At 49.2% G+C, this 57,671-nt stretch carries 41 protein-coding genes (2 of these 41 cut by a window edge); 38 read left to right on the forward strand and 3 right to left on the reverse strand.

The genetic code is table 11. The annotated features are described in order from the left end of the window. Nucleotides 1-1,250: the 5' portion of a diguanylate cyclase gene (locus IPL17_RS05705; RefSeq protein WP_345306111.1), read on the reverse strand. 451 nt of this gene lie to the left of the window's left edge; the window shows 1,250 of its 1,701 coding nt (coding positions 1-1,250); its start codon is at nucleotides 1,248-1,250; the stop codon falls past the left edge of the window. Between the two features lie 75 nt (nucleotides 1,251-1,325). After that, nucleotides 1,326-1,976 (reverse strand): MOSC domain-containing protein, encoded by a 651-nt coding sequence (locus IPL17_RS05710; protein WP_345306112.1) that lies wholly within the window; start codon nucleotides 1,974-1,976, stop codon nucleotides 1,326-1,328. Nucleotides 1,977-2,096: 120 nt separating this feature from the next. Between IPL17_RS05710 and IPL17_RS05715 the strand changes: the two genes are divergently transcribed. The 12 genes from IPL17_RS05715 to IPL17_RS05770 all read left to right on the forward strand — a co-directional run bounded on the left by IPL17_RS05715 (nucleotide 2,097) and on the right by IPL17_RS05770 (nucleotide 20,798). Beyond that, a complete protein-coding gene (locus IPL17_RS05715) occupies nucleotides 2,097-4,661 on the forward strand; it encodes a hypothetical protein (protein ID WP_345306113.1) in 2,565 nt (854 codons plus the stop codon). A gap of 100 nt (nucleotides 4,662-4,761) precedes the next feature. Further along, a complete protein-coding gene (gene rfbC, locus IPL17_RS05720) occupies nucleotides 4,762-5,310 on the forward strand; it encodes a dTDP-4-dehydrorhamnose 3,5-epimerase (protein WP_345306114.1) in 549 nt (182 codons plus the stop codon). A 10-nt stretch (nucleotides 5,311-5,320) separates the two neighbouring features. Further along, complete coding sequence (gene rfbB / locus IPL17_RS05725) at nucleotides 5,321-6,406, forward strand: dTDP-glucose 4,6-dehydratase (RefSeq protein ID WP_345306115.1); 1,086 nt, start codon at nucleotides 5,321-5,323, stop codon at nucleotides 6,404-6,406. Next, entirely contained in the window at nucleotides 6,403-7,275 is an 873-nt protein-coding gene (gene rfbA / locus IPL17_RS05730; RefSeq protein ID WP_345306116.1) for a glucose-1-phosphate thymidylyltransferase RfbA, read from the forward strand. The genes rfbB and rfbA overlap by 4 nt, the downstream gene beginning before the upstream one ends. Then, a complete protein-coding gene (rfbD, locus tag IPL17_RS05735) occupies nucleotides 7,272-8,141 on the forward strand; it encodes a dTDP-4-dehydrorhamnose reductase (protein WP_345306117.1) in 870 nt (289 codons plus the stop codon). Before rfbA ends, rfbD begins: the two co-directional genes overlap by 4 nt. A 614-nt stretch (nucleotides 8,142-8,755) precedes the next feature. Beyond that, nucleotides 8,756-9,925, forward strand: a complete 1,170-nt coding sequence (locus tag IPL17_RS05740) for a proprotein convertase P-domain-containing protein (protein WP_345306118.1) — start codon at nucleotides 8,756-8,758, stop codon at nucleotides 9,923-9,925. A gap of 271 nt (nucleotides 9,926-10,196) precedes the next feature. Continuing rightward, on the forward strand, nucleotides 10,197-12,320 hold the full coding sequence (locus IPL17_RS05745) for a M23 family metallopeptidase (RefSeq protein ID WP_345306119.1): 2,124 nt from the start codon (nucleotides 10,197-10,199) through the stop codon (nucleotides 12,318-12,320). 205 nt (nucleotides 12,321-12,525) lie between these two features. After that, the gene (locus IPL17_RS05750; protein ID WP_345306120.1) at nucleotides 12,526-13,359 is read left to right on the forward strand and encodes an ABC transporter permease; all 834 of its coding nucleotides are present in this window, start codon (nucleotides 12,526-12,528) and stop codon (nucleotides 13,357-13,359) included. After that, the gene (locus IPL17_RS05755; RefSeq protein ID WP_345306121.1) at nucleotides 13,349-14,707 is read left to right on the forward strand and encodes an ABC transporter ATP-binding protein; all 1,359 of its coding nucleotides are present in this window, start codon (nucleotides 13,349-13,351) and stop codon (nucleotides 14,705-14,707) included. Before IPL17_RS05750 ends, IPL17_RS05755 begins: the two co-directional genes overlap by 11 nt. Nucleotides 14,708-14,709: 2 nt before the next feature. Further along, nucleotides 14,710-17,991: a glycosyltransferase gene (locus IPL17_RS05760; protein WP_345306122.1), complete on the forward strand. Its 3,282-nt coding sequence runs from the start codon at nucleotides 14,710-14,712 to the stop codon at nucleotides 17,989-17,991. A gap of 87 nt (nucleotides 17,992-18,078) precedes the next feature. Beyond that, the gene (locus IPL17_RS05765; RefSeq protein WP_345306123.1) at nucleotides 18,079-19,347 is read left to right on the forward strand and encodes a glycosyltransferase family 39 protein; all 1,269 of its coding nucleotides are present in this window, start codon (nucleotides 18,079-18,081) and stop codon (nucleotides 19,345-19,347) included. Between the two features lie 62 nt (nucleotides 19,348-19,409). After that, entirely contained in the window at nucleotides 19,410-20,798 is a 1,389-nt protein-coding gene (locus IPL17_RS05770) for a hypothetical protein (protein WP_345306124.1), read from the forward strand. A gap of 32 nt (nucleotides 20,799-20,830) precedes the next feature. On the opposite strand, the gene IPL17_RS05775 is transcribed toward IPL17_RS05770, so the two are convergent. Beyond that, nucleotides 20,831-23,596, reverse strand: a complete 2,766-nt coding sequence (locus IPL17_RS05775) for a lamin tail domain-containing protein (RefSeq protein ID WP_345306171.1) — start codon at nucleotides 23,594-23,596, stop codon at nucleotides 20,831-20,833. Here IPL17_RS05775 and IPL17_RS05780 point away from each other — a divergent pair. The 26 genes from IPL17_RS05780 to IPL17_RS05905 all read left to right on the forward strand — a co-directional run. Next, a complete protein-coding gene (locus tag IPL17_RS05780) occupies nucleotides 23,529-23,729 on the forward strand; it encodes a hypothetical protein (RefSeq protein WP_345306172.1) in 201 nt (66 codons plus the stop codon). The two genes, IPL17_RS05775 and IPL17_RS05780, sit on opposite strands and share 68 nt — an antisense overlap. After that, nucleotides 23,730-24,476 (forward strand): hypothetical protein, encoded by a 747-nt coding sequence (locus tag IPL17_RS05785; RefSeq protein ID WP_345306125.1) that lies wholly within the window; start codon nucleotides 23,730-23,732, stop codon nucleotides 24,474-24,476. A gap of 206 nt (nucleotides 24,477-24,682) precedes the next feature. Further along, nucleotides 24,683-26,179: a Wzz/FepE/Etk N-terminal domain-containing protein gene (locus IPL17_RS05790; protein ID WP_345306126.1), complete on the forward strand. Its 1,497-nt coding sequence runs from the start codon at nucleotides 24,683-24,685 to the stop codon at nucleotides 26,177-26,179. 421 nt (nucleotides 26,180-26,600) lie between these two features. Then, nucleotides 26,601-27,893 (forward strand): nucleotide sugar dehydrogenase, encoded by a 1,293-nt coding sequence (locus tag IPL17_RS05795; protein ID WP_345306127.1) that lies wholly within the window; start codon nucleotides 26,601-26,603, stop codon nucleotides 27,891-27,893. Next, nucleotides 27,890-29,809 carry a bi-domain-containing oxidoreductase gene (locus IPL17_RS05800; protein WP_345306128.1) on the forward strand — a complete coding sequence of 640 codons (1,920 nt, stop codon included), beginning with the start codon at nucleotides 27,890-27,892 and terminating at the stop codon, nucleotides 29,807-29,809. The genes IPL17_RS05795 and IPL17_RS05800 overlap by 4 nt, the downstream gene beginning before the upstream one ends. Nucleotides 29,810-30,024: 215 nt before the next feature. Then, nucleotides 30,025-31,428, forward strand: coding sequence for a hypothetical protein (locus tag IPL17_RS05805; protein ID WP_345306129.1), 1,404 nt, complete (start codon nucleotides 30,025-30,027; stop codon nucleotides 31,426-31,428). Then, nucleotides 31,429-32,454 (forward strand): glycosyltransferase family 4 protein, encoded by a 1,026-nt coding sequence (locus tag IPL17_RS05810; RefSeq protein ID WP_345306130.1) that lies wholly within the window; start codon nucleotides 31,429-31,431, stop codon nucleotides 32,452-32,454. Nucleotides 32,455-32,740: 286 nt separating this feature from the next. Then, nucleotides 32,741-33,442 (forward strand): class I SAM-dependent methyltransferase, encoded by a 702-nt coding sequence (locus IPL17_RS05815; RefSeq protein WP_345306131.1) that lies wholly within the window; start codon nucleotides 32,741-32,743, stop codon nucleotides 33,440-33,442. 8 nt (nucleotides 33,443-33,450) lie between these two features. Continuing rightward, nucleotides 33,451-34,707, forward strand: coding sequence for an oligosaccharide flippase family protein (locus IPL17_RS05820; RefSeq protein WP_345306132.1), 1,257 nt, complete (start codon nucleotides 33,451-33,453; stop codon nucleotides 34,705-34,707). A 27-nt stretch (nucleotides 34,708-34,734) separates the two neighbouring features. Further along, a complete protein-coding gene (locus IPL17_RS05825) occupies nucleotides 34,735-35,400 on the forward strand; it encodes an acyltransferase (protein ID WP_345306133.1) in 666 nt (221 codons plus the stop codon). A gap of 270 nt (nucleotides 35,401-35,670) precedes the next feature. Beyond that, nucleotides 35,671-37,812: an alginate lyase family protein gene (locus tag IPL17_RS05830; protein ID WP_345306134.1), complete on the forward strand. Its 2,142-nt coding sequence runs from the start codon at nucleotides 35,671-35,673 to the stop codon at nucleotides 37,810-37,812. After that, nucleotides 37,793-38,686: a class I SAM-dependent methyltransferase gene (locus IPL17_RS05835; protein WP_345306135.1), complete on the forward strand. Its 894-nt coding sequence runs from the start codon at nucleotides 37,793-37,795 to the stop codon at nucleotides 38,684-38,686. Before IPL17_RS05830 ends, IPL17_RS05835 begins: the two co-directional genes overlap by 20 nt. Nucleotide 38,687: 1 nt before the next feature. After that, on the forward strand, nucleotides 38,688-40,067 hold the full coding sequence (locus tag IPL17_RS05840; RefSeq protein WP_345306136.1) for an O-antigen ligase family protein: 1,380 nt from the start codon (nucleotides 38,688-38,690) through the stop codon (nucleotides 40,065-40,067). Nucleotides 40,068-40,157: 90 nt separating this feature from the next. Then, a complete protein-coding gene (locus IPL17_RS05845; protein ID WP_345306137.1) occupies nucleotides 40,158-41,495 on the forward strand; it encodes a glycosyltransferase in 1,338 nt (445 codons plus the stop codon). Further along, complete coding sequence (locus tag IPL17_RS05850) at nucleotides 41,488-42,642, forward strand: glycosyltransferase family 4 protein (RefSeq protein ID WP_345306138.1); 1,155 nt, start codon at nucleotides 41,488-41,490, stop codon at nucleotides 42,640-42,642. The genes IPL17_RS05845 and IPL17_RS05850 overlap by 8 nt, the downstream gene beginning before the upstream one ends. Nucleotides 42,643-42,704: 62 nt before the next feature. Continuing rightward, nucleotides 42,705-43,433, forward strand: coding sequence for an acyltransferase (locus IPL17_RS05855; protein WP_345306139.1), 729 nt, complete (start codon nucleotides 42,705-42,707; stop codon nucleotides 43,431-43,433). After that, complete coding sequence (locus tag IPL17_RS05860; protein ID WP_345306140.1) at nucleotides 43,430-44,074, forward strand: DUF1972 domain-containing protein; 645 nt, start codon at nucleotides 43,430-43,432, stop codon at nucleotides 44,072-44,074. The genes IPL17_RS05855 and IPL17_RS05860 overlap by 4 nt, the downstream gene beginning before the upstream one ends. 13 nt (nucleotides 44,075-44,087) lie before the next feature. Next, nucleotides 44,088-44,624: a glycosyltransferase gene (locus IPL17_RS05865; protein WP_345306141.1), complete on the forward strand. Its 537-nt coding sequence runs from the start codon at nucleotides 44,088-44,090 to the stop codon at nucleotides 44,622-44,624. Between the two features lie 300 nt (nucleotides 44,625-44,924). Beyond that, nucleotides 44,925-46,334 carry a sugar transferase gene (locus IPL17_RS05870; protein ID WP_345306142.1) on the forward strand — a complete coding sequence of 470 codons (1,410 nt, stop codon included), beginning with the start codon at nucleotides 44,925-44,927 and terminating at the stop codon, nucleotides 46,332-46,334. A gap of 36 nt (nucleotides 46,335-46,370) precedes the next feature. Next, nucleotides 46,371-47,927, forward strand: a complete 1,557-nt coding sequence (locus IPL17_RS05875; RefSeq protein WP_345306143.1) for a DUF2142 domain-containing protein — start codon at nucleotides 46,371-46,373, stop codon at nucleotides 47,925-47,927. A gap of 74 nt (nucleotides 47,928-48,001) precedes the next feature. Then, nucleotides 48,002-48,253 (forward strand): hypothetical protein, encoded by a 252-nt coding sequence (locus IPL17_RS05880; protein WP_345306144.1) that lies wholly within the window; start codon nucleotides 48,002-48,004, stop codon nucleotides 48,251-48,253. A gap of 410 nt (nucleotides 48,254-48,663) precedes the next feature. Beyond that, nucleotides 48,664-50,850, forward strand: coding sequence for a hypothetical protein (locus IPL17_RS05885; protein WP_345306145.1), 2,187 nt, complete (start codon nucleotides 48,664-48,666; stop codon nucleotides 50,848-50,850). Nucleotides 50,851-51,191: 341 nt separating this feature from the next. Continuing rightward, nucleotides 51,192-51,338 (forward strand): hypothetical protein, encoded by a 147-nt coding sequence (locus IPL17_RS05890; RefSeq protein WP_345306146.1) that lies wholly within the window; start codon nucleotides 51,192-51,194, stop codon nucleotides 51,336-51,338. A 23-nt stretch (nucleotides 51,339-51,361) separates the two neighbouring features. Next, a complete protein-coding gene (locus tag IPL17_RS05895) occupies nucleotides 51,362-52,297 on the forward strand; it encodes an NAD-dependent epimerase/dehydratase family protein (protein WP_345306147.1) in 936 nt (311 codons plus the stop codon). Nucleotides 52,298-52,429: 132 nt separating this feature from the next. Then, on the forward strand, nucleotides 52,430-56,251 hold the full coding sequence (locus IPL17_RS05900; protein ID WP_345306148.1) for a glycosyltransferase: 3,822 nt from the start codon (nucleotides 52,430-52,432) through the stop codon (nucleotides 56,249-56,251). A gap of 575 nt (nucleotides 56,252-56,826) precedes the next feature. Continuing rightward, nucleotides 56,827-57,671, forward strand: partial view of a hypothetical protein gene (locus IPL17_RS05905; protein ID WP_345306149.1) — the 5' portion only. 1,987 nt of this gene lie beyond the right edge of the window; 845 of the gene's 2,832 nt are visible here — the first part of the coding sequence; it begins with the start codon at nucleotides 56,827-56,829; the stop codon falls past the right edge of the window.

Consider the following 57,671-nt stretch of genomic DNA (forward strand, 5'->3'; position numbering starts at 1 on the left):
GTTTCATTAAGATAACGGCGATTAAATAAACCGGTCAATGGATCACGGATGGCTTGTTCACGCAGTTCGACCTGCAGCGCCTGCAGTTCGGCCTCAGCGCGTTTCCGTTCGGTAATATCCTCTTTCACCGCCAGATAATGGGTGGTTACTCCGTTGGCATCAATGATCGGTGAGATGATGGCGGACTCGTAGTACAGTTCCCCGTTCTTTTTTCGGTTCACAAATTCGCCCTGCCATTCCCGGCCTGTTGATATCTTTTCCCATAGGTCGCGATGCGTACCCGTCTGAGTCTGATCGGTGCTTAGGATGCGCGGGTTTTTCCCAAGCACCTCCTCCGCAGTATAGCCAGTGACCAATGTGAAGCGCGGATTTACATATTCAATGATGCCTTCAATATTTGTGATCAAGATGGAGGCCGGACTTTGTTCAACAGCCCGCGATAGCTGCTGGAGTTTCTCGTCCGCAAGTTTTTTTTCACTGATGTCGCGGAAGACAACCATGAAAGTGGGTGACCCGTCAATATCAATGGGTCGAGAAGTAACTTCAACATCGATCGTTCTGCCGTCGAGGCGTACGAATTTTTCATTTACCAGCGGATTGGCGCTTTTGTCTATCAGGCTTCTTTGAATACGCCGAATGACGAGCTCCTGCGAGTCCGAGTGGACAATATCAAGAAATTTTTTTCCGATCAATTCGCTTGCCGAGGATGCACCGATCATCTCAACAGACGCGCTGTTAACGAATTGGATCTTTCCATCCCGGTGCGTGATCACGCCATCCGGCAGCAATTTGACAAGCTGCTGGTAGCGCGATTCACTCTCTGCCATGGCCTGTTCAGCGAGTTTGCTATCGGTAATGTCGTGAAGCATGAACAATCGCCCAAGGGTTCGGTTTCGATTGTCTTTAATGGGGGAAATTGTTAGCTGATAGTAATGCAGCTCTACCCTAATTTCATCTTTGAATATATCTTGAGCATAGCGTTTAAAAAGGTCCGACCATGGTCTGGACAGATTGTCTGCGGGATTGCCAATTGAGGCAGTGGAAATGCCGCAGGCTTGTTGAGCAGCCTGGTTGAATGTGACGATGTTTCCGTGCTGATCAAGGACGATAGCCAGATCCTTAATATGATCCATGACCTTGCTGCTGGTCAATGCTGCGATTTCGAATCGGCGATGGCGGCGCATGAAAAAGAAAACGCCAAGGATGGCGGCTATGATAACGCTGGGCCAAAGGAGGAAAGTGTAGTTCATGGAAGGGCTGGATAATTAATAAGTTTGGATTATAGCATTCGCATGTGAAGGATACCCTTCAAACCAATTACAGTTTTATTGCTGCTTATTATTTATTTTTTGCAGTTCTTCCTCCAGCGCGGTCCGTACCCGAATCGCGATCGGCGCGTTGAGATGGTTGCGGATCGTCTCTGCGCTTTTCTTTTTATCATAGTAGTCACGAAATACCTGAATAACGGAGATCGTATCTTTTTCATACCGCTCAATCTTCACATCATCGCCCTTTGTGATCAGCCCTGCCTGCATGACGCGGCAGTACAAACCCGGTCTTTCTGCCTGACGATAACGTTTCACAAATTCAGGATCTCCCATACGGGCGGCTAATGTGCTGCAAGGGATACGCGGCGCGGTGATCTCGAGGATCACATTGCCGATCACCAATCGGTCGCCGATATTGAATTGCGCACTTTCCAATTCGCTGATGGTCAGGTTTTCGCCAAATGTTCCGCCAGTCAGCTCGCGTCTCAATTCAATTGACCACCAGTCGTAGTCCGCTTTGCCGTAAACATATATGGCCTGATCGGGGCCGCCGTGATGTTTTTTGCTGGCGATGAAATCCTCCTTGATCCCCAGGGAAGTGATCTGCACAGATTCGTCTGTCGGGATTTTATAGATCCCGGTTGTTTCCGTTTTATGCCCATTTTTCTGTGTGTGGGCCTGTCCGATATTCACGCTGACTACTTTCATTGATTGATCTCCTTGAAGTTGAATAGTACGAATAAATAAAGGTGACCAGCCTATTTTACAGCAAGCTAAATCGGCTGGCAGGTCTTTAAGCGGAGAAAAAATGGTAAACTAAAATTCATCATGTATAGATGGCCGCGTTCCAATCGCGTTTTGGCTGTTTACGGTTCTTTGATCTCGATCAGCGCCTTTATCGCCGCGCTGGTCATGTTTCAGATTCCTTCCGACCCTGAGAACAGGGCGTTTTTGGGTCTTTCCCTTCAAAGGCTGACTTTGATCGGCTGTGTCGCGCTTATTGGACTATTGGCAGCCGGGTTTTCTTTCCGGACTTATGGGGATAAAGAATGGCCGAAACGCATATGGGAATTGATTGTCGGTGAGGAATTATTCTCGAAGGCCATACTCTGGGGCGCGCTGGCAGGCCTGGTTTTAGGCTGGATCGCAGCTTGTATCCCTTTCTATCGTTATGGAAATTTCCAGGATTATTTTGTTCGGCTGCATCCACTGCTCATCTGGTTTACATTCTTCAGCGGAGTGACCTTTTTGCTGGCGTGGGGCGCAAGATATGGATTTTACCGGCCAGATATTCAAACCTACAAAAGCGTATTGAATATCGCATTCATATTAATGACGGTCTTTATTCTTATCTGGATATTGATCTCATCCACCGGGCTTGGGCTGCGTATCAGCGAGGATTACTGGTATGCAACTGGTGTGCCGATACTGCCTCTTCAAATCTTTTATGCGCTCGCGATAGGTGGGTTGTTTTTTCTTTTTGAGAAATCCTATTTTCATGTACATGTGCCGAAGGCTGCGGAGATCTTGATTTTTGCGGTCATTTGGGGGGCTGCGGCTTTTCTTTGGGCGCGCGAGCCTATGCTTTCAAGTTATTTTGCACCAGGACCTTATTTACCTGATTTTCAATATCATCCGTATTCGGATGCCGCCACTTTTGATCTTGCAAGTCAATTTGCCTTGATCGGTCAGGGCATCAACAATGGATTGTTCTTTGACCGCGCTTTATATATGGGGTTTTTGGTGTTTTTGCACGCGCTGGCCGGTCAGGACTATTCCCAGGTGGTTGCACTGCAAGCCGCGATCTATGCTGTATTCCCCGCTATCTTATATCAATTGGGAAAAGAGATGCACAGCCGTACCCTTGGAGTCATTCTTGCTGTTCTCGCAACCCTGCGCGGGCTCAATGGGATTGCCGCCAGCAGTATGATCGATCTTGCCAACCAGAAACAAATGTTGACGGATTTTCCTCTGGCCATCCTGATGGTATGGCTGGCGTTGATGTTGGTCAAGTGGTTGAAATCTCCGAATGAAAATTATCACTATGCTCTTTGGGTTGGTGGGATCGCCGGCTTGGGCATCATGATCCGCACCCACGCGTTGTTTTCCATCGTGTTCGCTGTTTTATTATCTGTCATTGTGTATTGGCGTCAAAAGTCACGTGCGCTGCTCGTCTCATTGTTCTTGGTTACAGCCATGTTCGTGAGTGTTCTTCCCTGGGGGGTAGTCAGTGGCGGATCTGTTTTTGATGTTTTTATATCCCGCATACGCACCGTGCTCGCAGAGCGATATTCCAGGATCCCATCACAGTCCGCTCCAGAGCCAACCCCACAAGTACAAGTAGAAGAAGCTGATATTATTTCAGCACAACCTGTGCTGACTGAAGTTCAATTGTTACCCATTCCTGTTTCCATCGCCACGAATTTTTTTCATAACCTGGTGACATCAGTTTTTACTCTGCCTGTTTCGCCCGTTTTTCACGACCTGCGTTACATATTAAAGGAAGCCACGCCATTTTGGGAACAATATTGGGATGGAAGTATGGCGACCGGAGCTGTCTTTATTTTTATCCTTAACCTAATGCTGGTCGCGTTGGGGGTCAGTCTGGCCTGGCGTTCAGTAAAACTTCCGGGTTTGGTGCCGCTGGGTATTTTCTTTTTTTATCAACTAGCGAATGCCATGGCGCGCACATCAGGCGGTCGCTATATTGTTCCTGTAGATTGGGTGGTATTCCTTTATTTCGCACTTGGCCTGCTCCAGGTCTTGGTTTGGGCGGCAGGCTCTTTCGGTTTTTTGGTTGATATTGAAATTAATACACCCGAAAGTCAAACACCCTGGTTGTGGACATCTATGAAAAAAGCGCCTGCCGTGCTGTTCTTATTTTTATTCATTGGCGCGACACTGCCGGTCTCTGAGATGATCTTTCCGCTGCGCTATCCGCCCCGTTCCCAGGCGGAGTTGTTGACTGGTCTTGAAAACGACGGTTATCTTAATGAAATGGGATTGACTCAGGTAATGCTGAAGGAATTTTCTCGGCAATCGCCTGCGTTCAGGGTTGTGGACGGGCGCGCGTTATATCCGCGTTTTTACTTGGAAAATAAAGGTGAGAATAAACGACGCTACCCCTATCAGATTTTGGCATACCCCAGAATAGGTTTTGTCGTGATCGGTTCAAATGGAATAAATAACGTGATCCTGCCGCAGGATGAAGTGCCGTACTTCCCAAATGCTTCTGATGTGATCGTGCTTGGCTGCCAGAATGGCGAAAATATGGATGCGCTGGCTGTGGTGGTGATCGCAGCGCAAACCAAAGTCTATGTTCGCGAGCCTGTCTCGCCGCTGCAATGTCCCTTGCAAGCACCTGTATGTGATGGAAATGGGGTTTGCCGATAGGAGCAGTGTCTCCGCGGGATGTTTGCTTTATTTTTTGGAATCCGTTAACATGTGTTCAGCCACATGACATTCTAAAATATCAAGGTATCAAAATTAAACTATGGAATTTTTGCCAACTCAAATACCGGATGTGCTCGTTGTACGCCCCAGGATATTTTCAGACCCTCGCGGCTTTTTTCTTGAAACCTATCGCGAAGATAAATTTACCTTATCCGGGATTGACAAAAAATTTGTGCAGGATAATCATTCCGGTTCCGTCAGGGGAGTCCTGCGAGGTTTACATTATCAGATCCGTCAGCCCCAGGGAAAACTTATCCGCGCACTGGCTGGAGAAATATTTGATGTCGCGGTGGATCTTCGCCGCAGTTCCCCGACATTTGGAAAATGGTGCGGCGTGCATTTAAGCGCTGAAAACAAACATCAACTTTGGGTTCCCAGCGGATTCGCCCATGGCTTTCTGGCGCTTAGCGAATGGGTTGAAGTGGCTTATAAGGCAACGGATTATTATGCGCCCGAATGGGAGCGCTGCATCGTATGGAACGACCCAACGATAGGGATCGAGTGGCCTGTCTTGGAAGGCGCAGATATTGCCGTATCCGCCAAGGATGCACTTGGAAAAATATTCGAAGAAGCGGAAATATTTGAATAAAAGGAGTTCTATGAAAAACGTACTTGTGACCGGCGGTGCCGGTTTTATTGGCTCGAATTTTATACGGTACCTGCTTGATGTCGAAAAGAATGTTCAGGTGTTCAACCTGGACGCGTTGACCTATGCCGGGTCATTGGAAAATCTGAAAGACCTTCCTGATCCGCTGCGTTATACCTTCATTAAGGGCGATATCACCGATCAAAGTTTTCTGGATGCCGTGTTGCGGGAACGACAGGTGGATACGATCGTGCATTTTGCCGCCGAGTCGCATGTGGATCGGTCCATTCTGGGTCCGGCCCAATTCATGCACACCAATATCATTGGCACATTTACGCTGCTCGAAGCTGCCCGCAAGTATTGGCTTCAGGAAAATGATTTCCCCAGGGATCAGATCCGCTTCCACCACATTTCAACCGACGAGGTCTTTGGCTCTCTGGCTCCCGGCGAACCCGCATGGACCGAGGAAACTCCATATGCTCCCAATTCACCCTATGCCGCATCCAAGGCATCCAGTGATCACCTTGTACGTTCGTATGGTCATACCTATGGCCTGCCATACAGCCTGACAAATTGTTCCAATAATTATGGTCCTTATCACTTCCCGGAGAAACTGATCCCGCTGATCATTTTAAGCGCTTTGGATGAAAAGGCATTACCTGTTTATGGGGATGGCCAGCAGATCAGGGATTGGCTGCATGTGGAAGATCACTGCCGCGCCATCCACCTGGTGGTGACCAAAGGGGCAAATGGCTCCAGCTACAATATCGGCGGCGAAAACCAGCCTGCCAACCTGACCATTGTCGAAACCATTTGCGATATTCTTGATGAATTAAAGCCCCGCACAAATGGAAATCCATATCGTGAATTGATCCAGTTCGTAAAAGACCGCCCTGGGCATGACCGTCGCTATGCCATGGATTCAAGCAGAATACAGCGTGAATTGGGCTGGAGTCCGCGTCATACTTTGAAGGATGGCCTGTGTGACACGGTCAACTGGTATCTCTCCCATCCGGAGTGGGTACTCGCCATCCGAAAACAGCAGGACTATCAGGCCTGGCTGACAAAAAACTATGATACGAGGGAGAAGACATCATGAAAGGAATTATTCTGGCGGGCGGGAGGGGAACCCGGCTTCATCCGCTTACACTTGCAATAAGCAAGCAGCTTTTGCCTGTGTTCGATAAGCCCATGATCTATTACCCCCTTTCTGTGCTTATGCTGGCGGGGATACAGGAAATACTTGTGATCAGCACGCCGGAAGACCTGCCGCTCTACCGCCGTTTGCTGGGGGATGGGGATGCCTGGGGGCTTTCATTTTCCTATGCCGAACAGGATCAACCGCGCGGATTGGCTGAAGCCTTTATCATTGGCAGGGATTTCATCAATAATCAACCCGCCTGTTTGATCCTGGGCGATAATATTTTTTATGGACATGGTTTGCCCGAAAAGTTAAAAATTTGCTCCCAGCTCAGGGAGGGGGCGCGTATCTTTGCGTATCCGGTACATGACCCGGAACGTTATGGCGTTGCCGAATTTGATAAAAATGGCATAGTATTGAGCCTGGAAGAAAAACCACAAAAGCCTCGTTCCAATTACGCTGTGCCCGGTATATATTTTTACGATCAGCATGTGTCGGACCTGGCTGCAAACTTGAAGCCGTCTCCGCGCGGCGAGTTGGAGATCACAGATCTTAACCGCATCTATTTGGAGCAGGGTAATTTAAAAACAGAAGTCCTTGGCCGCGGCTTTGCCTGGCTGGATGCCGGGACGCACGAATCCCTTCTTCAGGCGGCTACTTTCATACAAACAGTTCAGGAACGGCAGGGGATGATGATTTCCTGTCCGGAGGAGATCGCGTATCGAATGGGGTATATCAATACTTCGCAACTGCAAGCTTTGGCCGCCAGAATGGGAAGTACCCATTACGGCCGATACCTGCTGCGTCTTTCGGCTGAGGGACTATGATGCGTATCTTTATCCTCGCTGAAAACGGTCAACTGGGCTGGGAACTGTGCCGAACCCTCGCGCCTTTGGGGGAGATCATTGCAGTTGATTATCCGAAGATAGATTTGGAGCGCCCCGAGACTGTTTGCGAATTGATCAGAGAGATAAAACCCGCGCTGGTTGTGAATGCCGCCGCCTACACAGCCGTTGATCTGGCTGAAACGGAGCGCGAGCGCGCCGCAAAGATCAATGCCATTGCGCCCGGACTTCTTGCGGAAGAGTGTAATCGTTTGGGTGCGATGTTCTTTCATTACTCAACCGATTATGTTTTTGATGGGACAAAAGGCAGTCCCTACATCGAGAGCGATACCCCCAATCCTTTAAGTGTTTATGGAAGGAGCAAGCTTGAAGGCGAGCAGTTGGTCCGGAAAGCCGGCGGCGCGCATTTGATCTTTCGCACCAGCTGGGTTTACAGCATGAGAGGCCAGGGCGGGTTTATCAGCAAGGTCATGCAGTGGTCGCGCCGTCAGGAAACCTTACGGATGGTCACAGATCAGATCGGCAACCCGACCTGGGCAAGGATGCTGGCTGAGGTTGCCGCGCAGATCGCCGTGCGCGGACAAAAGTATGTGGCAGAACGCAGCGGCTTATATCATCTTGCCGGCAGCGGCTTTGCCAGCCGTCTTGAGTGGGCCAAAATGATCCTTGAGCTTGATCCGAACAAACAGGAACAGATCACAAAAGAGATATTGCCGGCGCTCACAGCGGATTTCCCCACCCCGGCCGAACGGCCGCTTTTTTCGGCGCTGGATTGCTCCAAGTTCGAATCTACATTTGATCTGAAACTTCCAGGATGGCAGTCTGCCTTGAAGCTGGCCATGCAGTAGATTACTGTTTTGAAATGAAAGAAAGAGCGCGGCTTCAATATTCAAATAAACCTAGACGCCAGCATGCCTTTTTTATTAACAGGCATACTGGCATTATTTTTTGGCGGGCTGGCTTTATGGCAGTTCGCGCGCCGTGCAAAAAAATAACAGCCTGACAATTTTGTACACAGGCCAGCCCGTTTCTGATTGTATAATTTAACTGCAGGCAGTATCATTCGCTAGTAGCATTGTGAATGCCTGCAATTAAAGGAAGATGATCAAAGACGGTTTTGGCAGGATGAAATTTCAATGTGGTTTTCTTTTTATCCGGTTGTGTCAGGCCCCCAACAAAACCAGTTCGACAAGACGCATCACCCTCATAAAATCCCGCCATCATTTAATCTAACTGAAATCTCTAATTTATGAACGTGCGTACGATCTTCTACAATTCAACCATCAAATCCTCAGAACGAGCAAAAAGCAATAAGAGCGTGATCACTTGTTTATAGTAATGGATAGTCCAGCTACAAGGAGATAAAATGAACAGATCTTTCGTGCAAAATTTTATATCAAAAAAAATAATATATATTCTTCGCGTTTCATTGACGCTGATCTCTTTGCTGGGGATTGGTGTAATGCCAACTTCTTTAGCGAAAGCGAATAATTCCGGTATCACCGATGCTCAGGTTAATGCGGCTGGTGTTTTGTTGGCGCCTGCTCCAGTCTTTTCATCAGGAACCATTCCTGTTAACCTTCCCATTCCTGACCGTAATGAGGATCCAACCGGGGTTGGCGTTACCAGTACTTTTGTTGTCAATCAAAATATTACACTGGATTTTGTTGAGGTTGTCTTCAATGCCACACACGATTTTCGGGGTGATCTGAAAGTAGTGCTTACCTCGCCTTCAGGTACGCCAAGTATCCTGGTTGATAAACAGGATGATCCAACTTACGACTATATCGCGTGGAAGTTCTTGACTGTTCAGCCTCGGGGCGAATCATCTCTTGGAACATGGGCTTTGAAAGTTACCGACGAATCTGGCGGAACTGGTATCGGCACTTTTGATTGGTGGGAGTTAAATCTTTATGTTGGTAGTTATGTGGGCGGCGGAGATACGACCGGCGTCTTCCGCCCGAGTAACGGGCTTTTGTACTTGAAGAATGCCAACACAACCGGCTTCGCTGATGTCGCGATCAACTATGGGCTGGGCGGAGATTATCCTGTCACAGGCGATTGGGATGGCAACGGCACGGCCACGATCGGCATCTATCGCAACGGCTCATTTTACCTGCGTAACTCCAATACTCTCGGTTTCGCCGACCTAACCTTTGCTTTCGGCGCTCCCGGCGACCAACCGATCGCGGGTGACTGGAATGGGGATGGAGTAGACACCATTGGGGTATTTCGTACTTCGACCGGGCAATTCTTATTACGGAATACTAACAGCCCCGGCACGCCGGATATGAGTTTTTATCTGGGAAATGTGGGCGATGTCGGTATCGCGGGAGATTGGAACGGAGATGGCTCTGATACCACGGGTGTTTTCCGCCCCAGCAACGGCATCATCTTCCTCAAGAATACCAATACCACCGGCTTTGCAGAAATTGCTCTTAATTATGGTCTGGCGGGTGATATGCCCGTTACCGGAGATTGGAATGATGACGGGATCGACACGATCGGTGTCTATCGCAATGCGCAATTCTATCTGCGCAACAGCAACACCATTGGCTTTGCAGATATCGTCTTCGCCCTTGGAAATCCCGGTGACATGCCGATCGCGGGCAATTGGGACGGAATACCGTAAGCAGGTGTATTTGGTTGCAGATTAAACTTACTTTGACCGCTCGAGGTGATGCGTAATATCAGTTGTTTCGTGGTGAATTACAATCTTGTTAGGATGAAAAACAAGTGGCTTATGCCACTTGTTTTTCATTGGTTTTATTCTACACTGAACATACACACTGGGCCTTGGTCATCTGTCTGGTATGAGCAGCGCAGTAAGTGCCTTGATAGAAAAGGATTTTTTACTTTTCATGGCGATTCTTTTTTGGGTTTGGTCGAGCTAGGAGAACAAAATGTTCATCAAAAATAAAATCTTGCGGGCGCGTAAAATTATTTCCGGGCTCATGCTGTTGGCTGTGTTTCTTTCCACTTTAGGTGTGGGCGATTTACCCTTTGTGGATGCTCAAGGCGCGGTCTCGCCGGAGCCGGTTTATGCAGGGATACCCTATGTTTTGTCGGATGGCCAGTTTGTTTACGGTCCAAATATAGGGAATTTTAAAGTGAAGACTTTTCTCGAGTCCAGTGCACCTCATTTATTAAGATATGCGGACGACCTGTATGGCCGCTCGGAATATTTCAGCATCAATCCCAAAATTTATTTGACCCTGTTGGAAATTCAATCCCGATTAATTTCCGATCCTCAGCCTGAACGGATCGAAAACCCATATGGCATGCTGGAACATGGCGGTTTTATCCCGCAGGTTGAAATCCTTTCCACAAAAATGATGGAAGCTTATTATTTACATCTTTATTCGTATTCTGCGCTGAGCGTTTCACAACGCGAGTTAAAACCTTTTGTCACGCCGGGCGGCACCGTCGTCAATGTTGCGCCGGGGACGAACGCGGGCACATATGCTGTCATCGCCGGGCTTGCCGCAATGGATCATCAAAATATATCTTTAATGTTGGATAACAGCCAGGCAAATGGGTTTTATCAAACGTACGTCAGGCTCTTCGGAAGTGATGATCCGCTTGACGAAAAAAATCAGATAACGATCCCCACAGAAACCAGCGCGCTGGCCGCGCCGTCTAATTTATTGCAGCTCCCCTATTTACAGGGATTATCCTGGAGGTTTGGCGGAGTGCATAACAATTCCGGCACAACCACTTTCACGGATGCTTCCTCCCTGGATTTCTATCCCTGGCCGGTTTCCTGGGGAGCGGATACCAGTGCCATGTGGGTGGTGGCTGCCGCTCCAGGAATCCCCACAAGATATTCTGACTGCGGCTTTAAGATTTCTCATAGCGGCGCGCTTAATGTCGGTTGGGAAACGACCTATTATCACCTTGAAGGCGCGAAGTTCTTAACAGGTTCCATAAAACAAAATGACAAGATCGGCGTGATCGCAAATACGCTTGCGGAAGCCACTTGTACAGGCGGCTCCGCGTCCGGCCCGCACGTGCATTTCTCGCTAAAGTATAACGGTGCCTATGTCGCGATCAACGGTACGCCTCTCTCGGGCTGGTTTGTACACAGCGGCCGTTATAGCTATGATGTGGACCCCAATTATATGTGGCTTGAAAAAGCGGGACAAAAAAAATACGCGTATAGTGATGTGCTCCTTAGCGAAGGTACTTCATTGCCGCCAGCTTTCCCGTGTACGGCTCCTCCCTCGGGCGGAATGGCCGCTTTGAATTTCCGGTCCGATGCTGTCAATGAACAAACGGTTCCCGGTCTCTCTGCGCAAAACATGCCTGTTCTTTTTAACCCGGCGCTTGGCGGTGATACAACCGGAGTCTTCCGTCCGGGCAACGGGCTTTTATATCTGAAGAATTCCAATACGACCGGTTTTGCAGACGTGGCGATCAATTACGGGCTTGGCGGCGATTACCCTGTCACAGGCGACTGGGATGGAAATGGAACCGCCACGATCGGCATCTACCGCAATGGTGTCTTCTATCTGCGGAACTCCAACACGCTTGGTTTTGCCGATCTGGTATTCGCTTTTGGTTCGCCCGGCGATCAGCCGCTGGCGGGAGATTGGAACGGAGATGGTGTCGACACGGTCGGTGTCTATAACAGTACCGCCATTACTTTTTGTTTGCGCAATAGCAATACTTCCGGCCTGTCCGATATTAGCTTTTTACTGGGGCTTCCCGGAGATGTCGGAATTGCCGGCGATTGGAACGGGGACGGGGTGGATACCACAGGCGTATTCCGCCCCGGCAATGGCGTCATATTCCTTAAGAACACCAATACGAGCGGGTTTGCGGATGTGGCACTTAATTATGGATTATCGGGCGACCAGCCGGTAACCGGCGATTGGAACAATGACGGGCTGGACACGATCGGAGTGTATCGCAACGGCTCCTTCTATCTCCGTAACTCCAACACACTTGGCTTTGCAGATTTGGTGTTCGCCTTGGGGAATCCCGGTGACATGCCGATCGCAGGCAATTGGGACGGCGTACCGTAGCCGCTGACCATATTTTAAAAAGTTTTGTCGCATGGCTATTCCGCCAAACGGGGTGGCCATGTTTTATTTCGGTTTGGTTCAGCGAGTCTTTGACCAGACGGAAGATCTGGCAGGGCAGCTCTCTAAAATAAATGGTTCGCTGTGTGGAGTATAATTTTATTTCAATGGAATTCCTGCTTTCGAAAAAAACGTAATTAAGGATCTCATGAATAATCCCCATCAATCGCATCCCGCCACGCCTGCAGCCATGTTCAAGAGTTTGTGGGGGAACCGCCAGCTTATTTGGCAGATGACCCGCCGCGAAATTGACGGCAGATATCGCGGTTCCATGATCGGGCTGGCGTGGTCTTTTATTACCCCGATCTTGCTGCTGCTGGTGTACACGTTTGTATTTTCTGTTGTTTTCAAGGCGCGCTGGAACGTGGGCGGAGATGAAAGCAAGACGGACTTTGCCATTATCCTGTTCGCCGGCATGATCGTGTTTAATCTTTTTGCCGAAATTGTTAATCGCGCCCCGGGGCTCGTCACTTCAAATGTTAATTATGTTAAAAAAGTGGTATTTCCTTTGGAGATACTGCCAGGGATCGCCCTTGGTTCGGCATTGTTTCACAGCCTGATAAGTTTATTTGTTTTATTGCTGGCGCAATTCATCCTTAATCGTTCCCTTCCCTGGACGATCATCTTTTTGCCGCTGGTATTTTTGCCTCTTATTTTTTTTTGTATGGGGATCGCGTGGCTCCTGTCGGCAATTGGGGTCTTTATACGTGATGTCGGTCAAATTACCGGCCTGCTAACTACGATACTCATGTTTATGTCCGCTGTATTTTATCCACTCTCCGCATTGCCTGAGGAATATCAATTTTGGCTGGGACTCAACCCGCTGGTGTTAATTATCACGGAAAGCCGCAAGGTCCTGATACTTGGCGAATCGCCGAATTGGGCTACCCTGGTCTCTGCCTTGTGTGTAAGTCTTGCGATTGCCTTCGCAGGCTTCTGGTGGTTCCAAAAAGTGCGCAAAGGATTTGCAGATGTCATCTGAAGAAATTGCCATTAAAGTGGAACATTTGAGCAAAATGTTCCAGATGTACAGCCATCCCCAAGACCGCCTGAAACAGTTTGTTGTCCCCAGATTTCAAAGATTGATCGGCAAATCGCCCAAAACATATTTTCGCGAGTTTTGGGCCATGCACGATGTTTCATTTGACGTGAAAAAAGGTGAAACGGTTGGAATTATCGGCAGGAATGGGTCGGGGAAATCCACTCTTTTGCAGCTTATCTGTGGCACGCTTACACCTACGGGCGGATCTGTACAAACCCATGGGCGTGTTGCTGCGCTGCTGGAACTTGGCTCGGGTTTCAATCCGGAATTTACCGGGCGTGAAAATGTATATCTTAATGGTTCGGTTCTGGGTCTTTCCACTGGGGAAATAGAAGCGCGCTTCGATGATATTGCCGCATTTGCTGATATCGGCGAGTTTATTGAACAACCTGTAAAAACGTATTCGAGCGGCATGATGGTGCGCCTGGCGTTTGCTGTGATCGCCCACGTGGATGCGGATATCCTGGTGGTTGATGAAGCCCTTTCCGTGGGAGATGCGGTGTTTGTTCAACGCTGTATGCGCTTCATTCGGCGCTTCCAGGAGAATGGAACTTTATTGTTCGTGAGTCATGATGTCAGTACGGTTGTCAATCTGTGCCGTTCGGCGATCTGGCTGCATAAGGGACAGGTCAGGGAGGCTGGCCAAACCAAGGCAGTCGCTCAAGCCTATCTTCAATATACTCAACAGGAAATATATGGGGAAAAGGTGCAGTTATCGACCATAAAAAAACAGGCGCTGCCTCCCGTGGAGAAACAAACGCTTCAAACTGTGGGCAGGGAATCGTTGATCGATTATTCGGTCAAGGCGGAAGTGGTTAATAATCTCGAAGAAGCCAGCGGATGGAAGACAGATGGCGCTGAAATAATTGACGTGCGTCTTGAGCATGTTGGGGAAGGGATCCCCGCTGTATTTCAGGGAGGCGAGTCTGTGCGGATGATCATTCGCGCCCGCGCCCACCAGGAACTTGACCAGCCGATTATCGGGTTTTTGGTGCGTGACCGCCTCGGACAGGATTTGTTCGGTGAGAATACCCTGCAATATACCGATCTGAGTCCGGTCCGGGTCGGGGCCGGAGCGGAATTTTCGGCCGAATTTGTTTTCTTTCTGCCGATGCTGCCAAACGGTAACTATGCGGTCATGGCGTCCGTCGCGAATGGATCTCTTAATGCCCATATTCAGCACCATTGGCTGCATGATGCGCTTATCATCAATGTCGTTTCCAGCAAGGTCCGCTGGGGGTTGGTCGGCATACCTTTTGACGAAGTGATCCTGAGACTGGATGGGTAGAAATGAATAAAACTCTTGATCAATTATATAGGGAGCATAAAGGGAAACTATCCGATAAATGGTCGCTGTATTTAACCGAATATGACCGGTTGTTTACAGTGTACCGAAACCAGCCGGTCCAGCTTTTGGAAATTGGCGTTCAAAACGGCGGCTCGCTCGAAATATGGGATCAATACTTCCCCAATGCCGGAAAAATAATTGGCTGCGATATCAACCCCTCGTGTGCCGCGTTGCAATATCGCAGTTCCCGAATTGCGGTTGTGACAGGCGACGCCAATTCAGACGAATATCAAAATGAGATCCTGCAATATGCCCCGACATTTGACATTATCATTGACGATGGTTCGCATGACTCCAGCGATATTGTGCGTTCGTTCGCGCGATATTTTCCCTGCTTAAATGAGACTGGGATGTATGTCGCAGAGGACCTGCATTGCAGTTATTGGGACAATTTTGAAGGCGGGCTGCATCAACCTCTTTCAGCAATGTCGTTTTTTAAACGGTTGGCGGATATCCTAAATCATGAACATTGGAGGAACGGCCGGTCAGGCAGGGAATTGCTCGCCGCCTTTTGCGACGAATTTGGCGTTGACTTTGATGATCTTGAACTGGCCAGGATCCACTCGATCGAATTTTTGAATTCATTGTGTGTGATCAAAAAAAGCCCCCCTGAAAACAACACGCTGGGCAAACGGTTTATCGTCGGAAACGAAGAACTGGTAACCAGCGGGGTTAAAAAATACGACGGGTCCAGCATTCATGATTTTGAAGCGCAAATAAAAGACGACAAAGATCTGGATGTGTTTGCGTTGATCAGGCGCAGCAGGGAATTGGCGCAGGAAAAGGAACAGGTCGTGCAGGCGCTGAAATTTGAACTGTCACAGATCTATGCGAGCCGCGCCTGGCGGGTTGTTCAGTGGCTGCGGCGGATCTGGTTGATGGTTAGCCGTATGGAGCGCCTTGCGCTGACTCTAAAAAAAAAAATAAGCCGCCTGCTGCGAACGCTGATCAATCATGATCGACCAATTCAATTGGATCATTATCGAAGGATCAAACAAAAGCTCGATCTCAAAAAAAATATTTTATTGATCAACTCTTCAGGCCTGTTTGATAAAGAGTGGTATCTGGCCAATAATCCGGATGTCGCGTTATCCAAAAAGGATGCGGCCGGTCATTATCTGCTGCACGGTGGCTTTGAGGGGCGCGACCCGGGCCCGGAGTTCAGCAGCCGCCAGTATCTGGATAACAACAAGGATGTTAAAGAGGCTCGCGTTAACCCGCTGGTGCATTATCTTGCCAGTGGAATATCGGAAGGAAGGCCAAAGTTTTCGTCGCAAAAGTCAAGCAAGGTCATGAATGTGATCTTTGTGTCAGGCGAGCCGCATACGCCCGGACATATTTACCGGGTCGAGAGATATGTGGAAACATATAGGTCATTGGGGATCCATGCCGTCTGGCGCAGGCCGGACGAACTGGCTGGCGATCTGTCGCCTCTGGGGGAGATCCAATTGTTAATATTGTGGAGGACTATTTATGACCCCAATATTGAATTGATTGTTAATTATGCTAAACAAAAACAGGTCAAGATCGTGTTTGATGTGGATGATCTTATGTTTGATGTGAATGTTGTTGATGCTCAGATCATTGATGCCATCCGGTTTCATAATTTGGATGTCGAAATAGTAAAAGACTATTATTTGAAAATACAAAAAACAATGCTGCAGGCGGATATCTGTACCTGCCCGACCCAGACATTGTCAAACGCGATGGGGGATTTAAATAAAGAATCCTTTGTTTTGCCTAACGGCTATGATTATGATCAACTGTATAGATCAACGGCTCTTGTAAGGGGAAGACCAGAGATGGGCGGTCAAGTGATCAGGATCGGTTATGCCGGCGGTACGCAAACGCATCAAAGGGATTTTAGCCTGGCACTGCCCTCGCTTTTGAGGCTGCTGGATGAGTACCCGGATATTATTATCACGGTGTTTGGAAAAGCGCTTCATCTTGGCGAATTTCCGGAAGTTCAAGGGTACCAAGATCGCTTTGAAATAAGGGAAATGGTGCCATTGGAAGGTCTGATCGATGAGATCGCGCGCTTTGATATTAATATAGCTCCGCTTGAGATCAATCGATTTTGCGAGGCCAAAAGCGAATTGAAATATTTTGAGGCCGCCCTTGTAAGGGTTCCAACCGTGGCTTCCCCCACCCAGCCTTTTAAAAATGCCATTCAACACGGGGTCAATGGTTTTCTTGCCGGCGATAGCGCCGACTGGTACAAGTATTTAAAAATGTTAATTGATGATGCATCCTTGAGGGAGAGGATATCGAACAGCGCGTTCCAGCAGGTCCTTTGGCGCTTTAGCCCGGCCCAAAGAGCCTGTCTGGTTTATTCTTTTTTGGATCAGATCGGTCTTTCATATCGTACGAATTTTTCCGAGATCAGGCGCAAAGCCTGCTCATTTCAAAAGAAACTGCCGCCGTTTATCCCCGCTAACCAAAATGCGCTGCCCGCTTACGCCAAACCTGAAAAACATTTCGAGCATCGAACGGAAAAAATATCGAAAGCCGGCCTGGTGATTCCATTGTTTAATGGTCAGGATCTGATTGTTGAAACGCTGGACTCCATGGCGGGTCAAACACTGAACGACCTGGACCTGGTCATTGTGGACGATCGTTCCACGGACGGTTCTTTGGGCGCGGCAATGGATTGGCTGTCTGAACATAAGGGGAGATTCGCAAATTGCGCCATCCTTGGTAACGCCGAGCATCAGGGGCCGGGCGCGAGCCGGAATATTGGTTTTGATTATTTGCAAACTCCCTGGGTGATGCCCGTGGATGCGGGCAATATCCTGCTGCCGGAATGTCTGGCGCAGTGTTTGAAATTAGGTATCGAAAATAATTTCTCAGGGGTTTACTCAAAATTACTTATTTTTGGGGAGGCGCCTGGTTATATTCAAGAAGCCTATGGCGGCGCGGAACTTAATCTCGCGGAGTGGGATCCGGCCAGGCTGGTTTTGGATCATTATATCGATGGCATGGCTTTGATCAGCAAGGCTGCCTGGGCAAGAGTTGGCGGATATGACGGATCATTGCAGCGCGGATTGGAAGATTACGACCTGTGGTTGAAATTCGCGGAGAACGGTCTCTTTGCAAAATATGTTCCTGATATACTGGCCAAATATCGTGTCAATCGAAAAAAAATGCGCAGCGCGGGTGGAAAGATCGGCCTGATCGAGGGCAGGAAAGCGATCATGGAAAGGCATCCCTGGATGCGGCGCTAATGAATACGTTCTTCCATTAAAAAGAACAGATCTTCATCCAGGCACTTTAAATTACCGTGTTCCAGCTTCCCTGTACAAGAGGTCTAAATGATTGATAAAAAAATAAGCGGGTTTGGGACTCTCTTTATATTGCTTGTGGTTTCAACCATTTTGCTTTTGTTATGGTCTTTTATCGTACCGATCTACGAATCCCCGGATGAGGATCATCATTGGGCTTATGCCAACTATCTGCATAAGAACTGGCGGCTGCCGATCTATGACAAGCAGCTTTTTGAAGCAAATTCGCCCCCGCTTTATTATCTGCTGGTTGCGCCGTTTGCGGCGGACTCCGTGCAGCCCCAATCGATTCGCAATAGCGCGAACGAATCCCCCCTCCCGCCCCGCTGGTTTAATGACTCGATCTATGATTCTGAATACTATTGGCCGATTCGATTGGGACGGTTCGTGTCAATTATTATATCGGTCCTGACCGTCTTATTCTGCTATTTGGCGGGTGTCGAGGCGGCGGGGCAGGAATCGACAGGCTTGCTGGCGGGCGGGCTCGCAATTCTTTTACCTCAATTCACATTTCGCGGGATGAACGTCAGCAACGACGCCCTGGTCACCATGACCTGCGCCGCGGTCACCTATTTGATCGTTCGGCTGATCAAGCGCGGTTTTACCTGGAAGCTGGCAGTCGCGGCCTCGATTCTGTCCGCGCTCGCATTCCTCTCCAAAACCAACGCCATTTTCCTGCCTGTTCCATTCGGGCTGGCCATTCTGGGTGCGCCGGGACCATGGAAGCTGCGTTTGGGACGCTTGTCTGTGATGGGAATAGCCTTGTTGATGGTTGCGCCATGGCTGGTGAGGAATCAGATATTGTATGGCGACCCATTGGCAAGCCGCATCATGTTTACAGTGGTGGACTTCCTCGTCGATCCCAAGCCCATTACTTCACCCTATTTCCTGACAATGTTCCCTCGCTACCTGGCCATGTCATTCATTGGCATGTTCGGTTGGTTGAATTTGCGTCTGCCCAATTGGATCTATCTGCTTTTCGGTTCACTGGGAGTTGCGGCGCTGCTGGGATGTATCTGGCGTGGATTTCAACGCAAGATACAGTGGTTCCTGACTTTTATTCTTTTAACTTTTCCGATTCTCAGCTTGGTAGTGACAATTTACATAAACCTGCGATTCTCACAGCCGCAGGGACGTTACCTGTTTACCGCGCTTGGCGCGATAACCCTCCTGGCAGCCATGGGTCTTGAAGGACTCCCCTTTTGGAATAAAAAGCTAACCTTCCTTTTACTTGGGATCCTTTTGTTGGTGAATCTGTATATCGTCGGGGCGGTCATCATTCCTGCCTATTCGTTGTAAACGCGGTCGAACCCGTTAAATAAAACCAATTGCTAAAGCGTTCACGATACTTGAGGGAAGGAATGGTTAAGGCGGTCTGTGCGGCGATCTATTTGATTGGAACTTCGCTCCTTATAAATTATTTCTTTTCCAACTGGATCTACGATGACCCTTTTATTACCTATCGTTATGCGGCCAACCTGCGGCACGGCTTGGGGTTTGTGTACAACTCCGGCGAACGCGTATTAAGTACAACCACCCCTTTATTTACCTTTTTACTGGCGTTGTTTGGAAATCTGTGGTCCGACCTGCCCCAATTGGCTAAAGTGATCGGTGCGTTCAGCCTGGCCTGGGGCGGGGTTTGCCTGTGGGATCTGGCGAATACATGGAAATCTCCCATGGCGGGCTGGGCCGGATTACTGCTTTATCCTGCGTTTCCGCTGCTTCATCGCACGCTTGGTTCAGAGACTCCGCTCTATCTTGCTTTCTGTTTGAGTTCCTTTGCGTTCTACTCCCGCCGGCTTTATTGGCCGGCCGCTGTTTGCCTCGCGCTGGCCGTCCTGACCCGCCCTGACGGCATCCTGTTGGTTTTCATTCTGGCGCTCCATTTCCTTGTGCAGATACGCCGTCCCATCCCGTGGATGGCTTTGGCGTTATTTCTTGGCCTGACCATTCCCTGGTTCGTATTTGCCTGGGCCTACTTTGGTTCGCCGTTGCCGGCCACGCTGGCGGTCAAGCAGCAGGGGATTATGGCGATCAGCCAGCTGTTTTCACCGGGGCTGTTGAGTCTCCTGGGAGGGTATTCCGTGTGGCCGTATCTATTGGAGGCGGGTCTGGCTGCGGCCGGATTGATCTTTATGTTCCTGCGCGCGCGTCAGTGGGGATTGCTGACCGCCTGGATCATGCTTTATTTTTTGATGTATTCAATGTTGGGCGTGACCGCTTATTTTTGGTATTACGCCCCCCTGGTGCCCGGCTTGATTGTGCTCATCGGTTTGGGAATAACGGGCATTCGCGGGTTTTTTATTTCAAGCCGAACCCCGTTTTATTATTTTGCCGCGATAAGTTTGTTGCTAGCGCTGTCTGCGTCGCAGGTGGCTCCTGTTCCTTTAAATAACCGTTCGATTATTTATGGCCTTGTCGGCGAATGGCTGCGCGGGCACACGCCGCCGAACGCCAGCGTGGGAACGCTTGAAGTGGGCATTATTGGGTTCCACTCGCAGCGGAGAATGATCGATTTTGCGGGTCTGATCCAGCCGGAGGTTGGCGGCCAGTTCACCCAATACGCAACTTATGAAGATTCGGCCTTATGGGCGGCTGAGCGTTATCGTCCCGATTATCTGGCGCTGTTTGAGGGGGATCTTCCGCGCTTTGAACATGGATATATCGCTCAACACTGCGCGGTGATAAAACGCTTTCCGCAGCACGCTTACTTATATTCCAGCCGTATGACTGTGTATGTTTGCAGGTGATGTCGGTGCCGCGTAATGTCAACGGGTTTGAGTTATTCCATCTGTATCCGGGTAATCCCTCCTCTGATGAAAGGTTCAATTGTTCCGCTTGCGCAGGCCGTCAGCGGACTCGACAGGTTCTGCGGGCTGCTGGGAGCGATCAGGCTGAAATCAATCAGGTTGTTGTCAGTATCTAGGCAGCCGCTGGAATTGCGTTCGTAGCTGCGGTCGAGGCTGCTCGCCGTTAGCCCGGGCAGCGGATCGCCTTCCAGATAGGCGCTGCTGGCGCACATGCCGGCCTGATCCATGATCATCCCCAGCCCGTCCACCAGCGCGATGCCGCCCGTGTCCGCGATCCCTGCCGAAAAGTTTTGATCTGCATTCGCGGCGCTCGCGCCGGATGGCGCGGCCAGAAAATGCTGGCCTGGGGAAAGTTGGACCCCGCTTGCCACGGTCAGTAATGTTGATGTGGCTGCCCCGCACAGGCTGGATTTCCGGATCAGCCACCCGCTGATGTCGATCGTGTTCCCGGTCGGGTTGAATATCTCAATCAACTCATCGCTGGCGCCGCTCGGTCCGCGCGTGCGGAATTCGCTGATGAGGATGTGATTGGGCGGGATTGGAGTGGAGGGCAAAGTTGCCGTGGGTGACGGAGTGTGAAGCGCTGTGGCGGTTGGTGTCTCTGTCGCCGTGGCGGTTGGCGTATCTGTTGCGCTGGGTATCGGCGTGGCGGTGGATATATCGCCGCAAGCCGTCATCGCGCTGGACAGGTTCTGGGGATTGCTGGGAACGATCAGGCTGAAGTCAGCCAGGTTGTTATTTGTGTCGTCACAGCCGCCCGAATTGCGCTCATAACTTCGGTCAAGAACGCTCGAGCTGAGCGGCGGGAGCGGGATACTTTCGAAGTAGGCTGTGTCTGCGCACATCCCCGCCCTGTCAATGACGTTTGCTTGACTGTCGAGTAGCGCAATGCCGCCGTTATCCGCGATGCCTGCCGTGAAGTTTTGGTCCGGGCTGCTAACGCTGGCCGCGGATGGCGCGGCCAGAAAGTGTTGACCGGGTGAAAGGTGAATGCCATTCGTCACGGTCAGCAGGGTTGCCGTGGATATTCCGCAGCCGCTCGACCGCTTGATCGACCATCCACTGATATCGACTGTCTCGTTTGTGGGGTTGAATACTTCGATGAATTCATCGCCGGCTCCATTCTGTCCGCGGGTGCGGAATTCGCTGATAAGAATGTGGTCAATAAAAACTGTGCCCGTTGCCGTCGTTGTCGTTGTCGCGGATGGAGTAGATGTTGGGGTCGCCGTAACGGTTGGTGTATCTGTTGCCGTAGTTGTCGCCGTAGCGCTTGGCGTGTCTATGGCTGTGATTGTCGCTGTAGCGGACGGGGTGAATGTCGGTGTTGCCGTAGCGCTTGGCGTGGCTGTCGCTGTGGCGGATGGAGTGAATGTCGGTGTTGCCGTAGCGCTTGGCGTGGCTGTGGCTGTCGCTGTGGCGGATGGGGTAAATGTCGGTGTTGCCGTAGCGCTTGGCGTGGCTGTCGCTGTGATTGTAGGTGTGGGAGTAAATGTTGTTGTCCCCGCAGCGGTTGGTGTATCTGTCGCTGTCGCTGCTGCGGACGGAGTGAAAGTCGGTGTTGTCGAGGGTACATCCGCGCAGACATTTAACGGGCTCGATAAATTTTGAGGAGCGCCGGGACCGATCAGGGTGAAATCGGCAATATTATTATCTGTGTCAGTACATCCGCCGGAAGCACGCTCATAACTGCGGTCAAGGCTGCTGGAGGTCAGCGCGGCGAGCGGCGTACCTTCGAGGTAGGTTGTGGCCGCGCACATGCCGGCCTGGTCGATGATGATTCCAGAATTATTCAAGAGGGCGATCCCGCCGCTATCCGCGATCCCAGCCGTAAAGTTTTGGTCTGGGGTGTTAATGCTGGCGCCGGATGGCGCGGCCAGAAAATGTTGTCCGGGCAAAAGTTGAATGCCGGCAGAAATAGTCAGCAGCGTTGAAACGCTTGTTCCGCATCCGCTCGACCTCTTCAGCAGCCATCCGCCGATCTCAACGGTCTCGCCGGTCGGATTGAATATCTCGATGAATTCATCGCCGGCCCCGTTCTGCCCGCGTGTGCGGAACTCGCTGATCAGGATCTGGCTGGTTGGTGCCGCTGTTGGCGGGCGTGTCAATGTTGCGCTCGGGGTAAATCCAGGTGCACGAGTTGGTGTGTCGGTAAAGCTGGGCGTGACGGTTGGGGTTTCTGTCGCGCTGGCGGTGGGTGTCGCGCTCGTGGTGGCTGTGGCGGTTGAAGTGTCTGTGCAGATGGTGAACGGACTGGACAGATTCTGGGGATCGCTGGGAACGGTCAATGTGAAATCAGCCAGGTTGTTGTTGGAGTCGGTACAGCCGCCCGGCCTGCGCTCGTAACTCTGGTCGAGACTGCCGGATGCCAACGGGAGCAGGGGATCCTCTTCGAGGTAGGCGGTGTCTGCGCACATTCCTGCGCTGTCGATCACGCTTCCCTGGCTGTCGAGCAGGGCAATGCCGCCGCTATCCGCGATGCCGGCTGTGAAATTTTGGTCGGGCGGACCGGCGCTGGCGCCGGATGGGGCGGCTAGAAAATGCTGGCCCGCGGCCAGTTGAACGCCGCTCGATACGGTCAATAAAATGGTCGTGCTGATCCCGCAGCCGCTCGATTTCTTGATCTGCCATCCCCCAATATCCACGGCTTGACCGCTTGGGTTGAATATCTCGATGAACTCATCCCCGGCGCCGTTCTGTCCGCGTGTGCGGAACTCGCTGATGACGATGTGGTCAGGGATCGGCGGCGTGGATACCGGCCTGAAGGTTGCTGTGACCGTGAAGGTGGTGGTGCGCGTCACGCTGGGAGTCGAAGTTGTTGTGGCGCTGGGCGTGTCCGTCCCTGTAGCTGTAGCGGTTCCTGTGGATGTGTGAGTGGGAGTCGCACTTGCTGTGGATGCGCCCGTGGATGTATGCGTGGGTGTTGCGCTTGCCGTGCTGGTGAATGTGGCGCTTGGAGTTGGCGTGCCGCTCGGGGTGAATATAGCCGTCGCGGATGGCGTGAATGGTTGTGTGTTTTTCGGGGCGCGTGTGGGTTTTGGAATGGCGGGTATGATCGCGGAAAGTATGGGGGTTCTGGTGGATGTCGCTGTAGTTGTGGGTGTGTTGGTCGGGGTGGTCGTATCGGTCGTGGTGGCGCTGGAGGTCGCTGTATATGTCGGCCTTGCGGTTGGTGTCTTTTTGCGGGTCGCGCTCAGCGCTGCTGCGGATTCTCGCGGCGTCACCTCCGCATGTGAAAATGATTTTGCCGCAGACATGCTGGCAACCCCAAGAAAAAGTATCGATACCGCCCAACGCAGAAAATACCGTACTGCCCCGCGCAACCAAGGCTCCTTCTTGTTTGTATTCTCCATCCTGCACGGTTCGCATTGGCGCGAAAATACCCTCCGCCTTTGCGGTGTCAATCCGAGTCCAAACTTTGAAATGTGCAGTGTGGAAAATTGTTTTTGGGGAATATTCCCCAAACCTGTCTTTAAAATTCCCGGCCGGTTGTTTGTAAAGCTTTATACACATCATATAAAAATTGATATGGAAGGTCAATCCACATTTTTGTTAGCCGGTGTAAAATTCGCCTGTAACAATGGTTTCTTTCGTTTTCTTGACGATGGTGTTTTTGCGTGATACGATGATTTTTGATTTAAAAATTCAATGAATGGACAGTATCGGAAATGATCCACTGATTTGAATTTTTTCAAGAGAAAGATCTGCGAAGATCTGTGACATCTGTGGATAAATAAAGTCTGGTATGTATTGATGTAGGGTATTTCTCTGGCGCGAGATGTGCTTGTGCATCCGCCCGGAATTTATTATGAAGGAAAATATAAGTTATGGATGACGAAATTAAGATCGATCTCAAGCCAATGATGGACATAATCATCCTGCGCTGGCGCTGGATCGTTGGCGTTCCCGCCGCTGTGACGTTTGTCGCATTGGTGGCGGCCTTGCTGATGCCGCGTGTGTATGAGGCACGTGTTTTCGTGGCGGTATCGAAACAAAAGGTCGAGGTGCAGTTTGGCACCCAGATCCAAACATTGACCGAGGAACAACTTGGCATGAGCGGCGTCCAGTCGCAGGCCAGCCGTGATGCGCGTCTGGCGACCTTCCGCGAACTGGTGACCAACCCCGCCATCGGCGAGGAAGTGCTGCCGCAGTTCGCCGATCGCCTGCGCCAGTTGGATGAAAACCTCCTGAACACATCCCGCTTTTTGGCGGACCATGTCTCTGTGGACCAGAACACAAAAAGCGACCTGATCGGGATCGTGATCACACTGCGCGATCCCGTCCTGGCGGCTGATATCGCCAACGCCTGGGCGCGGGCTTACGAACAGCATATCAACAAGCTGTACACCAGCGCAACTTCCGCGGACGTTGAGGCGGTTCGCGCGCAGTCTGTGCAGTCGGAACGTGATTATCAAACCGCCCAGGGGCAGCTTGAGGCCTACCTGGCCGACAACCCAATGCCCCGCCTTCAAAAGCGGATCTATATCCTCCAGACCCAGATTGACAGCTATCAGACCGCCTTGCAGGAGTCTGAGGCGCTGGTCAATAGCCGCGAACTCGCGACGCGCAGGCAGGTCTTGGACGGCTATTATGCCGATCTGGAAATCTTGGAAAAATTATTAAGCGATGCGCGCCTGTTACAGAAACAGGTCCTGAATGGCGAGACCTCCTCTTCGGCCACCTTTGGCGATTCTTTGGGGATGGTTTTCCTGCGCAGCCGCGCGTTTGCCAATCAGACCGACCAGACAGATCAGACCAGCCCGAGCGCACCTCCGTTCTCGCTTCAACTGCAGACCCCGCTTACTTCCGGGCCGGTGGCGGCTTCGGATGTGTCCGGCTTGATCCTCGCTTTGGAACAGCGCAAGACGGAGACGGAAGCCATGATCGATGAGCTTACCGCTACCCTGCTTGACCCTTTCAATTATCAACTTACTCAGGACGCGGGCGTGCAGATCAAGGAACGTATTGAGGAATGGACCGTTGAGATTCAGTCACTGGGTGCGCAGTTGGAAGCCGAGGTGGCGCATCATAAGGATCTGGAACGCCAGCGTGATCTGGCCTGGAGCACATATTCACAGTTGGCCAGCAAGACTGTGGAGGTGGCCGTGGCCGCTGAAAGCGGCGGCACGGAAGTGCGCGTGGCCAGTCAGTCGCTCCCGCCCGTCGAGCCTGCGCATTCCGGCAAGCTGACGTTGATCGTCATGGTGGGCTTTGGAAGCCTTGTATTCACGCTGCTTTCGGTCTTCGCTTTTGAATGGTGGCGGAAGTGGAATTCGGAAGAGATCTTGGAATCTGTTCAGAAATCCGTGCGCAAAAAAAATTAGAGGTCATCTCAGAAATGTCATGCTGAGCGCAGCGAAGCATCTCTACCCTAATACTACGAGACTCTCACTGCGCTGGCGTGCAGCCTAAGTGTCGGTCGAAAAATAACGCTCCCTCACATCGTCCCGATGTTCTTTCGGGAGAGCGACATGGTGCTTTGTCCCTAAAAGTGCTTATCATCTGGAACTGCTTTTTAGGCACCATCAAGATCTTCTGCTCTTAGGAGTATTTATAAGCGAAAAACCATAAGGTGTGTTTGTAACGCGAATAACTGGATTTTAGCCTCGAAGAATTTTGGTTTACAGACGTTTATAAGAGATCTGCTGAATTGACTCTCGTGATGAACGATTTGGGTGGACGCAAGGCAGGAGACACGCACTGTATTTGTTTATCACACTAAATACGAAACAAGGATTCGGATTCATGATCAAGAATGTATGTGTGATTGGCCTTGGCTATATCGGGCTGCCGACAGCGGGCATGTTCGCCACCAATGGCTTTCAGGTGATCGGGGTGGATAAGAATGAGAATGTGATATCTTCTTTGAGTAGAGGCATGGTTCATATCCATGAACCGGGGTTGCAGGAAATTGTTACCCGATCCATAAACAGTGGGAACTTGCGGGTCACATCTCATGTGGAGCCGGCGGACTTTTTTATTATTGCGGTCCCCACCCCCTTCATACACGATCAAATTTCAGAGGACAGCCCTTATAAAAAGGCTGACATGAGTTTTGTGGTTGCCGCGGCTGAAGCGATTGTTCCACATTTACGCAAGGGCAATCTTGTCATCCTCGAGTCGACCTCCCCGCCTCGAACAACCACGGATCTGGTCAAGCCAATTTTGGAGAGATCAGGCCTTAAAGCTGGTACTGACTTTTTCCTGGCGTATTCTCCGGAGCGGGTTTTACCCGGACAGATATTGCGCGAGTTGGTTGAGAATTCGCGCGTGATCGGAGGCATAGACCGGAGATCCGCGGAAATGGGGCGGGATCTATACGCCGCCTTTGTAAAAGGCGAAATTATCCAGACCACGGCAACCACTGCCGAAATGGTTAAGCTAATGGAGAATACCTACCGCGATGTTAATATTGCGATCGCGAATGAGTTTTCACGTCTGTCTGACCGCTTTGGAATTGATGTGTGGGAGGCCATCTCGATTGCGAATCTTCATCCAAGGGTGAAGATATTAAATCCCGGACCAGGCGTTGGCGGGCATTGCATCAGTGTTGATCCATGGTTTTTAGTCGAGGCCGCTCCTGATATTACCTGCTTGATTCATACTGCCCGAAACGTGAATGATTCTCAACCTGAATTTGTCGTTCAATTGGTGCGGCATATGCTGGGAGACTTGCAAGGGAAAAAGATTGCGGCGCTCGGGTTGGCTTATAAACCGGATGTTGATGATTTTCGGGAAAGCCCTGCGCTGGAGATCGTGGAAAAATTAATTGCTCTTGGCTGCGAAGTGAACATTTTTGACCCATACGCGGCAGCTTTTCAGGGACTGAAGGATCATTTAAAGAACTCGGTTGAAGAAGCTTCTTATGGTTCTGATCTGCTGCTCTTGTTGGTTGATCACACCGAATTTAGATCCCTCACTCCGCAAGCTATGAAGGGGATGCAAGGGAAAAAAATTCTTGATACGCGTCATTGCCTGGATCATGCGCTTTGGCAAAAAGCGGGATTTGAGATCTCGGTTTTGGGAAGTGCGAAATGAGGCAGGTATTAATTCGTAAGGGTCAGCTCCTTCTCGCTAATGTTCCTTCGCCGCTGGTCGAGCCGGGCTCTGTGCTGGTGGAAGTGGCATACTCGTTGATTAGTACTGGTACAGAGCTGAGCAGTGTGCAAAGCTCGGGGCAATCTCTTGTCAAAAAAGCATTGGAACAACCGGAGAAGATCAGGAAACTCTGGGATCACCTGCGCAGTCAGGGGATACAGAAAACAATTGCCAAGGTGCAGGGGCAATTGGACCTGGCTTCTCCGCTGGGCTATTCCTGTTCGGGGATCGTGATTCAAGTGGGTAAAGACATAACAGACATTCGGCCCGGTGACCGGGTCGCCTGCGCCGGGGCGGGGATTGCCAACCATGCCGAGATTGTCCTGGTACCGCGCAACTTAACCGTGAAAGTGCCCGATGGATGCACTCTGCAGGATGCCGCTTCGATGACACTGGGTGCGATCGCCATGCAGGGCGTTCGCCGTGCAGACTTGCGCCTGGGTGAGGTGGTCGCAGTGATCGGCTTGGGTCTATTGGGGCAGATTACCGTGCAATTATTGAAAGCTGCAGGCTGCAAGGTAATAGGCGTGGACCTGAGTGAACGCCGGGTCTCCCTGGCCAAACACCTGGGCGCTGACGCGGCTTTTTGTCCGACGGAAATAAATATCATAAATGAAATACGCCATATGACCGGCGACCACGGGGTGGATGCAACAATCATCACGGCGGCTTCCACGGGGAATGCTCTTGTCCAGCAGGCCATGGAGATCACGCGCAAAAAAGGCCGCGTAGTGATCGTCGGTGCGGTGGGATTGGGGCTGAATCGTTCGCCTTTTTATGAGAAGGAAATCGATTTCCTGATCTCCTGCTCGTATGGTCCGGGACGATATGATGACCAATACGAAAAGAAAGGTGCCGATTATCCTTTTGCTTATGTGCGCTGGACCGAAAACCGCAATATGCAGGAATATTTACACCTGGTGACGGATGGCAAGGTGCAATTAAGCCGGATCTTGGAGCGGGAGTATGAGCTTTCCGATGTCTCCAAAGCCTACGAGGAATTGCAGTCTGGAACCGAAAAGCCGTTGGGGGTATTGCTTAGGTATCCATTTGAAGATAAAGATGCCCAGATACAAAAACTTGGAACCAGGCTGGTCTTGCATGATCGTACAGAAAACGGCAGGATACGCATTGCCGTAATTGGAGCAGGCAGCTTCGCCAGGGGAATGCATTTGCCTAATTTACAGAAACTCTCAGACCTGTACCATATTCGCGCAATTGTGAGTTCCACGGGCCTGAATGCAAAAACTACAGCGGAACAGTTCGGCGCTGATTATGCCAGCACGAATTATCAGGATGTGCTGGATGACCCGCAGGTGGATGCTGTCCTGATCTGTACCCGCCACAACCTCCACGCTCAACAGGCCATGCGGGCGGCGCGGGCCGGGAAGGCGATCTTGTTGGAAAAGCCCATGGCTCTCAATCAAGATGAGTTGGATCAACTGACCGCTGTCCTGCAGGAAACCGGTGTCCCCTTCATGGTTGGCTTTAATCGGCGTTATTCTCCAGCGGCACAGCGGATCAGGGAAATTGTCAGTCAACGATCAAACCCGTTAATGATCTTATACCGTATGAACGCCGGCTACTTGCCCGCTGATCATTGGACTCAAACCGAAGAGGGCGGCGGGCGTATGATCGGCGAGGCCTGTCATATCTTTGATCTCTTTCAATATGTAGTGGGTGCGCCTGTGGTGGAGGTGAACTCTACTGCGATCACCCCGCAAACCGGGCATATCCTGGCGGGTGATAATGTCACTGTCACATTACGTTATGCAGATGGTTCAGTGGCTACCACTCCTATATACCGCATTGGGATCTTCCGATTTAAGCAAGGAATATATGGAAATTTATGTTGATAACAAGGTTCTGATCCTCGATGATTACCATGATCTACACGTGTATGGTGCACCATTGAAAGGGTGGACGGCTTCATCTCCGGAAAAAGGACACTTGGAAGAATTGAAAATATTTGCAGCATGTTTCCGCGAGCGGAGGGAACTGCCCACTTCGCTACTATCTCTGCTTGAAACTACAAGTGCGAGTCTCACTGTTGTAAAAGGAGAGAAATGATATGCGCGCTTTTGCCAAGTCATTGTTGCCCCAAGAACTTCACTCTTTTTTGAGGCGCAGTGTATATTCCCATATCCCGCTTAAGAAAAGGATGGGGAAGGATTATTGGCAATTAAGAGCTTTTCTTACGGAAGCCCAGTGGTGGAGTAGGGAACAAATCGAAGCATGGCAGCTTGAAAAAATGAAAAAGATGGTTCGTCATGCCTATGAGAACGTGCCTGGGTATCGGACTCTGTATCAGGAGGCCGGTGTAAAACCGGAAGACATTATTTCCCTGGCAGATGTTCAGTTACTGCCTTTTACAACCAAGGAACTCTTGAGGGATAATATTAAGGATTTTGTTGCCCGCAATATTCCCGGCTGGAAACTCAGGTTTGTTACTACCGGTGGGTCTACGGGTATCCCCCTTGGGTATTATCATACGGATGTGAATTTATGGATGGAAGATGCCTTCATGCACCAGGGATGGGAACGGACTGGCTGGCAATTGGGGGATGTATCGGCTGTGTTGCGCGGCGGTTTTACAGGGTCACAGGAGAGAATTTGGGATTATGACCCGGTTCGGTTTGAGCTAAATCTATCAAGTTTTTTTCTTGCAGAACAGACCTACAAGCAGTATATGAATATTTTTCAAGAATATAAACCTCAATATCTCCAGGCTTATCCTTCTGCGGTCACGCTCCTGGCCGACCTGGTGCTGAACAACAATGATGTGGGGCGTATGGGTATTAAGGCCATCCTTTTGGGGTCAGAGGGCATCTATGATTGGCAAAAGGATAAACTTTCACGGGCTTTTCCTGATGCGCAGCTCTTTGGCTGGTATGGTCATTCAGAGCAGGCGATTCTTGCGCCCATGTGCGAGTATTCCGATCAATATCACGTTTGGCCTTTTTATGGTTTCACTGAAATCATGAAGGATGGAGGGGGGCCTGTAAATGTAGGTGAGGTCGGCGAGTTGGTTGGCACTTCCTTTTGGAGCGAGGGCACACCCTTTATTCGCTATCGAACAGGAGATTTGGCTGAAAGAGGTCAGATTGGTTGTGCCAGGTGCAATAGACAATTTGAAATCCTTACACGTATAGAAGGAAGAAAACAGGATTATGTAGTTACCACAGATGGCGGTTATGTAACGTTGACAGCCTTGATTTTTGCGCAGCATTTTCATGCATTTGGCTCTATTATTAACATGCAGCTATATCAGGATAGGGTTGGCGAAGTATTGGTAAAAGTAGTGCCTACTTCAGCCTTTTCAGACCAGGACATCAATGAAATCAAAACAACGATGGAAGGAGCTGTAGGGGGGAGATTGAGTGTTCGAGTTCAGATTGTGGATGAAATCCCGCGAACCCAGCGGGGTAAATACCGGTTCCTGGAACAAAAACTTGATATTAAGTATGGGGAGTAGATGAAAATAGCGATTATTGGCCCGTACCCGCCCCCTTATGGTGGTATCTCCATCCACGTTCAGAGGTTGGGCGCCCTGCTTGATCAGGAAGGGTTCGATACTGAAATTTTTCCCAATATAAGTGCCCGAAAATGGCTGGCCGATGCCCGCGGAAATTGGTTCAATTACGATGTTTTGCATTTTCACGATGTATCGTGGATGAACCGCGTGGGGATTGGCTTGATGGGTTTGATGGGGTTCGGTGTTGTACTTACCATACACGGAGACAGCCTTAAGAATCAATTAACCCATGCCGGATGGTTTAAGAGATCGCTGCTTGGTTTTTCCATGCGCCACATTACTCACATTGTGGGGGTAAAAACGGAGATTCGGGATTTGCTTTTGTCACTTGGCGTTGAGCCTTCCCAGGTATCGGTTGTTAATGCCTATCTGCCGCCTGTTTTTGAACAGGCGCATCCTGTTCCTGACAGCATTGGCGAATTTGTTGATTCACATTATCCTCTTATCGTGGCGAACGGGTTTGGTGTGATCCCTTTATCAAAGGAAACAGATCTGTATGGTTTGGAGATGATCATTGACTTATGCGCCTGCCTGGTCGGGATCCATCCCAAATTGGGATGTTTGGTTTTTCTCGCGCAGATTGGTGATCAAAACCGTTACGATGAGCTGGTGTCAAAAGTTCGCCGATTGGGATTTAACGAACAATTCCGTTTTATCATTGGTGAAAACCTTGCGCCGACTTTGAAGCGGGCAACGATCTTTGTGCGGCCAACATTTGAAGATGGCTATGGTATCTCAGTGACAGAGTCTCTGTATTTCGGGGTACCGGCTTTGGCCAGTGATGTTTGTGAAAGAGAGCCTGGCGCGCTGATTTTTAAGTGCGGCGATGCGCAGGATTTTTATCGCTGTACCCAACAAGTTCTGGGTGATTATGAAACGGCAAAAAAAAATGCGCGGGAAGCAAAGCCGCTGAGCGCATACAAACAATTATTGGCTATATATCAGAGTATCGCAAATAAAAGATAACATTTTATTCAATATATTAATGATACATCTGTGAAGATGTTTGCAAGACTCGAGCACAATGCAATTTGATATGTGCTTAATTAGTAAGTTTTAGAAAAATTTCAATTCGAAAAATCGTATGTCAAAGAGAGCTGTTATGCCGAATCAATGTTCCGTATGCCTTGAAGGCGCCTTGATGGAAATAAGATCTATTAAAAGTCCTTTTATCTCACGGGAATATAAACTCTACCAATGCAACTCCTGCCGATCCAGATCTTTTAATTTAAACGAACATGCGGATGTTGATTTGAGCAGCTATTACGATGCGCGCTCCGAAGATCAGGAATATCTAAGTGTGCCTTTTACTGTCTCTAAATACTGGCTGAATGAGGTGAAGCTTATTGGAAGTATTTATGGGAGAACTCCGCGGTCTGTATTGGATGTTGGTTGTCGTACAGGCGATTTCCTGCTCCATTGGCCGAAAGATATTCAAAGAACAGGGGTGGAGTTATCGGTTCATTCGGCTGATATTGCGATAAAAAGAGGGCTGGATGTACGGCGGGATTTTCTGGAAAACGTTAAATTCTCGGATAAATTTGATGTGGTAACAGCGTACGCGCTCCTTGAGCATCTTGCCAAGCCGCAGGAATTTCTTGGCCAGGTGACCGGCCTTGTAAATCAAAAGGGGGTATTGGTAATTATGATACCAAGTTACCAGACGCTCAAAGCAAAGATCCTTGAAATGTTCAACGTTCGCTGGCATATGTACTGCCCGCCCGAGCACTTGAGTTTATATTCCAGGGAGTTTCTTGATAACTACCTCAAAGCAAGGGGCTTTCATTTGGTAAAAAGGAAATATACTTCGGGCGGGATGTTCAATCCTTTTCAAAAGATACCATTGGCGCGCAATGTATTCTCTAAATTGATGAGTTTGGTGGATGCCAATAGGATATTCAATCAATTCCCTGCTTTTGATCACATGTATTCTTATTACCAGTATTTGGGATAATTCAGTCAGTGCAAAAAATAAGTTCCAACTTTCACTTTCTCAGGAACAAAGGCTTCTTTGACCTGTTATCGGTTAACTTCCTGACACAATTCCTGGGCTTTGGCAGCACCTTGCTGGTTGCCAAGTTTGTAACGCCGGTGGAACTGGGCGATATCAAGATATTACAGTCGTACACGGCGCTATTTGTCATTCTTGCCGGGTTTGGGTTTAACGCCGCCGTGCTGAAAGTATGCGCCGAGGACCGCCCCGATCAGGAAAAATTGGGCATTCTGCGGTTGGCTGTCCAGCGCGCCGGAGTAGCGACTGCAATTACTATTTTGTTGGTTATTGTTTTAGCCTTAAGCGGCGTAATTACATCCACTCTGCGCCTTTCTTTGTGGCTCATTGTATACGCCTGCACGATTCCCTTGCAGGTACTGACGGGCATTTTTATTGTTTTTCTTCAGGCGCAAAAAAAGATAAAAGAAATGGCCCGCTCGCAGGCGGTTGTAAAAATTCAATCTGTGGTTTTGATCGTGATCAGCACCTGGGCATGGGGTTTTAAAGGGTTCATTTTCGCAACTATTGCCGCCTACGCACTGGGGTTGTGGCCGTTTCTGCGTCAGATCGGGGTAAATTTTCTTCATACACCGCTCGAACAAAAACCGGCACGCTTCATGCAGTATGCTTTTTTTAGCGTGCTAGGCAATGGGATAGCCTTATTAGGTCAACGTGGCGATATCCTCATCCTTGATCATTTTACTGTTGATCGTGCGGCGATTGGCTATTATGCTTTAGCCACCATATTTGTGACTGCCGCTAGTCAGGTGACAGGTACAGTGCAGTCCATCACCACTCCTTACTTTAGCGAACATGCTCAGGATGAAACCTGGTTTCGTCGCCAGCTTTTCCTGAACCAATTGCGTATGGCCTTGCTTGGGGTAGCCGTAGCAGTTGGTGTATATGTTTTGGCTTGGATACTGGTGCCATTGGTTTATGGACCCGATTATTCTCCAACACTTTCGTTTTTGGCTATTTTGCTTATTAATTATGTAATTGCTTCTTCAACTTCCTTGGTTGGTGTGGCAATATTTTCTTTGGGGTTTGTTAAATATAACTCCTTAAGTGTTATGATCTCAACTCCAATAAGCCTAATTACAACTTTTGTTTTCTTAACTAAGTTTGGCATTATTGGTGTAGCATGGGCTCAAGTAGTTTTGGCTTTAGTTTCTTTATGTATAAACGCAATCTTTGTTAATATTGTTTTAAATAAAGCTTTTAAATAAAATGCTTTTTAGAAAGGTCTGTCATTCATGAGTAAAGAATTGTTTTTGAAGTCACTATTGTGGTTGTTGGAATTGCCTTTAAAAATTAGAAAGAGAATTAAGAAGTTTTTGGTTATACGAGGCTTTAGGCAGGTGGGTAAAAACTTCTTTTTTGATCCCCTTTTTTCCAGTTTCCCGGTGGATGGAACAACTCAAATTGGTAATAACGTTTTCATTGGCGAGAACGCCTATTGGCGAGGCGAAATTTGTGTTGGAAACAATGTAATGTTTGGCCCAAAGGTCACAATTTTTGCAGGCAAACATATTTTTGCTGTAAAGGGGAAAAGCCCGCGCTTCATTACGCCATACCCACGTCAAAATTCTGAGCCGGTAGTTTTTGAAGACGAGACTTGGATAGCTGCTAATGTAACAATTACTGGTAATGTAACTATAGGCATTGGGGCAGTTGTCGGGGCTGGGTCTGTTGTATCTAGTAATGTTTGTCCGTTTACCTTGTCTGTTGGAAATCCATGTCGTCCGGTTAGACAAATTTTTGATGACGCTAATCTTATAATTCACTTAAAGGAAATTGGTTATAACGATGGCTTTGCGGTTGAGGTAGTGGAAAAGAGAAAAATATTCCTGGAAAATAAGAACATACCCTTTATTAACTATACTGATATTTATGAGCCGGTTATTTATAAAAGGTTGTAAACTGGATAAATCGGTTTGAAATTTATTCTGCGCGTATAGGATGTCGTTATTGATATCCTTGTGTAAAGGATGTTTATTAAGAAGAGTAATGTAAGTCGAATCGACTAAAATCAGCCTGAGCCGTTAAAAATGCAATATCCTCTAAAACATTACCTTCGTCTTTTTACCTCAACTTCTCCACGTAGCATACTTGCAAAAATATTTGCCAAGATTCGAAATAAACCTTGGGCGTATTACAACATAAAACGCGATCAAAGCCGTTCAAGTTTTATGCTGAACATAATGCGCGATAAGCCGCTCAACCGTCTGTTTGAGGATCTTCCGCGCGAAATTCTAGACGGTGATTGGGATTGGTTAAGCGGCGTAACCCATCATTATCTTTCACACCGTTTTGATCTTTTGGGTTCGGGCTGGGTGCGGGTATATCACGGGTTGAATTGCCGCGGCCTGGAAGGGCATCGTTTTTCCATGGGGACAAGCGTTCAAGCGGATCAAGATGGTCACTGGCTGGAGGGGCGGGTCAACCCGGCCAACCTCGCAGAGTCTCAGCGTATTTGGAACCTGGTTGATGTGGGCTATTGCCCCATTGATTGGCACCTGGATTTTAAGTCCGGGTATCGCTGGCGCGAAGACACCTGGTATAAGAATATCGAATTTGGCCACTTGTTGGGTGTGGATGTCAAAGTCCCCTGGGAACTGGCGCGTATGCAGCATCTGCCGCAGCTTGCCTGGGCTTTCGCGTTGGCGCAGGCGGGCGTGCCAGGCTTGGATGCTTCGGAACGCTATGCGCGTGAGTTTCGCAATCAGGTTCTGGATTTTATTTCGACCAACCCGCCGCGTTGGGGGGTAAATTGGTTTTGCGCCATGGATGTCGCGCTTCGGGCGGTAAACTGGCTGATGGCCTACAATTTATTCAAGACGTTCGATGCCGGGTTCGATGAAGGATTTGAGAATATTTTCTTCCGAAGCATTTATGAACACGGGCGGCATATTGTTGAAAATCTTGAATGGTCTTCAGAATTCCGAAGCAACCATTATTTATCAGATATCGTGGGACTGCTGTTTATTTCTGTCTCCCTGCCTTGCGATAAGGAGACAAATGTCTGGCTTGCCTTTTCTGCGCAGGAGCTGATCAAAGAAGTAAAAATGCAATTTTATGACGATGGCGGGAATTTCGAGGCCTCCACAAGTTATCACCGCCTCTCTGCTGAATTGGTGATCTATGCCACCGCCTTGCTCCTCGGTCTTTCAGATGAAAAGCGCCAGGCCCTGCGGGATTTTGACCATGATCTCATAAAGGGCAGCCCCAGCCTTGCTTCAGCGCCATTGCCTTTTTATCCACTGCCCAATTCCAAAGACGAGTCTCCCTTCCCATCGTGGTATGTTCCGCGCCTCGAACGGATGGCCGAATTTACCATGCACATCACAAAGCCCGATCATCATATTCCACAGATCGGGGATAATGACAGCGGGCGGTTTTTGAAATTATTCCCGATTTACACATCAATGACGGTCGCGGAGGCCGGATCGCGTTATCTTAACTTAACGAAATATGCCGAGCTGCCGCACGATGATGTTTATTGGATGGAAGATTTTCTCGACCATCGCGGCCTGGTTGCCGCCTTCAACGGGCTCTTTGCCCGCGCGGATTTTTCTGCGTTTGCAGGGCAGACTGCTGAAAAAGAAACCATGCTCATTGGGATGTTAAGCCGTGGGCGGCAGCTCGCCTCCCTTCATTCAGAAGATGAAAAGACAGCCGCTCAAAATATACAGGTTGGCGATATCTCAGACTGGCAGCGCTGCGAAGCCCAGCTTCTCTCAGTCTCTCCACCGCCTGTTATAACTACTTTCCCCGCCGCAGGCATTGGCCTGCGGGATGGCCTCGAAACCATCGCCTATCCCGATTTTGGGTTGTATCTGTTCCGCTCAAAGCGGCTGTATCTCGCCATTCGCTGTGGCCCGATCGGGCAGAATGGCAATGGCGGTCACGCTCATAATGACCAGCTTTCCATTGAATTGGAGATTGATGGGTCACCAGTTATAATGGATTCCGGTACTTATCTTTATACCCCGTTGCCCGGCCATCGCAATACCTACAGATCAATAGCGGCGCATTTTGCGCCGCGTATGGGAAGTAAAGAGCCTGGTGATATTTCCATTGGAACTTTCTCCCTTGGCGGAGATCCAAAGGCTGTAGCGATCTATTTTGGTAAGTTGGGGTTTGTGGGAATGCATACGGGCTATGCGAGCCCTGTATATCGGCGGATCACTGTTGAAGATGCGGCCGTGATCATATCGGATTTTTCTCCTGGCAGCGAACTATCTCAACATGCTTTTGAGACAATTCCATTTTCGCCTGCGTATGGCATAAGGCAAATTGGAGGTGATATTGATGAAGACACTGATCGATAAAATTGTTTGGCGGATGTTTTATTTATTTGAGCACATTGGGTTTCATGTGCTTCCGATCCATTATTACAGTCCGATACCGGATACAAGGTATTTGCGTAAACATTCGGAATTATTGACTCAAGAACAACCAATGTCTGGTGTGGACCTGAGGGAAGACGCGCAGATCGATTTGTTAAACCTACTAAAGGATTTTGAAGACGAGTATCGCCAGGCGGGCGGCGGGAGATTTGGCGTTACCCAGAGCGAAATGCCTTCATACGCGCCGATCAATGCCCTCGGGCTCTATACCTTTGTGCGTCATTTTAAGCCAAAAAGGGTCATTGAAATTGGCGCTGGAATGTCCACCAAGATCACTTCAGCCGCCATAACGAAAAATAAGGAGGAAGGGCATGGCGGAGAGTTTATCGTCATTGAGCCGTACCCTTCAAGTGAATTGCGCAGGGGATATGAAGGCGTTAGCCGTTTGATCGTCGAGAAAATTGAAGATTTGGATATCAGCATCTTTAACAGCCTTGAGGCGGATGATATTTTATTCATTGATTCCAGTCATACTGTCAAGCCGCTTGGCGATGTCAATTATTTATTCCTGCATGTGATTCCTCAGCTAAACCCCGGCGTTATTATCCATGTTCACGATATCTTTTTTCCAGTTGACTATTTGCCCCATCATTTTTTTAGACCAGGGCTTAAAATGTTCTGGCAGGAGCAATATCTTCTGCATGCATTTCTCCTGTTTAACCATGAGTTCGAAGTCATGATCAGCATGAGCTACCTGCATTTCAAACATCAAGCCAGATTAAAAGAATTATTTCCGTGGTATCAATCAGAACGTTGGCCCAGTAGCTTTTGGATGCGGAGAAAGGATTCTCGATAAGATGGCGAATATTAATACCTTTACGGCCAATCTCCTGGCCCGCTCTGAATCCATTGTCCTCAAACCTCGCCGGGTCTTATATTTGATCGGTTTTTTTATTGCCTACGAGATTGGCATTTCCATTGGCTGGCTATTCAATCTTTATGTTTCCCCATTGCTTTTTTTATCACTGCTCACCTTTTTACTCATCATTCTAAAAGTTATAACTGCTCGGCGTATACCCGCTATTCCTCTCCTGGGTTGGTGGGTGGTCTTTGCCCTATTGGCTGTTATTACCTATGCACGAAGCCCGTTGGTGGTTGGTCCAGTCCAGGGAATGTGGGTTGTCTTTCGTTTGGCATTTGCTGGGGCGCTGATCTACCCGGCCTTTTGGTTCTTTCTAACCAAACAGGAACACCTGCAAACCTTCTTGACCATCGTGGCAGTCTCAGCGGCATTATCTGGGCTGATTGCGGTGATTCAAACCATTTCCAGCGGGGCGTTATTGAGCGGTGTCATGACAAATGACCGCTTTCTTGGATTCCTGTCAAAATTTCCGACGGAAACTTTAGGGACAGATCCCGCAGTTCTCAGGGCGCACTTTTATATCAATACTATTTTCCGTGGGCATGGAACATTTTACCGGGTAAATGGGTTTGGCGCGTTCATGAGCATCATGATCGGCTTGACTTGGGGCTTGTTTCGGCAGGCTCGCGGGCGGCGCCAGGTCTTTTTTGGCCTGCTTCTCGGTACGCAGTTGGCTGGCCTTATCGCCACTTTTTCACGTACCGCCTGGGCAGCGGCAATCGCAGCCATAGCGATCGCTATTTTTATCGAAACGTTTTTTTGGGGTAGAAGACAGTTAACCCGCCGGCAAATACAATTATTTTTCATGTCTGTTTTCTTTGGAGCCTTGGTTCTGGTTATTGCCCTGCAATCAAATGCGGCGGCTGATCGCCTCAACTCTTTGCTTAATCCTGGTCAGGTGGCGGAAGTTCAATGGCGCGTATTTATCTGGAAGAGGGCGCTTGAAAGTATAATCGCGCAGCCTTGGTTTGGTACCGGTATCGCAACGGTGGTTTCAAATGAACCTTTTCTTGGAAAAGGTGATTTTGGAGCGCATAATTTATTCATCGGTATTGCCTTTGAACGCGGCCTGCCGGCTTTGTTTATTTTTCTCTTTTTAATGGGGAGGTTTTTTACAACGACCTGGAGAAGGTTGAGAAGTGAGCAGGCACAACTTCCGGAAAAAGGACTGGCGACAGGTGTCTTTGCTTCTGGTGTCGCATTCCTCCTCGTAGGTATGGGGTCATCCATGCTTGACATCGAAAATCTTAGGGCATTATTTTGGGTGCTCCTGGCGATCGCATTTTTTCCCGCTGATAAAAACAAAAAGAAATAGAGTAAAAGATCATTCATCTTTCTCCGCGCGCCTGGAAGCTGGCTGGTAACTATATATCAAAGAGAACTAGATAATAAGATAAGGAATCATATGCCGACTGCCTTGGTAATTTCCCGCTACTTCCCGCCGTTAAGTTCGGCTGGGGCCTCGATCCGACTGGTGAAGTTTATTAAATATATTGCTTCTCAAGATTGGAAGCTCATTATCATCACCCAGGACCCGGATAGAACGGTGGTGCCTGAAGATCGACTCTCCGCTTTCCTGGAAGAAGAGATTCCTCCTGAGACCATTATCGTCCGCGTTCCAGCCCCTTTTTCTGGGAAGACATCTTCATCCGAATTGGAAAATAAGGCTTTTCAGCCGCATACGAGACGGTCAGGAATATCCACTTTCCTGAGTGGATATATTGGACGGATCGTCACACGATTGTTTCCCGGCTTGAGTCTTTGGTGGGGGATACGTGTCTTCCTTTTAGCTCTGCGAAATATGAAAGCCTGGGGAGTCGATCTGATCTATGCCGTGGCGCCGACTTTCACCAACGCGTTGATCGGTACGATGTTGCGCTGGTTTACCGGCAAACCATTTGTCTTTGATATGAAAGATGATTGGGTTGGCTCCCCCGCCTTTCAGCAAAGACCAGCCTGGCGCAGAGCGATCGAGAGAATGCTCGAAGCTGTCATCATCAAATCCGCCGCGCAAGTTGTCCTCGCTACAGAACGCAGCTACCGCTTGTATAAAGAACGCTATCTGGCTAACCTTGATCAAAAGAAGTTCCATTTCATTCCCAATGGTTGTGACCTGGCCGAATTTCTGCCATTGCGAAACAGGACGGAGCCTCCAGCATCCGACAAGTTTTTAATTCTTAGCGCGGCGTGGGGATATCAGAAGGACTATCGTGATATCACCCCCTTCTTTTTGGGGTTGGGTCTTTTCTTTCGAAATAACCCGTCCGCACAATATGACGTGGATGTGGTCTTTTTAGGAAATAGTCTCTCGCCTGAATATGCTGAGCTGATAAAGGAGGTTGGGCTTCCAATGGATTGTATAAAGGAAATTGGTCCTGTCGCCCGCAAAGAGCTTGTCGAATGGTTATGGTCATCGAATCTATTTTTTTTGGTGCAGCCTGTCGGAAATACCACCGCCATCTCAGGAACCCTTTATGAATATTGGGCTGTTCAAAAAGCCCCGATATTATTGATCGCTGAAGAAGGCGCTTCCAGCAGACTCGTAGATGAAAATCATTTGGGAAAGAGTTTCCGCTTTGATGAAATTATGGGTATTGCCAGCTATGTAGAAAAAATATATCAATCTCACAAAAATAATCAATCTCAAACTATAACGAATAAAGGAATAGAAGCTTTTGATCGCAAGACTCTGGCGCTCCAAATGGCTGATATTTGGCGAAAAAGCTTGGTGAATAATGAATAATTTACTCAAACCAAAAAATGTCTTGTACCTGCATCCCACAGCTGATTTATATGGAGGTACCAAAATATTGCTTGAAATCATCGAATTCCTGCCGCGTGAACAATTCAACCCTATTGTAATTTTGCCAAACTCAGGGCCGCTGGAGAAGGTATTATCACAATTACAGGTCGAATATTATGTTCACCCTATTACCGTGGTTCGTCGTGGCTCAGTGAAGGGCTTTGCGTTGGTCAAATTTTTGCTCGCAATTTTACCGAACATCATTTGGATGGCGCTATTTATCAGGGCGCATAAAATAGATCTTGTGCACACCCAAACAATGGTTGTCTTGACTGGGGCTTTCGCCGCAAAATTGGCGGGGAAACCACATATATGGCATATTCACGAGATCGTAAGTGAAGAATTCCCAAAGCTATGGGGATTTTATTGCCGATTGATCGTAAACCTGTCAAACAGGATAGTTTGTATTTCAAATGTAACCGCTGAACAATTTCCAGATCGAACGAAAGTTAGGATTATCCCCAACGGAATTGATTTACAGGCTTTTGCAAAGGGACCAGCTCAAGGTCAGCAAAAAGAAGGATTGATTAATATCGGCGTGATCGGCAGAATCAGCCCACGAAAGGGGCAGGCTTATCTGCTTGATGCCTTCATTGACTTGCTGCATCGGCAAAAAGAGAATTCACCCCATTTGTTTATTGTCGGCGACATATTTACCGGTTATGAATATTATCTGCAGGAATTAAAAAATAAAGTGTCAGAGGCTGGGCTGGAAGTCATGGTCACATTTACCGGGTTTATAGAGGATATGACAACTATATATCCGCTCCTGGATATTGTTGTGGTCCCTTCGATTTTACCGGAGGGCTTTGGATTGGTAGTACTGGAGGCAATGGCATCCCACCTTCCGGTGATAGCAACGGATCATGGAGGGCCATTGGAAACTATTGAACCTAATATTTCAGGCTTGTTGGTTCCCCATGATGACGTTAGTTTGCTGGCGGATGCGCTCGATTTTTTGATCAGCCATCCAGAAGAGCGTGAGCGGCTCGGAGAAGGTGGGTATCAAAGAGTCAAACAGGTTTTCAGTATTGAGATAACCACTAACCTCGTTATGCAAACATATGACGATATCTTGATTGCCTAGTTATATTATCTTTTAAGCCCTTGATATAGCCAGTTTTGAATTTGTAAAAGAGTAGCCTGAAAATGAATAAAATTAATCGTTCAATCCTGCATCTCTGGACCGAAAGAATTATCCGACGGTTAAAAAATGATGAAAGTTATTCTCTAGACCCACGCATATCCATATCCGACCTGCTCAGTATCTCATTGCGGCGCGGGATTGCAGTGTTGCGCGGTATCTTGCATCGTTATCAATTCTCCCATTTTGAAGGAATGCTCTTTGCCGGCAAAAATATCACCCTGCTTCATAAGAAGAGTATTTCCGTGGGGCGCAGCGTCATTATCGAGGATTTTGTGTTCATGGACGCGCTTTCTCAAAACGGGATCGTATTGGGGAATAACGTTACCATAGCCAAATTTACATCCATTCAATGTACCGGCGTGATCCATGAATTGGGAACTGGCGTTACGATTGGCGATAATTCTGCTGTTGGAGCCTATTCGTTTCTTGGAGGACAAGGCGGTATTACGATCGGTAATAACGTTATCATGGGTCCTAAAGTTAACATCTTCTCCGAAAATCACGGATTTGATGATCTCTCACTACCGATTCGCCTTCAATCAACCACTCGAAAGGGTGTTGTCATTGATGACAATTGTTGGATTGGTGCAAACAGCACAATTTTGGATGGCGTTCATATTGGTCAGGGCTGTGTAATTGCATCAGGCAGTGTGGTGACAAAAGACTTGCCAGTAAATTCGATCGCTGCGGGTATCCCTGCGCGTGTTATCAGGCAACGAGGACATGCATGAAAATAGCTCTTTTAGGTACGCGCGGCATTCCCGCCAGTTATAGTGGCTTCGAGACCTGTGTCGAACAGCTGGGTCAGCGATTGGTACAGCGCGGTCACGAAGTGACCGTTTATTGCCGTTCGCATCATATCACGTACGAAGGTTCTCATTACAAAGGCATGCGTCTGGTCAAACTGCCGACCATCGCCAATAAATATCTGGATACCATGGTCCACTCTTTGATCTCGTCACTGCACGCCCTTTCGCAAGGGTATGATGTCGGTCTTTATTTCATTGCCGGCAACAGTCCCGTTACCTGGATCCCCCGCCTGGTCGGTACAAAGACCATTCTCAACGTGGATGGTCTGGATTGGAAACGTGAAAAATGGCCTGCGTTGGCCAGAAAGTACATTCAATTTGCCGAGTTCCTCGCGACAAAACTGCCGAACGTCTATATCACCGATTCCCACGTGGTCCAGGGCTATTACCGTGATCAATATGGCGACGAACCTGCTTACATCCCTTATGGCTCCGATGTTGAAATTCTTCCGCCCGCCGAGACCCTTGCCCAATATGGGCTGCAGCCCGGTAAATATATCCTTTTCGTTGGCAGGCTCGTCCCTGAAAATTGCGCCCATCATTTGGTCGAGGCATTTCCGTGAACTGGACACTGACTTGAAATGTGTCATTGTCGGTGACGCTCCTTATGCGGAAGAGTATATCGCGGGGCTGAAAGAATTGGCCGCCAATGACCAGCGCATTATTTTCACCGGCTATGTCTTTGGCAACGGCTATCAGGAATTAGGCTCCAACGCTTATGTCTTTGTCGAAAGCTCCGGCGTCGGGGGCACACACCCGGCTTTGGTCGAGGCCATGGCCTTTGAGAATTGCGTTGTTACCCATAACACCCCGGAAAACATGGAGACCATCGGCGAAGCGGGTTTTGCATACGATGGCAAAGTCGGTGCCAGGGATCTGCGCCGGGTTCTGGAGGAGCTTTTGAATGATCCGGATAAGGTTGAGTCTTATCGCCATAAAGCCCGTCAGCGCGCTCAAAGTGTATATTCCTGGGAAACCGTAACGGATTCCTATGAACGCTTGTTTTATCAGATATGCGCGCGCCTTCCTGAGCGATTGAGATGCTTTAGGGTCGAGGGTTTGCAAATAAAAAAAGATTTTGCCCGGTGGCGAAGTGAGCGCAAAATAAGATAAATTCGTTTGTCTAGCGGCTGGGCAAGGCACGGTGCAACCCTATCTGATTATCTTTGTGAAATGCAAATGCCAGTTTTCTGCCGGGAGCTCAACGGCGTAAATTTGCTAGTAGCAAGACTGACCAAGGCCATTTTATTGGTAAAACTGTTATACGTTTCAACATCATTGCGAGCCGCAACTTTTGGGAGAATTGCCTCTTTTATGTATTTGAAATCCCTTCGTTGTTTTTAGGATAATCAAAGAAGTTTTCAGGAAAGTGATTCAGATAAGATGTTTCGATTTCTTGAGAAAGGCGGCAACATGATCAGACGATTTTCAGTTAACTTTGCAATCTTTGCGCTCTTTATGGACCTTTTTGTTATCACAGCGGTGCTCTGGGTCAGCCAATCCCTGCGGCCATTTCTCGATGCATACCTGCCTGTCCAGCATCTGACACCGGATCTCCTCGACCTGCCGCTTGTGCTCTATATATTTTTCCCGCTGGTTTGGGTCGTTCTGATGATCTTTTTCTCGGTCTACGACGGCAGGAAGAACCTGCGCGTCGTGGATGAATTCACCAGCCTGACCTTTAGTTCCGCGCTGGCTGGCATCACCCTGGCCGGCGTCATGTATTTAAGCTATCGTGATGTCTCGCGTGCCTTGTTCACTACCTTTGTCCTGGCCGCCTACCTGATGTTGTTGATCTGGCGTCTGATCGCGCGCCCCCTGTACTGGCGTTGGCATCGGGATGTGGAACGGGTCCGCCATGTGCTCATTGCCGGGGCCGGGCCGGTCGGCAGGATCGTGGAAAAGCGCCTGTCTTCGTATTTTGAGAACGGCATGCAATTGATCGGCTTTCTGGATGACGATCCGCAAAAATTAAATTCTCAGGACGACGTGCTTGGGCAGATCCTCGCCGCCCGCCTCATCGTGGAGGAAAAACATATTGATGATCTGGTCATTGCCCTTCCGCGGCGGGCCTACAATCATGTCAACGCGCTGGTCGAATCCCTGCAGGATTTGCCCGTGCGCGTCTGGATCGTCCCCGATTATTTTGAGCTTGCCCTGCATCAGGCCAGGCTTGCCGAGTTTGCCGGCCTGCCCATGCTCGACCTGAACGCCGCCGCTTTGAGCGAGTATCAGCGCATGATCAAACGCGTATTTGATCTCCTGGTGATCGGTGTGTTTGTCATCCCGGCCTTTCTGGTTATGGCAGTTGTGGCATTGGCCATCTTCATCTTTGACGGGCGTCCAATTCTTTTCAAGCAAAGCCGGGCCGGAGAGAACGGGCGCCTTTTTACCCTGTATAAATTCCGCACCATGGTCGTTGGCGCAGAATTTATACAGGTTGCGAAAACCGACGTGCATGGCAACATCCTGCACAAGCAGCAGGGTGATCCGCGTGTCACCCCCCTTGGTCGTTTCTTGCGCCGCTTTAGCCTGGATGAACTCCCGCAGTTAATTAATGTTTTGAATGGGGATATGAGCCTGGTCGGTCCCCGTCCGGAACTGCCGGAGCTGGTCAAAAATTATCAACCCTGGCAGCGTGAACGCTTCGCCATCCCGCAGGGCTTGACCGGTTGGTGGCAGATCCACGGGCGCAGCGACAAGCCCATGCACCTGCACACCGAGGAAGACCTGTACTATGTTAAGAATTACTCCTTTTGGCTGGATCTCTACATCCTGATGCGCACCTTCTGGATCGTGCTGCGCGGCAAGGGGGCGTATTAATTGATCACGCGTCTCGTGCGCAAACCCTCATTGGGGTTGATCCTGATATTGGGGCTTTTGCATGGGCTGCTCTATGTTTTTCTGGTGCCCCCCTGGCAGCATTACGATGAGCCCGCTCACTTCGAGTATGCCTGGCTGATCGCCAACCGCCCGGGCCTGCCGCTCAGCGGCGAATTTGACCAGCCCCTGCGCCGCGCGCTGGCCGCCTCGATGATCGAACATGATTTTTTTCGCGGCATGGCTCTTTTGCCGGATCTGGAAGCCAGCAACGAAGCCGTTTGGATCGGCGTCTCACAGGTTGGCGACCCGCCCTTATATTATTTACTCGCATCCCTGCCTTTGCGCTTCCTTTCAACCTGGGATGTCACCCTGCAGTTGTATGCTGCGCGCTTTGTCTCGCTCGGCCTGTACCTGTTAAGTATTCTGTGCGCGTGGGGCATGCTGCAGGAACTGGTTTCCGACGACCATATCCTGCGTTGGATGGTGCCGCTCAGCATGGCCCTGCTGCCGGGCTTTACCGACCTGATGACCTCCGTCAACAACGATGTCGGCGCGGTCGTGCTTTTCTGCCTGTTCCTGTGGGGCAGTCTGCGCCTCATCCGCCGCGGTTTTTCCCTTCCTGGTTTGTTATGGGTCGGCGCTGCCGCCTTATTATGTTTGTGGACGAAAGAGACGGTTATCCTGGCTCTGCCTTTGCTGGGTCTGGTATTGCTTTTAGTCTTATTTCGAAACCGCTGGCGTTGGGTGCCTTGGGTGGTACTCATGCTGCTCACGATAACTATTTCGATTTCTGTTTTTTCATGGAATGATGCTTTATTCTGGGGTCGTTGGCGTGACACTTTTCAAGAAAGCCAAATTTCAAAACGCTCTGTAGATGCACCGCTCGGGAATAATATTATGCAAATAGAAATTGCGCCCAACGAGCCGAGGCCCGCAATTTTTCAATTGTTACCTTCTGAGCAGTTCAGTGCTCTAAGAGGTAAAACCGTTACGCTAGGCGCTTGGATTTGGGCTTCCCAGCCGCTAACCAGCGATGCGCTGAGCCTTTTTGATGGAGATTCCTACTTATCACAGAGATTTAAAATAGATACTTCGCCGACTTTTTTTGCTATGACTTTTCCTTTAGCACAGGATGCTAATTTTGCACGGGTGATGCTGTCGCCGGCTGGTATAGGCAATGTAGAAACAATAACAGTTTACTATGATGGCCTTGTATTGGTTGAAGGTCTCCGCCCGCTGAATGAAGTCCCTCAATTTGATGATTCTTTGGCTCAGCAGGGAAAGTGGGGAGGAATTCCATTTCATAACCTATTGCGCAATGCTTCAGGAGAAGTCGCTGGACCATCCGTTCGGTTATGGGCTAAAGAATTAAGTCTGGAGTTCTCTCGGATTATACTTTTTCCAACGCAGGAGGTTAGTCTTCTTTTGGATTGGCGTGGGGCAGGTTGGTATTATCATGCCGCGGCTCAGAATCTCTTACAAACTTTTTGGGCTAAATTTGGTTGGGGCCATGTTTCCCTTTTACCTTTTACAAATCAATTCTATTTCTTGCTGCAGATGATTACCCTGTTTGGGTTTGGTGGCGTATTCTAGGGGTTCTTCGCCGAGGTCATTCTCGCATCTTTGAATCTGTTTTATTCCTGGGTATTGTCCTGGCTGGAATATGGGTGCAAACATTTTTACGGGGGATCTCATCACTGATTGGTCCCGAAATTTTCATTCCAGTTGCCCGTTACGCATACCCGGTCATCATCCCTACCATGCTGATGTTAAATGCGGGCTGGCTTGAGATCGCATATTTTCTGGAGCGCTGGGTACACCTTTCTCCGCGCGTAAAGCTTTGGGTATATGCTCTCTTTTTTCTGGGTCTGGACCTTGCCTCTGTTTATAGTATTGCCTACTATTACTACATAAGATGATCCCCGGACTACCTTGAACAGTATCGGAAATATTCAGCGAATTAGCGAATGGCTCGAATCATGCTTTTGAAATTCCTTGAATTCGTATATTCGTGAAGTTCGCATTAATGGTTTCTGTACTTTGAGAAAGTCCTGTGCGCTGTCGCTCTGAGCGCAGCGAAGAGCCTCTCCGATAAGCTAAAATCATGTCTCCCTGAGGGAGCGCTTTTCAGCGGCCGAAGGCTCTCGGCCATGACTTGGTAGCGATGCCTCGCTCTCCATGATTGACGTTAAATAGATCGCAAAGTTCGCAAACCCATATGGGTTTCTTCGCGTTCTTTGCGCGGTTCAAAAAATGGATATTCAAAGGAATGTAATAAACATCCATTTTGTAGTAGACTAGCAAAAGAGAAATGGAAAGGAGTAATAAAATGAGTTCAAGATCAACCCGTATCATGATAGTGATTCTGCTGGGAGTATTGCTGTTCTCCCCGTTTTTAGGCAGGTCGAACGCAGCCTCCGCCTCTTCGTTGATCCTGTCAGGCAAAGCTGGTCATAAAATGGCCGCCCGTCCAGGCCAACAAATTACGAAAACCTTGTCTGAGATGGGCGCTGCCCCTGTGCTCCAGACGGTCTTCGGGGCCGAAATGGCCCAACTTACGCCTGCCGGCGGATTGACCCAAATGGCGGCCGCCAATACCACCTGGTCTCGCCGCAACGGCGTCCTTTGGTCGGTGGTGGAACCTACCGAAGGTGTGCGTAATTGGGGCGCGCTGGCCAGTCTAGATGCTGAATTGCAGGCCGCCTCCGCCAATGGCATTCAGGTGATCCTGATCGTACGCAGCACCCCGGACTGGGCTCGTAAGATTGCGGGCTCCGGCTCAACCTGCGGCCCGGTCCGCGCCGATAAGCTGGCTTCTTTTGCCGGTTTTATGAACGAATTGGTCGCGCGCTATAGCGTCGCTCCTTATAATGTTAAATACTGGGAATTATGGAACGAGCCGGATATAGACCCCTCCTATTTTGCGGCTGACAGCGTCTATGGCTGCTGGGGCGATAACGCTGACCCCTACTATGGCGGCGGGTACTATGCCGATATGTTGAAGGCGGCCTATCCGCAGATCAAGGCCGCCGACGCGCAGGCCCAGGTCTTGCTGGGCGGTCTCTTGATGGATTGTGATCCGCGCCCGGGCGCAGGCTGTGCTGCGGTTGGCAATTCCCCCATCCCTGGTAAATTCCTGGAAGGCATCCTGCTTAATGGCGGCGGGCCTTACTTCGACGGGGTGAGCTTCCACGCCTATGACTTTTACCTGAACCAATTGGGACAATATAGTAATCCCAATTGGCAAAGCGCCTGGAACACAACCGGCCCGTCGGTCACTGCCAAGGCGCAGTTCATTCAAAGCAAATTAAGCCAGTATGGCGTCTCGGGTAAATTCCTGATGAACACCGAGACCGCGCTGTTGTGTACCCTCTGCAGCAACGATGCGGACTTTGAAACCACCAAGGCCAGCTATGTCGCGCAGAGCTACGCCGCCGCCATCTCTCAGTGGCTGCGGGCAAATATCTGGTTCAGCGTGTTGGGCTGGAATAACTCGGCCTTGCTTAACTCCAACCTGACTCCGCGTCCGGCCTACACAGCCTTTCAATTTGCCCGTAGTGAATTACAGAACGCTTTCGTGCTGCGCGATGTTACTGATTATGCGGGTGTAAAAGGCTACGAGTTCCAGTTGGGGACCCGTCACATTATGGTGTTATGGTCATTGGATGGTGCTTCGCATTCGGTCGCTCCTCCCTTTGGCACGCCTCTGGCCGTTTGGGATGCGCTTGGTAACTCTGTCACCCCATCCCCTTCGATCAGCGTCGGGTTGACTCCGCTCTATATCGAATTGAACATCACCTGTGGCGTAACGATCTCGTGCGGGGTTACGACCGGAGTATTCCGTCCCAGCAACGGGCTTTTATACCTGAAGAATGCCAACACGGCTGGCTATGCAGATGTGGCGATCAACTATGGGTTGGGCGGCGATTATCCGGTAGCGGGTGACTGGGACGGCAACGGTACGGCCACGATCGGCATCTATCGCAATGGCTCGTTTTATTTGCGAAACTCCAATACCCTTGGCTTTGCGGATCTTGTCTTTGCCTTCGGCACGCCCGGTGACCAGCCCATCGCCGGCGACTGGAATAACGATGGCACAGACACCATTGGCGTCTTTCGTACTTCCACCGGGGAGTTCTTGCTGCGAAACACCAACGACAGCGGTCCTGCCGACATGAGCTTTTATCTTGGGAATGTGGGTGATGTGGGCATCGCCGGGGATTGGGATGGGAATGGCTTCGATACCACGGGCGTCTTCCGCCCGAGCAACGGTATCATCTTCCTGAAGAATACCAACACAACCGGCTTTGCGGAGATCGCGCTCAATTATGGGCTGGGCGGGGATAAGCCGATCACCGGCGATTGGGATGGCGACGGGATAGATACGATCGGAGTCTACCGTAATGCCCAGTTCTACCTGCGTAACTCAAATACGATCGGGTTTGCCGACCTTGTCTTCGCTCTCGGGAATCCTGGCGATATGCCGATTTCCGGGAATTGGGACGCCCTCCCGTAGGGATATCAACGGCTGACTTACGGCTATTCCCAGGTCAGGAAAATGTCTTTGCGAGGAGCGTTCTGTGCGACGAAGCAATCTCCAAATGTATGAGCTTTGTCTGTGTAAGTGGAGATTGCTTCGGCACACCTGCCCAGGCGGGCGCTGCCAGGGAAAACCGCCTCGCAACAACATATCGTAGATTTGGCAATCTGCCTTGGAAGAACACAGGGTTCTCAAATAAAAACATGAATGCGAATTTCACAATACAATGGAATTTAAAGAATTATTCGGCCATTGCTAATTGCTGAATTCGCGTTCCAAAGCCACTAAAAAGAAACTCAACTTTGAGGAGAAGAACCATGAAAGCCGACTGCGATCGTTCTGCCAGAGTCATGGCTATGCTTGTTTCCTGGCGTAGCCATGTTTTTTTATTTGGCTTTGGAATTTCCCCGGCCCTCATTACCGCGCTTGTTGGGTCGTTTCTGCGCCTGCGTCTGATTGAATAGCCATGGTTGTGACGGAAGGATTAATGAAAATTGTAGTGATTGGCGGGGGTGGTTTTTTAGGATCCCATCTTGTTGACACCTTGCTCGCGAATGGTCGGGAGGTGCGCGTATTTGATCAACCGCGCGCCCGCTATCTGGATTATTGCGGTCAGCGCGGGGCAAAGATCATGACTGGCGATTTTCTCGATCCTGGTCATGTCGGCAACGCGCTCTCAGGTTGTGACGTGGTCTATCATCTGGTGTCAACCACGGTTCCACAGACCTCCATTGAAGACCCGCGTTACGATGTTGATTCCAATCTCATTGGCACCCTGCAGCTGCTTGAACAGATGCGCCGTGCAGGTTTAAAAAAGATCATATTCGCGTCTTCCGGGGGTACGGTCTATGGGGTTCCGCGCGAAATACCCATCAAGGAAAGTCACCCCACCGACCCGATCAGTTCTTATGGGATCATAAAACTGGCGGTCGAGAAATATTTACATTTATATTGGACTCTCTATGGCCTGGATTATTGCATTTTGCGTATTGCCAATGCCTACGGAGCAAGGCAGCCCATGGCCCAAACTCAGGGGGCGATCGCTGCCTTTTTAGGCAAGGCTGCCGCCGGGCAGGAAATCGGCATTTGGGGGGACGGTTCTGTTTTGCGTGATTATGTATATGCGAGCGATATTGCGGCCGCCTTTTTTCAAGCGTCCCTCTACCAGGGAGACCTGAAGGTGTTTAATATCGGCTCCGGGCGTGGGCATAGCCTGAATGACATACTCGCTGTGATTAAAAATATCACCCGCATTCCATTGCGGGTAAAGTACTTGCAGGGGCGCCCCTTTGATGTGCCTGTCAATATATTGGATGTTTCCCGCGCGAAATTGCACCTCGGTTGGGAACCGAAAATTCCGCTGGAAGAGGGCGTCTTATCCGCCTATGAATGGATGATGCGCGATCAAAAAAATAATCAGTGATTTTGCTGTAGCCATGTGCCGCTCTCGCGCTGGGATTGTCAAAAAAACGGGCGGAAGTTATCATAAAAGATGAAATCAAAATTGAATGATATAACATCTGATCATAAACTACCTGACCGCTGAGAGTGAATCGTGAAAATCCCCCCTAAAGTTTCTGTGATCTTAACATCTTATAACCATGCCAAATATATTCGCGAATCGATTGAAAGCGTCTTAAAGCAGACCTATCGGGATTTTGAACTGATTATTTGGGATGATGCTTCTACTGATGATTCGTGGGATATCATTTCTGAATATACAGATGAACGGATTCGGACCTTTAGAAATGAGACCAATCAGTTCATGTCATATTTTCGTGAGGCCGTTTCAAATGTGGCTCGCGGGGAATATGTCGCCATCCACCATTCTGACGATGTGTGGGAGGTGGACAAACTCGAGAAACAGGTGGCTTTTCTGGATACACATCCGGAATTTGGCGCGGTGTTTACAAAGGTGGGCATGATCGGGGAAAACGGCGAACCGTTCGGGGATGTCTCTCATTTTTACTATAAGATATTCGATCAACCCAACCGTACCCGCCATGAATGGCTAAATCGCTTTTTTTATCAGGGCAATGCGCTTTGCCACCCCAGTGTATTGATCCGCAGGTCCTGCTATCAGGATTGCGGCCCCTATCGTCATGGACTGGGGCAGGCCAATGATTTCGATATGTGGGTGCGCCTTTGCCTGAAATATGAGATCCATGTTTTACCGGAAAAACTGATTCGTTTCCGCATTCGTTCCAATGAAACGAATGCGAGCGTTTATCGTCCCGAGACCCGTATTCGCGGAGTGTTTGAACTCTTTCTGATCCTTGACCATTACCGTGATATAAAAAGCGCGCAGGACTTTATAAAAATATTTCCCGGATCTGTCGAGTATTTTGGATCGGAAGGCTTTGATCTCGGCTTCGCGTTAGGGATGACGGCGCTGGAGTCTGGCACGCCTAATTATGTGAAACTGTTCGGCTTGCGCTTGCTGTTCGAAGCTTTAAATGATTCCCGCAGGGCGCAAAAGATCAAGGAACTTTACCGGTTTACTCACACTGATTTTGTCGGTTTGACCGCAAAATACGATGTGTTTTCTGCGGAATTGATACCAGCGTTGTCCGCCCAATCGGCGGAGAAGGACCGGGAGAACCATCGGGAGAACCAGGCGCTTTTGTCGCGCATTCACGCTCAAGATCGGCAAATGGCGGAAATCACCGGCAGTATGGCATGGTCCGTGATAACGCGTTTTCGACGGCTGCGCCTGAAGATCGCCCCCTCTGGCGGAAAGCTCGAAAGATTATTGAAAATGTTTTTTCAAAGCTTAAGGGTCTGGAAGAATGATGGCTTGGGTTCCTTATATCGAAAAACCATACAAAAAATTAAACGCAAGTTGATCCCGGACCGCTTTCAAAATAGCCCTCCCGCAGGGTCTTTGCTTGACCTGCGGGCGGTTTCAACTGCAGATCTTGTTCCATCGTCATATGATGTCATCCTACTGTCAACGCTCAATTGGAGTTTCCGTTTTCTAAGGCGCCGGCAAATATCGCAAGGGTTTGCTCGGGACGGCCATCGCGTTTTCCACATATATTCAACCTATAAAAAAGACCCGAAAATTACGGTTCGTTCCGTTAAAGCGGCCGGGCTTGACGTTCAATTGTCAGGTCCTTTTAATATCGCCGCTGATTCGTTGGATGGGGAAATGACCGCGAATATTCGCCGTATGTTTGGTTCTTTACGCCGCGAGCTTGATATCGTTGACGCAGTCTGTATTGTAGACCAGTCGTTTTGGAGTTCCGTGGCTTATTCCCTGCGGGAAGACTTTGGATGGAAAATCATCTCTAATGATGTGAAGGTTCCCCGCTCGGGCGGTGAACTTTCGGAGGGGACCCCGCACAAGGATTCTGGTCCCATTCAAAAAAGCGATTTGTGGATCGTCGTTTCACCTTCTCGTTTTGTTCAAGATGAATTCGATGATTCATCAAAGACGGCTCTTAAAAGTATTTATTTTTCGCCCCGGGATACATGGGATGATCGTTATAAGCGGGTCAAACAGGCGCTCCCAACCCTGTTCCCCAAAGTGAGTATCATCATCGTCACCTATAACAATCTCGAATATACACAGCTGTGTTTGAAGAGCGTCTGCGAAAAGACGATATATCCGAATTTCGAAGTGATCGTGGTCGATAATGCTTCGACCGATGCAACCCCGCAGTTTCTTAAGTCTTTTGCAGCCGCACATGAAAATATTCAAGTAATTTACAATGCGGTAAATGAAGGGTTTGCGCGGGCAAATAATTTGGGGATTGCCGCGGCGCACGGTGAATATATTTCACTTTTAAATAATGACACAGTGGTAACCAGGATCTGGCTTTCAAGATTGATCGCCCACCTGGGGGATCAACAGGTGGGTCTGGTTGGATCCTTAACAAATGGCGTTGATAACGAGGCTCGCGTGGTCATGCCTTATACCGACGCCGAGGCCTTGGATGTGTTCGCGGCAAAGCTGGCGCAGGAAAGATCGAATATATTAACCCCCATCAAAATGCTGGCGATGTATTGTGTTGTCGGGCGCAGCGATGTCTTTCGGCAGATCGGTCCCTTGGATGAGCAGTTTGGCATCGGGATGTTTGAAGACGATGATTATTCCCTGCGCATACGCCAGGCGGGCTACAGGATCGCGGTTGCGGAGGATGTGTTTATTCACCACTTTGGCAAGTCAGGCTTCAAAATATTGGGGGATGAGCGCTATCTTGCTTTGTTTGAAGAAAATAAGGAAAAATTTCAGGCCAAGTGGCATGTAAAATGGGAACAGCATGTCTTCAGTACGCTGGCTGATAACCGCCGCTTCGCTGCGGACCTTCAAAATATTCTGGATTCGCATCCGCATGCGCCTGGAGTTGTGATTTTTCCGCCGACGATCGGTTGGAATATCAGTTTGTTTCAGCGGCCTCATCAATTGGCCAGGGCCTTTGCTGAAAGGGGATACCTTGTTTTTTTCTGCACCGTTGATAATTTTGATAATGTAAAGGGCTTTAAGCAGGTAAGCCCCGGCCTGTATTTGTCCGATTCCCCCTGGGCGGTCTTTGATCTCGTGAGACGCCCGCTTGTTTTTACGCTACCGTATAACCGTGAATATTTGTTCCAATTTCGCCAGCCCCTTGTTGTCTACGAAGTCATAGATGATCTGGATGTCTTCCATCATGATAAAACAGAATTAAGTACGAGTCATGATATTCTGCTCAAAGAGGCGGATGTCGTACTGGTAACCGCTGACAGACTCATGCGGCAGGTGGAAGGGATAAGACCGGACGCCATCCTGTGTCCCAACGCGGCCGAAGTGAAACATTTTTCTCAGACAAACAGCTCGATCCCCCCTGATCTTGCAGCGGTCACAAGAACAGGCAGCCCTGTCATTGGCTACTACGGCGCGCTTGCCCGCTGGTTTGACTATGACCTTGTGCGTCAGGCGGCGCAAAAGCATCCGCATTGGGATTTTGTTTTGATTGGGCCGGATCATGATGGTACGCTCAAAGCCAGTAATATTTTATCCATGCCCAATATTCATTGGCTGGGCGCTCGTGATTATTCGCAGCTGCCGCAGTATCTTTGCCATTTTACTGTGGCCACCATCCCGTTTTTGGTCAATAACATTACCCTCGCTACATCACCCATAAAATTATTCGAATATATGGCTGCGGGAAAACCGATCGTGACTTCGGATATGCCTGAATGCCGCAAATACCCTGGTGTCTTCGTCGCTCACGATGCCGGGCAGTTCATTATGCACTTGGAACATGCCCTCACGCTGGTCAGTGATTCCTCATATATTCAACAGCTTTTCCACACCGCGCAGGAGAACACTTGGGAAGTGCGCGTAAGGCAGATCATTAATGCGCTCGAGTTGCATGAAAACCAGAAGTCATAAAATTGGGTAGTTCATTTCTGGAATTTTTTTGCAGTGGTCTAAAAGCTGTTGACAGAGATGCGCTGTTCATCCATAAAAAATGGTTTTTCTTATTCTGAGGATAACTGCCTTGTTATAAAGATGTGGTGTTTTACCGCGGGGCTGTTACGGCTTTCCCAGTGTTGCTTGACAAGTATTGATTTCACAGCATGTTTGGAATGCGAACCCTTGCGCTGCACGTGAATCTTGCAGATGTTCCTCGAATGAGAAAATTTCGCGATTTTTTAAGGTGTATTCACGTTAAGATTTTCCAATACTTGGAAAAACCATGAAGGGCTTGTAGGATTGCTTCTCTTTTATTTCGAATTATGCTTACAAAACTGTGGTCAGGAATTTAACTGACACTAAGGTTATTCCTCAGTGGAGCGATTAAAATATAGTAACAAACCTCAATTGTGTACTCTCGAAAAAGCTTGGATAAAAGGGTTCAGGAACTGCATTTGATCCCATTCCATCAAGTTTGGGACATATTGTAATTTCCTTTGACGCCCATAAGACCGTGGGTTAAATTAGGTAATGTTAAATGGAGTAAATTTATGAACACCATCAAATGGATTCCGCAGAGAATATTTTTATTCACTTGCGTAATTGTTATGTTATTTTCGTTTTTTGGCGTCACGAACAGTGCGTCGGCACAGGCGTCTTCGCGCTATGTCGCAATTAGCGGCACAGATGCCGGCAATTGCAGTTCCTCTGCGTCTCCCTGCCGTACCATCCAATATGCGGTTAATCAATCGGTCTCTGGCGACCGAATATTAGTAGCGCAGGGTAGCTATACCTATAATGCTGGAGCAGATAATTGCTCATTTCTTCAAACGCGTGCTGTGGTTTGTTTCGTGGACAAGAGCCTGACTATTTTGGGAGGCTACTCAACCGCCAATTGGATATCGGCGGCCCCAGCTGTAAATTTGACTGTGATTGATGGCCAGAATGCTTGGCGCGGCGTTGCGGTTATTGGATTTAACACCACGACTACACACCTTGATATGCAGGGTTTCACGATCCAGAACGGTCAGGTACTGGGACCAACGTATCCAGGCGATCCCAGCGGAATTGGGGCGGGAATGTGGGTCCAAAAGGCCGCCATCACTTTGAAGGATATGGTTTTTAAAAATAACAAGGCCTTAGGCGCGAATACAGGCGCAGGGGCTGGTGGCGCAGCTGCTGGTGCGGGTTTAAGAATTGAGTCATCAATAACAGGAACAAGCTCCTTGTTGCAGCGTGTGACTTTTGACGGCAATCAATCCCTTGGTGGGGTGGGACCGGATCGGGGAGGGTTGGCTTTTGGCGCTTTATTTATATATGGTTCCACGGTGACCGTCGAGGATTCTACGTTTACAAATAATCTTGCTCAGGCGGGGAATTCAACTGGAAGTGGGGC

The organism is Candidatus Villigracilis saccharophilus (assembly GCF_016711665.1).

Coding starts and splice junctions, on each gene's coding strand:
- IPL17_RS05710 (WP_345306112.1), bottom strand. CDS start 1,976: ATGAAAGTAGTCAGCGTGAATATCGGACAGGCCCACACACAGAAAAAT.
- IPL17_RS05715 (WP_345306113.1), top strand. CDS start 2,097: ATGTATAGATGGCCGCGTTCCAATCGCGTTTTGGCTGTTTACGGTTCT.
- rfbC (WP_345306114.1), top strand. CDS start 4,762: ATGGAATTTTTGCCAACTCAAATACCGGATGTGCTCGTTGTACGCCCC.
- rfbB (WP_345306115.1), top strand. CDS start 5,321: ATGAAAAACGTACTTGTGACCGGCGGTGCCGGTTTTATTGGCTCGAAT.
- rfbA (WP_345306116.1), top strand. CDS start 6,403: ATGAAAGGAATTATTCTGGCGGGCGGGAGGGGAACCCGGCTTCATCCG.
- rfbD (WP_345306117.1), top strand. CDS start 7,272: ATGATGCGTATCTTTATCCTCGCTGAAAACGGTCAACTGGGCTGGGAA.
- IPL17_RS05740 (WP_345306118.1), top strand. CDS start 8,756: ATGCCAACTTCTTTAGCGAAAGCGAATAATTCCGGTATCACCGATGCT.
- IPL17_RS05745 (WP_345306119.1), top strand. CDS start 10,197: ATGTTCATCAAAAATAAAATCTTGCGGGCGCGTAAAATTATTTCCGGG.
- IPL17_RS05750 (WP_345306120.1), top strand. CDS start 12,526: ATGAATAATCCCCATCAATCGCATCCCGCCACGCCTGCAGCCATGTTC.
- IPL17_RS05755 (WP_345306121.1), top strand. CDS start 13,349: ATGTCATCTGAAGAAATTGCCATTAAAGTGGAACATTTGAGCAAAATG.
- IPL17_RS05760 (WP_345306122.1), top strand. CDS start 14,710: ATGAATAAAACTCTTGATCAATTATATAGGGAGCATAAAGGGAAACTA.
- IPL17_RS05765 (WP_345306123.1), top strand. CDS start 18,079: ATGATTGATAAAAAAATAAGCGGGTTTGGGACTCTCTTTATATTGCTT.
- IPL17_RS05770 (WP_345306124.1), top strand. CDS start 19,410: ATGGTTAAGGCGGTCTGTGCGGCGATCTATTTGATTGGAACTTCGCTC.
- IPL17_RS05780 (WP_345306172.1), top strand. CDS start 23,529: ATGAACTCATCCCCGGCGCCGTTCTGTCCGCGTGTGCGGAACTCGCTG.
- IPL17_RS05790 (WP_345306126.1), top strand. CDS start 24,683: ATGGATGACGAAATTAAGATCGATCTCAAGCCAATGATGGACATAATC.
- IPL17_RS05795 (WP_345306127.1), top strand. CDS start 26,601: ATGATCAAGAATGTATGTGTGATTGGCCTTGGCTATATCGGGCTGCCG.
- IPL17_RS05800 (WP_345306128.1), top strand. CDS start 27,890: ATGAGGCAGGTATTAATTCGTAAGGGTCAGCTCCTTCTCGCTAATGTT.
- IPL17_RS05805 (WP_345306129.1), top strand. CDS start 30,025: ATGCGCGCTTTTGCCAAGTCATTGTTGCCCCAAGAACTTCACTCTTTT.
- IPL17_RS05810 (WP_345306130.1), top strand. CDS start 31,429: ATGAAAATAGCGATTATTGGCCCGTACCCGCCCCCTTATGGTGGTATC.
- IPL17_RS05825 (WP_345306133.1), top strand. CDS start 34,735: ATGAGTAAAGAATTGTTTTTGAAGTCACTATTGTGGTTGTTGGAATTG.
- IPL17_RS05830 (WP_345306134.1), top strand. CDS start 35,671: ATGCTGAACATAATGCGCGATAAGCCGCTCAACCGTCTGTTTGAGGAT.
- IPL17_RS05835 (WP_345306135.1), top strand. CDS start 37,793: ATGAAGACACTGATCGATAAAATTGTTTGGCGGATGTTTTATTTATTT.
- IPL17_RS05840 (WP_345306136.1), top strand. CDS start 38,688: ATGGCGAATATTAATACCTTTACGGCCAATCTCCTGGCCCGCTCTGAA.
- IPL17_RS05845 (WP_345306137.1), top strand. CDS start 40,158: ATGCCGACTGCCTTGGTAATTTCCCGCTACTTCCCGCCGTTAAGTTCG.
- IPL17_RS05850 (WP_345306138.1), top strand. CDS start 41,488: ATGAATAATTTACTCAAACCAAAAAATGTCTTGTACCTGCATCCCACA.
- IPL17_RS05855 (WP_345306139.1), top strand. CDS start 42,705: ATGAATAAAATTAATCGTTCAATCCTGCATCTCTGGACCGAAAGAATT.
- IPL17_RS05860 (WP_345306140.1), top strand. CDS start 43,430: ATGAAAATAGCTCTTTTAGGTACGCGCGGCATTCCCGCCAGTTATAGT.
- IPL17_RS05870 (WP_345306142.1), top strand. CDS start 44,925: ATGATCAGACGATTTTCAGTTAACTTTGCAATCTTTGCGCTCTTTATG.
- IPL17_RS05885 (WP_345306145.1), top strand. CDS start 48,664: ATGAGTTCAAGATCAACCCGTATCATGATAGTGATTCTGCTGGGAGTA.
- IPL17_RS05890 (WP_345306146.1), top strand. CDS start 51,192: ATGAAAGCCGACTGCGATCGTTCTGCCAGAGTCATGGCTATGCTTGTT.
- IPL17_RS05895 (WP_345306147.1), top strand. CDS start 51,362: ATGAAAATTGTAGTGATTGGCGGGGGTGGTTTTTTAGGATCCCATCTT.